Genomic DNA, 57,671 nt, shown 5'->3' with positions numbered 1-57,671 from the left:
CTTGCAACCTGTAAAATACACCAAAAACATTATTAGTTGCTCTCCAAACACCCAAGCAAAACAAGTTGCGGCTACCATGACGCTTAAAAATGTGGGTGCCATTTTGGTTGTAGAAAACAAACTTCCTATTGGAATTATAACAGATAAGGATTTACGAAATAAAATTGTTTCTGGCAAACTACCCATAACAGCTCCTGCCCATCAAATAATGACTACTCCCGTTATTACTTATCCCAAAAAATTAACAATTACACAGGCACAAATGGCCATGATAAAAAGCAGTATTAGTCATTTGTGTATTACCAAGGACGGTACGCCAAACTCTAAGGCCATAGGGATCTTATCTAAACATGATGTTATGGTGGCTGTAGGCAATAACCCCACTGTTTTAATCAAAGCCATAAAAAGAGCAAAAAGGACGAAGGAAATAAAACAAATTAGAAAAGGGATAACAATGTTACTCACAGGATATTTAGAACAAAACATTCCAATGACCCTAATTTCTAAAATAATTTCTGAGTTAAACGATACTTGCATAAAACAAGTAATAAAGATTTCATTGTCTAAAATTGAAACACCACCCCCGGTGAATTTTACTTGGCTTTCATTAGGTAGCCAAGGAAGAAGCGAGCAATTATTACAAACAGACCAAGATAATGCCCTCATATTTGAAGATGTAGCAGACTCCAAACTGGATGAAACCCGTAACTATTTTTTAAAATTAGCCAGCCAAGTAACAAAACGACTCAATGTCATAGGATATGAATTTTGTCCTGCAGAAATGATGGCTTCTAACCCCAGTTGGTGTTTAAGCTTAAGTGAATGGAAAACAAATGTGAACAATTGGATAACCAACCCGGGGCCAGATGAAGTCTTGTTGTCATCCATCTTTTTTGATTTTAATATTACCTATGGCAAGCCAGAATTAGCCTCTAATTTATCTGATTATATATTTGAAACTGTAAAAAACTACCCTAATTTCTTTTTACATTTGGCCAGTGGTGCCCTACAGAACCCATCACCAACAAGCTTTTTTAGACAATTTTTAGTAGAACAAGATGGTGCACACAAAGACTTTTTTGATGTAAAAAGAAGAGCTTTAATGCCATTAACAGATGCCGCCAGGGTATTAATATTATCTCATTCCATAAAGTATATCAACAATACCACAGAACGCTTTGAAAAATTAGCAGAACTAGAACCGAATAATGTGGAAATATTCATGGCGGGTTCGTACGCCTATAAAGCACTTTTAAAGTTTAGAACAAGACAAGGCTTGGCTCACAATGACTCTGGCAGGTATATATCACTAGACAAATTATCTAAGGAAGAGAAAATAAAACTTAAGAGAACCTTCAAAACCATTAAAGAAATGCAAGATCTCATCTATATTCGGTTCAATGTCTCAAATTTATTAAGATGATAGATTTCTTTAAAAAAAAAGAATCAAATCTTCCTGATTTTTGGAAGAATTACGAAGCCACTTTCAGTAAAAATGCAATTGAGAATATCGAAGACATCACCTTTGTTGTCCTAGACACAGAAACTACGGGCCTAGACTATTATACAGACCGTATGCTTTGCATAGGTGCTTTAAAGTTGCATAAAAACGTTATAAAAATAGATTCTACCTTCGAAATTTTTATAAAACAAGAACATTACAACCGAGAGACTGCACAAATTCATGGGATTCTAAAAAACGGAAAAACAGAACGGATTACAGAATTAGAAGCGATAAAATTATTTTTAGTTTATTTAGAAAATAGCATCATCATTGCGCATCATGCCCATTTTGACATCACCATTTTTAATAAAGCATTGCACAGGAATAACTTGCCAAAGTTAAAAAACAAAGTATTGGATACTTCCACCTTGTACAAAAAGACCCTCATAAAATCGAACCTTCTGAACAGAAAAGAGCATTATAGTCTGGATGAATTAACTGATAAATTCAATATTTCTAAAAAAGACCGGCACACAGCTTTAGGCGATGCCTACATAACAGCAATTGCCTTTCTAAAAATTTTAAACAAATTAAAGGAGAAGAAAAAATTAACAGTACAACAACTATTAAGGCTTGGGTAAACTATAGCTACTTATTTCTTCTCCTTATAATTCTAGTACTATTTTAGTGATCTGCCTTTACTTCACCAGACTGATTCATCTTCATTGCATGGTCATATTTGCAACAACCAGGCAACCCATTATACGCTTCTTCATTGCCGGCTACTTTTTCAGTATCATAACCTGAAGCAGCAATGGCCGTGTGTAATGCCATTTCATCTGCCTTAGAATCGTCAAAGGATACAACAATTTTCTTCTTGTCCTTGTCCCAGTCGGCATTGGTTACCCCTTCTACACTAGTCACCGCTTTTTCAATGGTTGCTTTACACATCCCACAATTACCTCTAACCCCAAACGTTGTGTTAGCCATTGCCATTTCTTTTGAAACTTCAGGAGTATTTGTAGCCTCTGATTCTTTTTTGACTTCATTTTTACAGCTAGTTAACCCCAAAATTGCAATTACCGCCACGCTTAAAATTACTTTTTTCATTGTTTAAAAATTTAATTGTTATTACTCTATTACTTGTTTTACTTCTCCACATTTTAGCATTGCTTCTCCAAAATAGGGATTACTTACTTTTTCTTCTTTACTCAGCCAATAGGCCCCGTTATTGCTGTCTGCCATTGGACAAAATTGATGGTACACCTTTTCATTAATACCAAATAATTCAATTGCATTGGTAAGTTTTGATGAAAGCTGTTTAAAATGGTTCCGCTGTACATTTATTTCATTTGCTGTAGCTATTGAAGCCCCTGCCGATTTTATTTCTTTTTCCAAGGTCATCCATTGGGTATGTGCCGCTTCATCTGTCAATAATTTCATATCTACCTTAGCCAAATTTGCCAATAGACTCTTAGCTTTAGCAACGACCTTCTTGAAATCGTCTTTCACCAATTCATCTTTCACATTAAGGTAATCCGTATAAACCGCATTTAATTGATTCTGAAATGCCTTGGCAACTATTACTCGCTCAATAACCACGGTATTATCTACTTTCGAATTGATTCCTTGCAAACCTAGATGCCCTTCATGCCCTGTCATTGATTTTCCACCAGTGGAATTCATCATCGATTTTTTACCTTGCAATTGAGCCGCAGCATCTACGGTAAACGTACCGTTAGTCACAATTTGATCACCATCATTTAACCCCTCTAAAACTTGATATTTACCGCCAACTTTATTTCCTAAGCTAATCTGGCGCATCTCAAAAACAGCTACCATTGGGTCTGGCTGTAAGTAGACAACAGAACGTTTTCCTGTCCATAAAACAGCTGAAGCTGGCACATAAACCATCTGTACTTTTTGAGCATTACTAATTTTTATTTTTCCTTCAACGAACATTCCCGGTTTAAATATTTGATCCTTGTTATTTAGAACTACCCTTAGGTTTACTGTCCTTGTTTGTGGATTTAAAATTGGATCTATAAAGGATACTTTTGCAGTAAAAACCTTATCTGGATAAGCGCTTGTAACAACTTTAACCTCTTGCCCTTTTTTAAATAATGAAATCTGATTTTCGTACACATCAAAATTTGCCCAAACCGTATTTAAGTTTGACACTTTAAAAATAGGCTTCCCATCCATTATGTGAGCCCCATCACTTACTGCTATTTCTGTAACTACCCCAGATACATGAGCGTAAATAATAAAACTTGTTTTTACATTACCAGTTTTAACAACCTCGTCTAATTGTGGGCCATGAACTTTCCAATTTTTAAACTTTGCTAGCACAGCTTTGTATAACAAAGGTTGCGATTCTCGTAATTTATAAGTGGTAATTAATTCTTGTTGTGCTGCAATTAACTCTGGAGAATATATTTTAGCCACAGCCTGACCTTTAGCTACCTTCTCCCCTAATGAGGTCACAAACAGTTTTTCTATTCTACCATTAAAATGAGCCGGCTGAATTGCTGTCTCGTCCTCGTTAACCGTTATTTTGCCTGATAAGGTTGGTTCATTTTCACTATCCGCAAAACTTTCTCCAACAACGGTTGTTTCTACATTGGCCAAAGCCATAGCATTTTCTGTCAGTTTAAATTGATCTGCCAATAACCCATCGGCACTGGTTTCTGCCGGAATTAAATCCATACCACAAATAGGACAATCGCCCGCTTCTGGCTGCATAATCTGTGGGTGCATAGAGCAAGTCCACATTTGATTGGCTTCTGTGGCAGCCGTATGATTGTGTTGCGTTTCTTTGGCAGATGATCCCCCAAAAAACAACCACCCTAAAAGAACACCTAGAAGTAGTAGCCCTACATAAATTATTATTTTATTATTTTTCATTTTCCAATCGTTTTATCATTGCTTTCATTTCTTCAATTTCCTTTTGCTGTGCCTTAATAATTGCATCTGCCAGTTTTTTAACCTCCGGGTCTTGAATGTCCGCCCTTTCACTCGTTAAAATGGCAATAGAATGGTGCGGAATCATCCCTTTTAACCAAAGCAGATCACCAACAATTGGCGCTTGCGCTCTAACCAGTCCTAAGGCCCCAATAAAAAGCACCAAACTACCCATAAGAATAGCAATGTTTTTCTTTTTATTTTGATACATTTTTAACATAAAGAGTAACATTATAACTGCCATTGTAGAAATGCCTAAACAGACCATATAAAATCGGGTTAGACTAAAGTACAAGTGATCTATAGCATAGGTATTTAAATACATAGTGATGTACATGGCTATAAATGACAGGCCAAGCATTAAAAAAAATGTATTGTAACTCCCTTTACTTCGGTGTTTCTTTGATTGTTCCATACTCCATTTATTTTTTTAGTTAAATCTTAATATTCCTTAATCGCAAGGCATTTGCTATTACCGATACAGAACTAAAGCTCATCGCCAGGGCTGCGATCATCGGAGACAATAAAATTCCAAAAAACGGAAATAATACACCCGCAGCAACTGGCACTCCTAAGGTGTTATAGACAAGTGCAAAAAACAGGTTCTGTTTGATGTTTTTCATTACAGCGTGACTTAAATGTTGGGCTTTTACTATTCCTTGTAAATCGCCTTTCACCAACGTTATCATAGCGCTTTCAATTGCCACATCGGTCCCTGTTCCCATGGCAATTCCCACATCACTTTTTGCCAATGCTGGAGCATCGTTTATACCATCGCCAGCCATAGCCACAACCTTACCCTCATTTTGTAATTTTTCAACCACTTTTAATTTATCTTCGGGCAGCATGCTGGCTTTAAAATCAGTGAGTTTCAATTCAGAAGCAACTGCTTGTGCCGTAGCGTGATTATCCCCTGTTAACATGATAACGGAAATACCCTTGTCTTGCAGTTCTTTAATTGCATTTGCTGTAGTTGCTTTAATTTTATCGCCAATAACCACATAGCCTACGACCTCTTTAGCTACCGCTAAATAGGAGACCGTTTTGCCTTGTTTTTGAAAGGCTAGGGCGCTTTCTTCCATTTCAGAAGTGATAATGGCTTCTGCATATGCCATCATTTCTGGATTGCCTAATGCCACCTTCGTCCCATCTACATTCCCTTCAACACCTTTACCAGTAACTGCGCTAAATCCCTCAGATTTTATCTGCTTCGATTTTTGTTCTTTCCCGTATTTAACTGTTGCCGCCGCCAAGGGATGTTCACTATTTGTATTGAGTGCTACAATATATTGTAATACCTTTTCTTGCGTAAAATCATCTCCAAAAGCACCCACCGTTTCTACTGTTGGCTTCCCTTCAGTAATAGTTCCTGTTTTATCAATTATTAGCGTATCTACCTTATCTAGTTTTTCAAGTGCTTCTGCATTTTTGATGAGTACTCCATTCTGAGCTCCTTTCCCTACACCAACCATTACAGACATTGGAGTGGCTAAGCCCAAGGCGCAAGGACAAGCGATGATTAATACGGCAATGGCATTGACCAAGGCGTACACATAAGCCGGTTCTGGTCCCCAAAAGACCCAAACTGCAAATGTAATTGCAGCAATTAAAACGACTACAGGTACAAAATAACCCGATACTTTATCGGCTAGATTTTGAATGGGGGCACGACTCCTACTTGCGTCATTCACCAAGTGAATAATTTGAGACAGCAAAGTATCGCTCCCTACTTTTTCGGCCTTCATTAAAAAGGACTGATTGCCATTAATGGTACCACTACTTACCTTATCACCTACAGTCTTACTTACCGGAATAGGCTCCCCGGTAATCATAGATTCATCTATATTAGTTTCTCCTTCGGTAAGGGAACCATCAACCGGAATTTTCTCACCCGGTTTTACTTTTAAAATGTCGTTTAATACAATTTTATCAATAGACACTTCTATTTCTTCCCCATCCACTACTTTTATAGCTTTGTTGGGTGCCAACTTTAACAATTCTTTTACCGCCGAATTGGTTTTACTGTGGGCACGGGCTTCTAATAATTGTCCCATTAACACTAAGGTTAAAATTACTGTTGCCGCCTCAAAATACACATGTACTGCTCCACTTTCTGTTTTAAATTCTGCCGGAAAAAAATCTGGAAAAAACATACCAAACACACTAAACAGCCAGGCAACCCCAGCACCAATACCTATAAGAGTGAACATATTGAGATTCCATGTCTTAATGCTTCTGTACGCCCGCTCAAAAAACATCCAAGTGGCATAAAAGACCACTGGTATAGACAATCCAAACTGAATCCAATTCCAGTTTTTTTGCTCCATTATATCGTACAATGGGTTATTAGTTACCATTTCGCTCATAGCAATTAAGAAAATGGGCAAGGTAAATGCAACTGCAATCCAAAACTTTTTAGCCAATTTTTTATAGGATTTCTCTTCTGCAGATATATCAGCCTCCATAGGTACCAAATCCATACCGCAAATAGGGCAATCTCCAGCTTCATCCTTTACTACTTCGGGGTGCATTGGACATGTCCATTGTTCCGATGTACCTGTTGAAAGGTTTTGTTCTTCTACCAAATCCATACCACAGACAGGACAATCCCCCGCTTTGTCATAGGTTTTATCACCTTCGCAATGCATAGGGCAATAAAAGGTTCCTGTACCCTTCCCTTGCGGTTTTTCTTGCTTTTTTTCTTCCTGATGGGGTTGCTCCCCTACATTATGTATGCCGTATCGACCCCCATCATTTTGTAGCGCCTGTTCAAAATTTTTCAGTGGAATATGTGCTTCCATTTCAATAGTTGCTTCTGCCTTTTCTAAATTAACAGTAGCTGCAGTAACACCTTCAACTTTAGACAGTATTTCTTCTACGTGACTGCGGCATCCGTTGCAAGTCATTCCGTGTATGTGATAGTTGTGTTTCATAATATCCAATTTTATACAGCAAAATTAAACTTCTACTGCCTACTTTATTTTCACAATTCTGATTCTTATTTATACAATTTGGTCTAAAAATTTTCTGTCCCATTCCTGTAAACTTTTATAGTCGGACATTGACATTCCCGTAATCCCTTTGAATTGCCGCGCCAAATGACTACTGGTTTTGTAATTGAGCGTATAGGCTATTTCTGAAAAATTTAATTGCCCCAATTGTATCAATTCCTTTACTTTTTCAATTTTTAGGTTGATGGTGTATTTCTCTAAGGTAACTCCCTCGTGTTTACTAAACAACTTACTTATGGCAGTTTCCGTTTTACCAAATTCTTTCCCTAAAATTTGAAACAAATCCTCCGTTTCTCCCCTTTCTAACTTATGAATAAGCTTTACTTTTATTTGTTCAACTAAAGTCTCTGTTCTATTTTCAATACGTTCAAATCCTATGTTTTCAAGGGCTTTATTTAGGTTTTTAGCATTACTCTTTTTACCTTTTACAGCAACAACTTTCCCCAATTCTACCGATTCTACCGTGTAATTTTCAGTAGTGAAAATTGCTAACACCGAAGAAATACAGCGATTGCATACCATATTTTTTATGTAGATTGTTTCTTTCATATTTAAAGACTATCCTTTACTTGGGTCATAAATTGTAACACATCCTGTTTTTCACTTTTAGAAAATTTAGCTGCACTATGCATTAGCGTATACGAATCTAAGGGCATTTCACCACTTTCAATTTGTTTGATGATGGACCGAAGTTTACTTGCCTTTCTTCGGTTTGATAACAGATCCCATTCGTTAAAATTAAGCTCAGATTTTCCATCATTTACATGATTTTCTAAAAACCAAGCGGTTGGCTGAACTTTAATATACCAAGGGTACTTTGTGTTATTGCTGTGGCAATCATAGCAAGACACTTGCAATTTGGTTTTAATAGCAGTAGAAACCGCATTAACTATTAAAAAATCAGTTGCTGGAACAACATTGCTTTGGTTGCGTTCTGTAGGCACAAATTGAATGCCCACAAACGCTACCAAAATAACCAACACTATGATTTTAAAAGTTTTCATTTAGTTAATTTCTTGCTGTACTTTGCCACATTTCAACATACTACTTCCGTAATACGGGTTGCGCACTTCTTTACTCATACTTAACCAAGCACTTCCTTTGTCGTACATTGGACAAAATTGCTCATACAATGTATTTGCCGTTCCAGTTATAGCTACCATATCGGTCACATCTTTACTTAAAATTTTAAAATGTTCTCTTTGATGTGCTATTGGACTTTCCGAAATATGCTCAGCATGCTCTACCGCATCCTCTACGATATCTTTTAATTCTGTTTTTTGGGCTTCCGTAAATTTTGAAACATCCAATCCTTTCAAGCTTTTTACTAATGTTTCTGCCAGGGATTTAGCTTGTGCATTATCATCTGCTACCAAAGCATCTTTTAAACTAAAATAGTCTTTAAGTACCAGTTCCGAGTTGCCATCTTGAGCCTCGCTCATTGCTACTTCATTTTTCTCGCCAGCATGCTGCCCTTCACTTTCATTGTGATTCATTTCAGAATGATTTTCTTCAACACCCATTTCTGTATGATGACCATCTTCATTATTGTGTTCTTTCTTAGCTTCTTTACATGACATTGCTGTTAGGGCTAGAAATGTAATTGCTAAAATTCCTATTGTAACTTTTAAATTTCTCATTGCTATTTGTTTTATAATTAGTCTTTGATTAAAATCGAACTGATAAACCTCCGCCAGTTCCAAAACGGTTATCATAACTTCCCATTAATGAAAAGTTTTTTGATAAAAAATATTCCAAACCTACACTCCAAGTAACCTCCTTACTAAAGTTATCTTCAAATGGTAGGTCGTTTACCATCCCAAAATCTGCTTGGTACTCGTAATTTCCAAAAATGGCTGTTCTTGGAAAAATCATAATTTCTCTGCTTAAGCTTATTTGTGGTCGTAACTTACTATCCATACGTAGGTCTAGATTGAATAAATAGGGTGTTAAATACCGGATTCCTAATACAGCCGTAGTCTCAATATCCTCAAGGGTACCTTCCATTTCATTTTCAACATTAACCCCAGCAAACACTCTTAAATAATCATGTAAATAGCGCTCATAGGTAAATTCGGCCTCTAAATTTTCATTATATCCATATTCCGCTAACACATTAAATTGATTCCGAATATTTGAGCTTACATAATTAAATTCGGTCATATGTGACGCCCCATCTAGCATTCCCCAAGTGTACCATTGGTTCGTTTCTTCTACAATTTTAGACACAGGAAACTCCTCCATTCTTGGATCTCTTGGCGTATCGTAACTCATAATGCGAGCCATGCCACCCATCATATGATAGAGTATATGACAATGAAAAAACCAATCTCCAACTTCATCCCCATAAAACTCAATAGTTAGCTTTTGCATGGGCGGCACATTTACTGTGTGTTTTAATGGCGAATATTCCCCATTTTCATTGAGTACTCTAAAAAAGTGACCGTGTAAATGCATGGGATGATGCATCATCGTTAGGTTATTGAAAGTAATCCGTGTTACTTCATTGCTTTTTATCTTTATTTTATCCGTTTCAGAAAGAGGCACCCCGTTCATACTCCAGATGTAGCGGTTCATATTTCCTGTTAGGTTTAATAAAATATCGTTTACAGGAACAGAAGTGTCGTAATTGGTTTTCACTGGCGATTTAAGGTAATCGTAGTTGTACTCGGAAAACATATCCATTCCTTCCATACCCATTCCTTCCATTTTCATTTCCCCCTTATTGGAGTGGTCCATTGTACTATGGTCCATAGTTATGGAATCACTGGACTTTTCCATTTTCATTCCTTCCATTTTAGAATGGTCCATTTTCGTCTCTTTCATTTTAACCATTCCGGTAGAATCTTTTGGTTTACTCATATTCATTCCAGGCATCTTTGAGTCATCAACCATTAAAGAACCATCCATACCTTCCTTCTTATCCATTGGCACAGCTTTCATTTCTCCTTCCATCTGCATTCCGTATTCAGCCTTTATGGCATGGCGTTCATCTTTTTTTGGTTGAAATTTTAAAGCATGTGCTCCCATTTTCATATCCATTTTGGCCATTTCTTGCATCATTCCAATTTTATCTGGTCTAGACACTTCCTCTGCAGCCACTACTTTTCCGGAACCAAGAAATGCGGATGCAGTACCCGAGCCATCTTGAGCCGTGATTCTAAATTCTAGTTTGCCTTCTTGTGGCACAGTTACTAGGAAGTCATATGTTTCGGCTACGCCAATAAATGTTTTATTCCTTTCAACAGGAACTACATCGAGTCCGTCTGATGAAATTAAGGTTGGCGTTTCTCCTCCAAAAGTCATCCAAAAGGAAGTAGAAGCAGCCCCATCAATGATTCGTAGTCTTACTTTATCACCTGCCTTAAACTCTGGATACTCTATACGTTCTTCCCCATTAATTAAGAAAGCTGGATAATACACATCGGCTATATCTGCACCTTCCATTCGTTGTCTCCAAAAATTTAACTGTGCACCAAATGCACCTCTTGAGACAACTTGATTTAAAGGTGTTGCGGTTCCCTTTTTCATACTATACCATTGGTTACCACGTTTTAAATTACGTAAAACATTCATTGGTTTTTCGTTGGTCCAGTCTGATAATAGCAACACTAATTCTTTACCATAGTCTACTATTTGTTCTTTTGGTTTTATCACAAACGAACCATACACACCGCTTTGTTCTTGCAACATGGTATGTGAATGGTACCAATAGGTTCCAGACTGCTTTAAAGGGAATTCATATTTCTGCGTGTGCCCAGGTTCAATGGGCGGCGTATTTAAATAAGGGACACCATCATAAAAATTAGGAAGTAAAAGTCCGTGCCAGTGCACAGACGTTTCCACACTCATTTCATTTTTCACGTAGATAACCGCGTACTCTCCTTCGGTAAACTCTAAGGTAGGTCCAGGAATAGTTCCGTTAACTGTCATTCCCATAACATCCTTTCCTGCCTTATTTACGGTAGCCTCACGGAGGGTTATAGTATGTTCTCTTACTGGAAGGTTATTTACATTGCCTTCTTTTATGGGTTCTTTCTGTGCAAAAACTACTGAAGTTAAAGCGATGAAGAACATCAATAATATTTTAATTTTCATCTTATATATTTATTAGATAATTAATAATAGCAGATTGAACATAATAAAGTTTAACGGCATCAATCTGCCCCATTTGAAACTTCAACTGCAATTCTTGAATATCCAAAACATCCATAAAATCAATGGTTCCTGTTTCGTAACTACGAACAAGAATTTGTTCGGCGTTTTTAGCCTGATTTAAGTTTTTCTCTTGTGTGATGAATTTAATTCGCGACTGATTACGTTGCGAAATGGCTTTTGATAATTCAGATTTCAGCAGATTTAAGCGTTCTTCTTTTTGGGCTGATATCTCCTGTTTTTTCCATTCATTTTGCTTGGTTAGCGATTTGTATTTTTTGTTAAAAATGGGTATAGAGGCAGACAACATAGGCATTACCATATCTTTATATGCACTCGTTATCATTGGGCTATTTTCTTGATTAATATATTCCACCCCAAAACCTATCATTGGTCCTCCTTCTTTTTGGTTTACCAACTCCGATAGCTCTACAGATTGATACAGCTTATCATATTTAAGTAATTCTGGATTTATCACCAAGGTTTCATAACCATTAAAATGGTCGTCTTCTGGAATTTGCACAAACGAAACTACAGTCACCTCTTTATCATACTCTCGATTCATAACACTATTCAATGCGGCTTGTATACCAATGTATTGCTGAGTTAAAACGTCTTTCTCCTGCTGCAGTTCGTTTTGTCTGATCTGTAATCGCAACACATCTACCGCCGAAGCCATACCTACTTCTAGAGAAGTAAGTGCAAGCTTTTCATAAGATTGTAGCAGTACAATATTTTTAGTTAACACTTCCTGCTTCGCCTTAATTTCAAAGAGTTGGTAATAAAATTGGGAAACGGAAAGTGTTAATTTTCTCTTTGCAATCGCAACCTCTATGTACTGTGCTTCGGCCATTGATGTAGCATAATTTTCTCGTGCCGTTATAGTACCAAACCAAGGCAACATTTGCATTACAGATAATCTAAAACGGTCCATAGGCATTTCCATTTCAGGTGCAATAGCCATAACCCCTAAATTAAATTCCGTATTGGGCAAACTGTTTACTTCAGTCACCTTTTCAGTAGCAATTTTATACTGTAAATCTACCTTTTGAATCTCCGGATTATTATCCAAAGCTTCATGGATCAATGTTTCCAATTCTTGACTCTGAGCAGAAAGAACCAAGAGAAAAGAACCAAGAATCAAGATTGCTTTTATGAATGATTTTAAATTTTTCATTTTGATGTTCTTTTAAGTTGGAATTCAGCTCTCCAGCTATACAAAACTGGCACTACAAATAAGGTTATTAATGCAATTAACATCCCTCCAAAACTGGGTATAGCCATCGGAATCATAATATCACTTCCTCGTCCTGTGGATGTTAGAACTGGCAACAAGGCCAAAATGGTAGTAGCTGTTGTCATTAAACATGGTCGAATCCTTTTTTCACCAGCTTCAACTATGGACGCTCTAATTTCTTTCTTGTTTTCTGGTGTATTTCTACGAAATGTCTGTGTTAAATAAGTAGCCATTACCACTCCATCATCGGTTGCTATTCCGAAAAGTGCAATAAACCCAACCCAAACAGCGACACTTAAATTGATGGGATGCATTTGGAATAAATCTCGTAGATTTTCACCAAAAAAATTAAAATTTAAAAACCACCCTTGCCCGTATAGCCAGATCATTATAAAGCCACCGGCAAAGGCTACAGCGATCCCCGTAAAAACCATCAAAGAGGTTGCTACCGAACGGAATTGGAAGTATAAAATTAAAAAGATGATGGCTAAGGCCAAAGGCACCACAACCGACAAGGTTTTCTCTGCTCGTAGCTGGTTTTCATAGGTTCCTGTAAATTGGTAATTAATACCTTTGGGCACTATTAAGTCTCCTGCATCTATTTTTTGCTGAATTAAAGCTTGTGCATTTTCAACCACATTTACTTCTGCAAAACCATCTAATTTATCAAATAAGACATAACCAACTAAAAAGGTATCTTCACTTTTTATGACTTGTGGCCCTTGCTCATACCTTATGGTTGCCAATTCACTTAATGGAACCGGACTGCCTTTTTCTACCGGAATATAGATATCTTTTATATCATCAGGATTAGAACGCAACTCTCTTGGGTAGCGCACTCTTACTCCATAACGTTCCCGTCCTTCTACAGTTTGTGTTAAGGTCATACCGCCCAGAGCTACCTTTAACACACTTTGCACATCATCTATAGACACACCATAACGAGCTATTTTCTCCCTGTCGATATCAATGAGCAAATACGGTTTCCCCACAATACGATCTGCAAATACAGCTTCTTGTTTAACCCCCTCTGCTTGTTTTAGGATAGTCTCTAATTGTACCCCAAAGGCTTCTATTTGTTTTAAATCTTGCCCTTTAACTTTTATTCCCATAGGTGCACGCATTCCTGTTTGCAACATCACCAATCGGGTTTCAATGGGTTGTAACTTTGGTGCTGAAGTGACTCCAGGTAATTTTGTAACTCTTACAATCTCGTTCCAAATATCATCTGGAGATTTTATTTCTGGCCGCCAGTTTCGGTAAAATTCACCTTCTGGATCTGGAGTGAGTTGCGATTTTTGAACATTGGTACTCACTTTAAGTGATGTTGATTTTTTATCGGTATCACTCATTCCTTGTGCTTCTTGATTCAACAACTCTTTTAACCTTTCACTACCGTCATACGCCAAGCGTCCGTCTTTCAATTCAAAATAACCCTGATCAGTAACTTTATAGCGTTGCCATTCACCAGCGTTGTTCTGCATATATTCTGGTTTGTACTGAATCATATTTTCATACATGGATAAGGGGGCCGGATCTAAAGCAGATTCTGTTCGCCCTGCTTTCCCTACTACAGTTTGAATCTCCGGAATACTAGCTACAGCCATATCCAACTGCTGTAAAACCCGTTTATTTTCTTCAACCCCAGCATGCGGCATTGAGGTAGGCATTAACAAAAAGGAGCCTTCGTTTAGGGATGGCATAAATTCCTTACCCGTGTTTTTCATAATAAAAAACCCAGCAATTACAATGGCAGTTGGAACAGAAAGGAACAGGAACTTATTGTCTAAGCACCATCTTAAAATTTCGGTGTAATATTTAATAAATAGTGTAAAAACACCCAATAACCCAAAGCAAATAACCCCTACAAAAATAAGGTTCAAAAAAATGCTTTTATCAACTCCTAAAGGCCTCCAATATTCAGCCAAAAGCAATACTATTGACGCTACGGAAATGATAATATTAATGCCATTTGCTCGCTTTGCATTAATTTTCTCTTGAAGTTTTAAAATTCCTGTACCTCCAAATGCAACCAAAACAAGACCTAACCAATAACCATAAAAGACAGAAATTAGTCCAGCTAAAATCAATACAGCATTTAAAATATAGCTAAAACTCTTTTTAACACTTTTTCTTCTGAATAAAAAGGCTGCAAAAGGGGGAATTAAAAATAAAGCCACGATAAGTGATGCGGTTAAAGCAAAGGTCTTTGTAAAGGCCAAGGGCCGAAACAGTTTGCCTTCTGCACCAATCATTGTAAAGACAGGAATAAAACTAATAATGGTGGTCATTACTGCCGTAACGATAGCACCAGAAACTTCTGTTGTAGCATTATAGACCACTGTATTTATCGATAATTTTCCGTCGTCTTCGTCCAGATGTCGAATAATGTTTTCAGAAAGGATGACCCCCACATCGACCATAGTACCTATAGCTATAGCAATACCAGAAAGTGCTACAATATTGGCATCAACACCAAAAAATTTCATGGCTATAAATACCATTAATACGGCAACAGGGAGTAGTCCCGATATTAAAATAGAAGCCCTAAGATTATAAACCATAATGATAATCACCAAAATGGTAATTAATATTTCTAGGGTTAAGGCTTCATTTAGGGTGCCTAGAGTTTCTTGAATCAATTCTGATCTATCGTAAAAAGGAATAATTGTCACTTGTGAAGTGCGTCCATCTGCCAAAACCTTAGAAGGCAAGCCTGTACTTAATTCACTAATTTTTTCTTTAACGTTATTAATCACCTCCATTGGATTAGCACCATACCGCGCTACCACAACGCCTCCAACGACTTCTGCTCCTTCTTTATCTAATATGCCTCTTCGGGCAGAAGGTCCCAAGGCTACTTTAGCGATATCTTTAATTTTGATGGCCGTAAATTCTTCTGATGTAACAACTGCATTTTCAATGTCTGCAACAGACTTCACATAGCCCAAGCCACGCACTAAATACTCCGCTTTGTTAATTTCTAAGGTTTGTGCACCAATGTCCTTATTACTTTCCTTCACAGCCTGTACTACTTGGTTTAAACCAATATTGTACTGCCGCATGAGTTCGGGATTCACATCAATTTGATACTCCTGAACATAACCCCCAATAGAAGCCACTTCAGACACACCACTTGCCGCGGACAAGGCATATTTTACATAGTAATCTTGAATGCTTCTGAGTTCGTGTAAATCCCAACCCCCAGTAACGTTTCCGTTTGCATCACGCCCTTCTAATGTGTACCAATATATTTGCCCCAATCCTGTGGCATCTGGACCCAAAGCCGGATTAACACCTTCGGGTAACAATCCGCTTGGTAATGAGTTGAGTTTTTCAAGAATCCGACTTCGGCTCCAATAGAATTCTATATCTTCTTCAAAAATAATATAGATGCTTGAAAAGCCAAACATGGATGAACTACGAATGGTTTTTACACCAGGAATACCGAGCAAAGATGTGGTTAGTGGATAGGTAATTTGGTCTTCAATATCTTGAGGTGAAATTCCATCCCATTTGGTAAAGACAATTTGTTGATTTTCACCAATATCCGGAATGGCGTCTACGGCTACAGGATCACTTGGCAAAAAACCTGTATCCCAATTAAAAGGTGCATTCACCGTTCCCCACCCCATAAATAGGAGGAGTAAAAGAACCGCAACAAGTTTATTTTCTATTAAAAATTTAATGCTTTTATTTAGCATAAGGATTGATTATTAAACAATTAGACATTGGTGTCCGGAAAACACCGAATACAAAAATTTATCCACATAGCAGAATGCTACAGGACAATACAGTCTATTGTTTAAAATCAAATTAAATAGGTCTCGTCTAACTTAAAAATCTCCTTGACGACGAGTGGTGCAGTGTATTTTTCATAAGGTCTAGGTTTTTCTTCTATACCTTTAAAACGAGTATTGTATGTAAATACAAAGGAAGCAATAAATAAGAGTTGGTTGAATGAAACTTTGTCCGCCGAAAACTGTAGGTTATCTTGTCCGTCAACCACCAATTGCTCATTTTCACAACAATTTTTTTCCGTAACAGAACACTCCTTTGTTGACAAACTATTCATATCCATTTCGCAACCTACTGCCTTTTGAAATATAGCTGTCTCTACAAGGGTATCTCCACAATAATGCATATCAATAGCAAAGGACATTGTAGAAAATAAGACTACAATGGCCATACTTAAAGCCGCTATTTTATGAAATATTGTTTTCATTACAATTGCAAAAGTACTAAAAAAAAGAAACATGGGTGTTATAACTATCTTAAAACGCAATTGTAAACCTCCTTCTTGCCCTATTTTAGATTGTCAGGATACTTTCACTTTCATATATATTTACATACTTTTGGCAACACTTAAATAGGAATAACAATTGCCAGTTAATGTAGGTATCAATACTATTTTTAAGTAACTATAAAAGGTTATACAATGAGAAGGAATAAAATAGTTGAAAATAAAATAAAAATAGTCTATTTATTATTCGTCCTTTTTTTTTGCAATTTCATTAATGCTCAAAATGATTTAACTATTGATGACCATTCTTTTGTTAGTGAGCGAAATTTAACTTCCATTGAAAAAAGCCTGGATAATGGAGTACGGGCATTTGTATTGGATTTAGAAGAATCAAAAAAGACATATGTCCTTAAAAATTATTCGCCAAAAAAACACCTCTCTCACTTACTAGACACTCTTTCCAATTTTTTGAAGGAAAATGATGACGCCATAGTTTCTCTTCTATTACAGGGTGAATTTAAGCAAGAGGGTATCAAAGATTATCTGAACAATTATTTTTTAAACCAAGTTTTATTTTATAACAAGGAGCATTCACAAAAGCTGAATTACCTTAAGAAACAAGGCATTAAAATTCTTGTTGTATTTGAGTCGGATGTAGCAACAACATCAATAGCACAATTAAGAAACGAGAAGAAATATTTAAAACGATTTTCTTCAGATCCATTAGACAAACTAATTTTATTTAACGCAACGACTGAAAAAGACAGTACACTTCTAGCCCATATTTTTGAGTTATGGGAATTAACAGGAAAACCACCTAACTTTATTATTGCTCCAAAAAATCCAATACCAAGATTACAAAGTATTTCGGATTCCTTAAATAAAACAAGACGTTTTCGAGGCATTGTTACCTATAATGGCACAAAATTGAATGAAATATTTTGGAGAAATGCACCAGAAGTAATTACCCCAGCAAGGTTTTCATTTCCTTTGACACAACTTAGACAAGTACGTGCTCCCTATAAAAATGGATACAGAATAACTCCTGCAGAAGTTATACATCACAAAGGACAGACCGATGCTCCTAGAATTTTTACTGCTTTTGACGTCATTTTAAAGGATAATCTTGTTTACGATTTCTCTTTTGATCATAAAATTATAAATCACATGGAACCCAACTGGGATAGAGTTATTTCTAAGGATATCTCTTTAATAAACGACCCAGAAAGAGGTAGTGTTTTGCATTTAAACACAATGGATTCTTTTATTGATTACTCCAAACAAAACACTTTGGATTTTGAAACACCTATTAGCATCTCTGTATGGGTAAAACCTGATCGCGTTCGTGAATTTATGGGAATAATTGGGTTTGGGATGGCATTTTCTCTTAAACTAAAACAAGGAAACCCTGATTTTACTATGGCTACTATAAAAGACCATATTATAAAACACCCACTTGAATCTAAAAAATGGCATCATTTAGTTACCATTTACAACCCTAAAAACTCGATAGAATTTTACCTAGATGGCAAAAAAATTGGAGAATCAAATACGGCTGATATTATTACGTCTGACCAATCTTTAGTTATAGGAAATAACATTTGGGGGGAACAATTTTATGGTTCCATTGATGACCTAAAAATATGGGACAGAGGAATTTCTTCTAAAGAAATCACTGAATTATATCATGCAAACCCTATTAAAAAACAAAAAACAGCTTATATATTGACCGGTGTACTCCTGGTCTTAGCACTAGTAGTAGGATTCCTGTACCGCAGAAGAAAGGGAGCAGCACCCCACACGAGCAAACCCCAATCGATTTTAAAAAAAGAAACAAATCAAAATCCAGAACGTAACACACTTACCCTTTTTGGCAATTTCAATATGCGCCTTGTATCTGATGATTCTACAATTTCATTTTCACCTTTACACAAACAGTTGCTCTCTTTTTTAATTTTAGCGCATATGGATGAAAAGGAAGGTATTAACACCAATAGGCTTACAGAAACATTTTGGCCAGGAGTCTCCAAGATCAAGGCTAAAGAAAACAGAAATGGAAACATTAGAAAGTTACGAATCGCTCTATCTAAAGTCGAAGGCTTAGAGGTAGTTTTTGAAAACAAAAAATGGAGTGTTTTAAACACTAAAAACCTAGACATAGATATTTTTAATTATGAAAAATTAAAAGAAAATATTACAGGCAATTTAAAGGAAGGCAAATTGGTTATAGCCGATTTGGAGGATTTTCTGGAGGTTCTAAAAAAAGGAAATATACTTCAAAACACCCAAACGGAATGGGCAGATTTTTACAAAAACAAAATTTCAAATGAGGTTGAAAATCTCTTATCTCAAATTTACAACACACAAAACAAAAAATTACATCCTGAATTAAACTTAAAAATAGCAAAAACAATTCTATTATTTGACAATCTTAATGAATACGCTCTTGAAATTTTAATCACAGAATTAGTAGCATCTGGCAAGCATGGTTTGGCACAGAATTACTATACTACTTTTTCAAAAAATTACGAAACCCTTTACGCCCACTCATTTGATAGGACTTACCAAAGTTTTATAAAAAAACAACAGTAAAAATCTATAAAATTTATTAAATTTAACATAAAAGTTAGATTGTTCACCCAATTGTTCACCGGTTTAGAACTCGCCTACCTCTATCTTTATCTTTTACTTTAAATAACTAAATACAAAAATATATGGATTTCAAGAGAAGAGATTTTTTAAAAAAATCATCTATAGCAGGAGCTGGCATGGCTCTTTTGCCTAATTTTTTAGGAGCAAACACCTTTAACACTTCATCAACTGCATTTGGAGCTCAATATATGGGTGATTTTGTTGCCCCTAAATTAGATACTGTACGTTGTGCTTTTATAGGTGTTGGGGCTAGAGGATCTGGACACGCAACTAGAGTAGCATCCATAGAAGGAACAGAAGTAGTAGCTATTAGTGATTTATATGAAGACCTAGCCAACAGAACAGCTAAAAACTGTCTTGAAAAAGGAGGAGGCACAAGACATCAAAACATTGCTATTTATACTGGTGGCGATGAGGAATGGAAAAAAATGCTTAAAAAAGAAAAGCCCGATGTTGTCTTTATAAGCACTCCCTGGAAAGACCATGCCCCTATGGCGATTGAATCTATGAAGAGAGGAGCGCATGCCTATGTTGAAGTTCCTATTGCAGTTACCATAGAAGAAATGTGGCAAATTGTAGAAACTTCTGAAAAGACACAGAAGCATTGTATGATGATGGAAAATGTTAATTATGGCCGTGAAGAATTGCTATACTTAAACATGTGTAGAAAAGGTGTTATCGGCGAATTGCTGCACGGAGAAGCTTCTTACATTCATGAATTAAGAGGTCAAATGAACTCAGTAGATAGAGGAACCGGATCTTGGAGAACTCCACATTATGCGCATAGAAATGGAAACCTTTACCCAACACATGGATTAGGACCAGTTGCTCAATATATGAATTTGGCACGTGGGGAAGATAACTTTGAACGTATTGTTTCTATGTCGTCTCCAGCAAAAGGAAGAGCCTTATATGCAGAGAAAAATTTTGCGAAAGACCATAAATGGAACAAATTGGACTATAAAGGTGGTGATATAAATACTTCCATCATTAAGACCACTATGGGAAGAACAATTATGGTGCAATGGGATGAAACAAGCCCCCGCCCATATTCTAGACATAATCTAATTCAAGGTACAAAAGGAACGTTAACCGGATTCCCAACCAGAATTGCTTTGGAAGGTGGATTTGAAGGCGCCACTAAGAGCCACCATGAATGGGCACAAGGTGATCAATTAAAAGAAATTTTTGAAAAATACGAACATCCATTATACAAACGTTTGGGAGAAATTTCTGTGAAAAACGGAGGTCATGGCGGTATGGACTATATGATGTCTTACCGAATTATTGAATGTTTACGCAAAGGTTTACCAATGGATCAAAATGTTTACGAAGGATGTTTCTGGAGTGCAGTAGGACCATTAAGTGAAACATCAGTTGCTGAACACGGTAGTTCTGTAGCCTTCCCCGACTTTACTAAAGGAGCATGGAAAACAACAAAACCATTGGCTATTGTTTCCTAACTCTAATAGCAGTAAAAGTTATTGTAACCTATAGCTTGCCATTGCAAGCAAGTCATATAATAATAGCGATTTAACCAGTTTAATTCGCTATTGTTTTTTTCTTCAAAAAATTCGGCGCCAATTAGCGCCGGATTTTTTGTTTTTTAACCATTATATTTTATTTAAAATCTCGCTATTGCAGTTCTAATTCTAGTAGTTCTAAAACCGCTAGACTCTCCTTCAAATCGTTTTGCACCTTATTTTTACCCAGCTGAAAAACATGCTCCGATTTACGAAACAAATTTTGATAATATACAACCCCATCCTTTAGGTTACTTACAAAAGTATTTAAATATTTCCGCTCTTTCTCAGTAGATTCGCCATTACTTTCTAACCATTTATCACCTAAATATTTAATATAAATACCCAATTCTTTAACAAACATATGAGGTCTGTCTGTCCTGGTAATTACATTGGTTCTACCATAAATATGATCTATCATTTCTGCCAAATTCATTTCCCTAGAAAAATAAGCCATATTTGGACCTGGACACACTGAGACTCCTTCCCCTTCCGTTTTAGTTTGCAACCCGTAAGCCAATAAAGCAGAAGTTCCCAAGCCTACACAAGTACAAGATTTCTCAATAATCTTTTCATACCTACGCTGATAACCAGAAGCTGACAACTCCTCCTTCTCTAGTGCTTTTATTTTTAAGTGCTGATATTCCCTAGATGCCGTGCAGATTGCCTTATCTGAAAACTCCTTATTAAGAGCCACAAATTTTTTAGGGCATGCACTTCCCGGCCGTCCCTTAGCTATGAGGCGTTGTTTTTCTTGATCTTTGGTATTCCCCTTTAAACTGTGAAATGGAATCCCCAAGGGAGACGTATTACTCAAATACAAATCGTCTTCTTTAGCCGCAATCAATTGACTCAAGGTAGATTTATCTACGGTCGTTGCCTCAGGAACCAGTAAAAACGGTGAACCCCACCCTACTGAATCAACATTGTAGTGCTCTAGAATAAATTGATGTTCTTCCGCTGTTCCTACACCACCTTGAGCGCTAATTTTTAGGGGTAAATAAGAGCTTGGTATAGTTTTGCTTTTCCCCGCTAAGGCTTTAATCAACAGTGCATGTACTGCTTCTATTAAGTCACTCCTGTTTTCTTTAAACTGTTCCAAGATAGGCCCCATAAGATAGCCATCTGTAGCAAAGGCATGCCCTCCACAGTTTAATCCCGATTCTATTCTATATTCTGAAACCCACAAGCCTTTTTTTGCCAAGAACTTTCCTTGAATTAAAGCAGATCGGTAATCACTTACCTTAATTACTATTTTCTTTTTTATATGTCCTTTTTCATCGGGGTAAAAGTCTTCAAAATTTTCCAAATAACTATACAGCCTCGGGTTCATACCTGCAGAAAGTACAACTGAAGATGACAAACTACTATTTGCAAATCCACGAAGAGCTGCATGAGCGTCATTGTATTCTGTTGGCAATTTTTCTTTTTTAATGTAGTTTTCTTTATCTACTTTGGTCATGATATTTACATCTATACTCCCCATAACCATATGTTCTTTAACCCAGTCTTTTACAGCAGCTAAGTCCATAGTAGATGTACAGCGTTTAAACTCTTGCTTAACCGAGGATACATCTGGTAGCATATCAAAAAAACTTACAATACTATTTGCCGTTTTTACCGTAGTTTTTTTTAGCTCTTCGAACTTTACACTAGACAAATCACTCATCATATTTAAATAGGATGTAATTCTTTTTGCCCTAAAATCTTCAATTTTATCCGTTATCTCTGTATACTGTATATTAAATTTATTACAGTACATTTTACGCAACTTTTCTAGCAGAATATCGTCTACTAAAGAAATTACAGAATCTATTCCATACGGAGCCACTTTTAAAGGCGTATCTATTGTAAACCCTATGCCCATTACTGGGATATGAAAAGAATGTGCTTTTAACTTATTTGTAGTCATTGTAGTATCCATAAATAACCGTTCCTTTTATAATCATTTTAATTAATTACACAAAAGACCCACTATTAATGGCGCTATTCTATGATATTTGTCATCAATTAATTATTTTTATTTCGAGATTTTTACGCCCTAATTATTCAGTTAAATTATGAACCATCTTAAAACCCATTCTAAAGTAGCGCTGGGATACTTTTTAATTGCTGCTTTGTTAGGTTTAATTTTACGTTCTTTTTATGTGTTTGAAATTCCCATAACGTTTAAATTTTTTGTTCATACCCATTCGCATATTGCATTACTCGGCTGGGTCTATATTGCCCTAACAACTGTTATTTACAAGATATACCTAGAGAAGTTCCAGCTTCAAAAAAAGTACACCTATTTATTTTGGTTTACTCAACTTACTTTAATTGGAATGTTAGGTACTTTTCCATTTCAAGGATACGCCCTGTTTTCTATTGTCTTTTCAACTTTATTTTTAATAGCTACCTATTGGTTTTTTTGGTTCTTTAAAAAACATACGGCTACGGAAATCAAAACAAAAAATTCCTACAAGTGTATTTCTGTCGCCCTTTGGTTTATGGTAATCTCCAGCATAGGTCCTTGGATGTTGGGAGGTATTATGAGTACGTTAGGAGCCACATCTATATGGTACCGCATGGCTATCTATTTCTACTTGCATTTTCAGTACAATGGCTGGATGATGATGGCATTACTGGGCATACTGGTGTATATTTTAGAAACACAACAGTTAATTATACCTAAAACCGTTTTTAGGCGTATTTTTTACAGTATAAATCTTGGCATAGTAGCTACCTTTTCTCTGTCTACCTTGTTTACTGAACCCCCATTCTTTTTGTATCTTATTGGAGGTATAGGCGCAATGCTTCAACTCTACGGATTAACTCAACTACTAAAGTTTCTTATAAACCATAGGAAGAACACCCAAGCCATTTTTAATAAGTTTCAATTATTAGTATTAAAAACGATAGGTGTTTTAGTTCTCCTTAAAATGATATTACAACTGCTTACTGCGTTGCCTTATTTTGCAAATTTAGCAGTCACCATTTTAGATTTCACAATTGGTTATTTGCATTGGACTTTTTTAGGTGTTGTAACTATTAGCTTATTTCTATTTTTAGATTATTTCAGGTTAATAAAGCTCTCTAAAAAAGGGTATTATTTATATCTATTGGCTTTTGCCCTTACGGAAGGACTTATTTTCTACAAAGGATTTATTATATGGCAAAATTTACCATTAATAACAGCTTATTTTAAGTTACTAATGTTAGGTAGTTTATGCCTTGTAGTTAGTCTTTTATACCTATTTACAACATGGCTTACGGCTAAAGATTAATTGTCTTTTAAAATTTTAAAAACGAGGTTGTTCAATTTAGAATTTACAGGAATTTGACAAGCCAAGCGACTTGTTTTAACCGTATTTGTCAGTTTAGACAACGTATTCCTTTCGTCTGCATCCATTGCCTCCTCAACAATTCCATCTAAAATTTCAATATGGCAGGTGCCGCACCAAGCTCTACCTCTACAATCTCCCCAGTCTTCTGCATATTTATCAAAAAGCAACTCCATAAGACTATGGTATTCATTGACAACAAAACTTGCCTCATACTTTTCTCCTACCTCATCATAAAAGGTAAAAGTATAAACTTGGTCATCGATCCTTGGCATGTCATCAAATTTTACGTGCTATAAACGCTACTATTTCCAAAACTCATCAGCAGTGTTATCTATAAATTTTTCATCGGTGTGCAAGTTACGAATAACACTCAGCTGTTCTTTGGTTGCTATTTTTTGAATTTCATTAAAAACAACGCGTTCTTCAAACCGAATGTGCTGCTCTAATTCTTCTTCTAAATTACTCAAGGATTTTTCTAGATCTTTATCTCCTGTAAAAAGGCGCTTTAATCTCCTATGATCTGCAAGTGCACTTTTAATGTAATCTGAATCATTCCCTAAAATGGGAAATATATATTCTTCTTCTACCTTAAAGTGGTCTATGATATGATTTTTATAAAACCAATTTACATATTGTTTAATTCTATCTGGGGACACTTTCTTTGCGAATCCTGTTCTTATTTTCCAACACAATAATAACCCAAAATGATGCTCCCGGCTTATTGCTTGTAGTGCTATATCTCTTTTGATGGGTTTTTGTTTCATTATTTTATTCTTTACCCCAGTTCAGTTGTTCTTCTTTTGTCCAAAGTGATGGAAAAAATTTACGCTGCTGGAATTTAGGGTGTAAATATTTTTTCCATTTAGACCCACCCGTAGCTGCTTTGGCTTCGCCTTCTTTATCTAAATAATGAGCTGCCGTTTTTAAATGAACCATAGGCCAAACTATATTGTAAAGGTGATCAAACTCTTTTAATTTACCCTTTAATTCAGCGGATACATTTTTCATTTGAAGTAGTTTGTCTTCCACAGTATTTCCCTGCAATTTTTTTGCTAACGTTATAAAGCTATCCAAATACTTTTCCTCAAAATCTTGTAAAGTGATTGTTTTATTACCAGTCTCCCTATTTAATCCAGCATCTTTCCAATAGATATTTTCAAACAATTCTTCGATACTTGGTGTCTTGGAGAGTCTTGTTTTTCCTGCTTCATTAATTAAATTTTCTATACGAGTACAATACAGCTCCAAATATCTAAATTGTGCGCTTTGAAAACCACTTGCTGGGGTTAAAGCGGTTCTAAACACATTATAATCATCATAATTCATTCCATCTTTCATAATATCAAAAGACGATATTAGCATAGCCGTATACCGATTAAGTCGGCCTAATTTCCCAATTAAAAACGTTTCGGAAGCATCATTTTCCTCTACTATCTGCTCCAACTCATGTCGCATCATTTTTAACAGCAGTTCTGTTAATTGATGGTACATAATAAAAATAGTTTCATCCTTAAAATCTGTCTTTGGTTTTTGAAGGGACAGCAAAGTATCTACCCCTATATAATCCCAATAATTTATGGGTTTTGAATGCAAAAGCCCTTCTAGATATGTTTCTGGATTTTCTCCCAGTTGCTCATATTTTTGTTTAATCTTATTGGTTGTGTCTGACATAATCGTAAGGTATTCATTAATTTTTAAAGCGCCTATAAGCTTCTTTGTCTAATTCTTCTCTAAATTTAGGATGTGCAATAGAAATTAATGCCTTGGCTCTTTCCTGTAAGTTTTTCCCAAAAAGATTCACAACTCCGTATTCTGTAGCTACATAATGCACATGCGCCCTAGTTGTAGTAACCCCAGCTCCTTGTTTTAAAAAAGGAGTGATCTTAGAGATTCCTTTGGCGGTTATAGACGGCATTGCAAAAATAGGCTTACCACCTTGAGACAATGATGCACCACGAATAAAGTCCATTTGACCTCCTACCCCCGAATATTGCCTACTACCAATAGTATCTGCACAAATTTGTCCAGTTAAATCAATTTCGATAGCACTATTTATTGCGGTGACCTTAGGGTTTCTACGAATAATTGCAGTGTCATTTGTATAGGCAGCCTCCTTAAAATGCACCAAAGGATTATCATCTACAAAGTCGTATAATTTTTGAGAGCCCACTGCAAAACAAGTTACCACTTTTCCTTGCTTTACCACTTTATCCTCACCTGTAATTATACCTTTTTCAATTAAAGGCAATACCCCATCAGAAAACATTTCAGTATGTATCCCCAAACGCTTATGACTGCCTAAATTAGTGAGTACTGCATTAGGAATGTTCCCAATACCCATTTGTAAGGTAGCACCATCTTCTATTAAACCAGCCACGTGCTTGCCTATTTTTTGTTCTATTTCAGATATTGGGGTAATGCCGTGGGTGTGTATCGGTGTATCAACGGATATTGCGAAGTCTATATTACTACTATGTATGATACCATCGCCATGCGTTCTAGGCACCAACGGGTTTATCTGTGCGATAACTTTTTTTGCTTTTTGTATGGCTGGTAAGGTAACATCTACAGATACTCCCAAAGAACAATACCCGTGCTTATCTGGTGGCGATACTTGTACAACAGCTACGTCTAAAGGCAAAATATCGTTTCTAAACAACAAGTGAATCTCACTTAAAAAAATGGGAATATAATCGCCTTGGGTGGTGTTTACAACTTGACGAACATTACCCCCCACAAAGCAACTATTCATCTTAAAGCTATGGCTGTATGGTTCTTGTGCATACTTTGCTTTGCCTTCTGTATGAATAGAAACAATTTCTACGTTTTCTAACTCGGTATACCTATCACACAAAGCATCTATTAATACATTTGGTGTCATGGCCGCACCTTGTAAAAAAACCCTATTACCAGATACTATTAACTTTACGGCTTCCGCCGCAGATACAATATTCATTCTATTAATTTTTTTATATTAATTACATTCCACGGCGGTAGAAACCATTTCAACTACGGGTTTAGGAGACACATATGGTATTCCGAGCCCTAGCCCTCTAAGAATAAATAGCAAGCCAATAACAACCACAAAAACTGGAATTAATTGTTGTACTTTTTTCCGATTAACACCCTTTAACATGCTGCCAAAATAAACGGCAACGGTCATTAGTGGTATCGTGCCCACTCCAAAGAGAATCATATACAAAGCGCCTTGCCCCGCATTCCCCATAGCAATGGCTCCAAATAGTGCCATATACACCAAACCACAGGGTAAAAACCCGTTTAAAAATCCAATGGTTAAAAAGGTATCTGGGGTTCTTTTTTTTAGTTCTTTGCCCAATCTAGACTTCACCTTTGAAATTAGCTTGTAGAGCGGTATAGATACATTGTATTTCTGAAAAATTTTTGATGGCATTAACACAACAACAATCATCACTATTCCAATAAAGATTGATAATTTTTGCTGCAATCCAAAAACATAAAGTCCTTTGCCTAACAAACCAAAAATAAGACCTATACTACCGTAAGCCAATAACCTTCCAAAATGGTAAATAAATATTTGAACCATTTTTTTAAACGAACTATCCCTGTCTACTGGTAACATAAAAGCAATGGGACCACACATACCAACGCAGTGCAAACTCCCCATTAATCCTAAAATAAGTGCAGAAATTAACATATTTAGTAGGTAATACTTTGCTTGTGCAAATAGGTTTCTTTATTGTATTCCCAATAAATTTTAATGTCCCAACGACCATCTAACAAACGTTTGTCAGGTATGAGCAAATGTGTATTGGATAAACTTATGGGTAAGTTAAAATCCAATTGCTTATTAGATGGTCTGTAAAAGGACACTGTGCCTGTGATTTTTTCTTTATCGTGATCTTTTGGAAAATGAATTACGAGGCCTTCTTTTGTTTGTTCAACAGTAAGTTTATTGGTTAATTTTAGGGCCATGTTTGCATCATTTATTTCTTTTTGAAACCCCAACTCGGCCTTATAATACTCTTCTGTAACCAAATCGTGTTGTGCTCTATTTTCAGCATTCATTCTAACAACAAAATATAGAATAAAGCTAATAAAAGCTATAAATGCTATTACAATTCCTGTTCCCCAATTTATTTTCATAACAATTATTTATTTATAACTTCTTGGCGCCAAGAAACGTGCCGTGGTTGTTTCTACCAATTCTCCCTTACTAAACACACCAATTTTTAGTTTGTCTTTATCGCCATTTAAGACCGCATTATTTATTTCTATAAACAAGGTGCCTTCCGCTAATTCCTGGGCCAGCACATTAAAATTTTGACGTGTTACTAACTTAATTGTTCCTTTGTGGGATAGCAATTTAAAACTAACATCATCTATATCTTCACTGGTTTTATTTACCAATTTAAAGGTGTATACATTGCTAATAATATTACCTTCTTTATGTTCATACAACTGCCCTGGAAGTCTTAATATATTAGCTTCTAAATCATTCCTTAAGAATAGCATTCCGATTAACAATCCTGTTAAAATAATTAAAATGGAAGCGTACCCCTTTAGCCTTGGCGTAAATGTAAATTTTGCTTTTTTCTCTATATTATCTTCACTAGCAAATCTAATGAGCCCTTTTGGATAATTTACTTTTTCCATAATGGTATCGCACTCATCGATACAAGCGGTACAGTTAACACACTCCAATTGTGTTCCATTTCTAATATCTATACCTGTTGGACAAACATTTACACACTGAAAACAATCAATACAATCTCCATGACCTAAATCTGTTCGATCTTCATTTTTCCGGTACTTTTTCCTTCCATTTTCTCCTTCTCCTCTTTTATGATCATAGGCTACTACAATAGATTTATTATCCAAAAGCACACCTTGCATTCGCCCATAAGGACATGCTATAATACATACTTGCTCCCGAAACCATGCAAAAACAAAGTAAAAAACAGCCGTAAAAATTAATAGCGAGATAATAGTACTTGTATGTGCCAATGGCCCGTCTGTGATGTAGCCAATTAATTTATCGCTACTAATTAAATACGCTAAAAACACATTGGCAATAATAAATGAAATGATAAAAAAGAGGATCCATTTGATTACCTTTTTTCTTATTTTAACGGCATTCCACGGTTGTTTATCCAATCGGATTTGCGCTCCACGATCTCCCTCTATCCAATACTCTATTCTACGAAAAACCATTTCTAAGAATATGGTTTGCGGACACATCCACCCACAAAAAATACGACCAAATGCTACGGTAAACAAGGCAATGAAGACCACCCCAATAATCATAGAAATTACAAATAGATGAAAATCTTGAGGCCAAAACGGAAATCCAAAAATGTTAAAACGGCGTTCCAACACATTAAACATCAAAAACTGATTTCCATTTATTTTCAGAAATGGGGATACAAGTAAAAAAAACAATAGCGTATAGCTAACCCATTTGCGATATTTGTAAAATTTACCGCTAGGCTTTTTGGGATAAACCCAAGCCCTTTTACCCTCTGCATCTACTGTGCCAATTGAATCTCTAAAATTATCTTCTTCGGCCATTAGTTAAGCTATTAATTACGGATTAGATCCCAATGTTTAATATTCTTATTCCTCTACCCAAATTTCTCCTTCGGCAGCTTTTGGATTTGCTGGCGTTGTTCCTTGCATTGAGAGCACATAACTTGCTACTTGTGCACGCTCTAAAGGTTTTAAAATTTGTTTCCACGCTACCATTCCTTTTCCATTTCTACCTCCTTCAGATATGGTATTGAACACGTTTTTAATTCCTCCTCCTAGAATCCAGTGTTCATCTGTCAAATTAGGACCAATACTACCTCCACCGTCTGCCAAATGACAAGCAACACAACTAGTGCCATATATTTTTTTACCCGCTGAGATGTCTGCTGCATCTGTTAAAAGCTCTACTGTAGTAGCATCTACAAGGCCTTTTGCCGTTTTTTTATAGGCTTCTATTTCTATTTTGGCCGCTGCTACCTCCTGTTCGTATTCGGTAATTTGATTGTAATCATTAAAGACATGAAATCTTACCAGATACACAACGGCAAAGACGATTCCTGCATAGAAAAGATAGACCCACCAAGGCGGTAAATCATTATCCAATTCTTGAATACCATCATAATTGTGATCTAAAATAATTTCATGCTCTTCCTCCATATTTTTAGAGCCCAGCAACTTAGCATAAATCCTTTTACCCCATTTCCATTCAAATTTCTTGGGCTCTTGGGCTAAATATTTTTGTTTTGCTTCTTCCGGCAAGGTCTGAAACATTACATTTTCAATAGACTTTACAATAAGCTCTGTTGCTATTAATAGCAAAAGTATCAATACTAAAAAACCTAAAACAATAGGATACGCAATAAAAGCAGGTGTACCACCAGAGTCTATAAAATACTCCATCAATCCAAAAATGATGAAGAAAATTACGGGAATCCTTATCCACCATGGTGTCATATTTTTCATAGTACTATTCTTTTGTTAGGTTGGTTGTTGTATCATCTTCTAGCGGAATTTCGCTCACCTCTTTTATATGTTCTTTTGATGCGGTAAAAACCCACCAAAATAAGATTGTGAAGAACACAAAAAATATAAGTAGAGATATCATAGGATAGGTTGCTATACCTTCTATGCTTTCCATATGGCCTTTTATAAACTTTAACATATTGTTACTTTTTAGGGGTTATTCTTCGCTGTCTTTTATCTTAATGTCTGTACCCAAACGCTGTAAATACGCAATTAAAGATACAATTTCTCTATCCTTCATTTCTATAAAAGGAAGTCCGTTTTCTTTGGCATTTTGTTTATCTGCCTCATAACTTTTAGCGAAATCTGGATCTGAATACAGATTTTTTTCAATTTTTGTTGCTTGCTCATCCATCGTTTGAACGGCATTGGCAATATCTTCTTCTGTATATGGCACACCTAATGTTACCATAGCTTCCATTTTAGTTTTTATATTGCTTCTGTCATGTTCATCATGCACCAACCACTGGTAGGCCGGCATTATTGAACCAGAAGACGTACTTTGAGGATCATACATATGATTTAAATGCCAGCTATCTGAGTATTTACCCCCTATTCGTAACAAATCGGGCCCAGTACGCTTACTTCCCCATAAAAACGGATGATCATAAACAAACTCTCCTGCTTTCGCATACTCTCCGTAACGCTCTACCTCTCCCCTAAATGGGCGTACCATCTGTGAATGACAACCCACGCAACCTTCTCTGATGTATAAATCCCTTCCCTCCAATTCTAAGGGAGTATAAGGTTTTACACTCGTTATCGTGGGTATGTTGGATTTTACCAAAATGGTTGGTACAATTTGAACTATACCTCCAATTAAGATTGCTACGGTAGCTAAAATTGTTAACTGTACTGGTTTACGCTCTAACCAAGTGTGGTATGTTTCCCCTTTTGTTCTCCTTTTGGAAACTCTAGTAAGTGCAGCTGCTTCCGCTAATTCGTCTTCTACTTTTTCTCCTGAACGTATTGTTTTAACTATGTTATATAACATTATAAACGCACCCACAATATACATACTACCACCTATGGCACGCATCCAATACATTGGAATAATTTCTTTTACAGTTTCTAAAAAGTTACCGTAAACTAAGGTTCCATCTGGGTTAAATTCTTCCCACATTAAGGCTTGTGTAAACCCAGCAACGTACATTGGTAAGGTATAAAGTATTATTCCCAATGTTCCAATCCAAAAGTGAGCATTTGCTAAACCTATAGAATGCAATTTTGTTTTAAACATTTTAGGTACCATCCAATAGATCATACCAAAAGTTAAAAATCCATTCCAAGCTAACGCCCCAACGTGAACATGGGCAATAATCCAGTCACTAAAGTGGGCTATAGCATTTACATTTTTTAAAGAAAGTAAAGGACCTTCAAATGTTGCCATCCCGTATCCTGTAATGGCCACTACCATAAATTTAAGGGTAGGATCTGTACGCACCTTATCCCAAGCACCACGCAAGGTTAACAATCCGTTGATCATACCTCCCCAAGATGGAGCCAATAACATAATAGAAAATGCCACACCTAAATTCTGAGCCCATTCTGGTAATGCTGTATACAATAAATGGTGTGGTCCTGCCCAGATATAAATAAATATTAAAGACCAAAAATGCACTATAGACAAACGGTATGAGTACACTGGTCTATTTGCCGCTTTTGGCACAAAGTAATACATTAAACCTAAAAATGGTGTGGTCAAGAAAAAGGCAACCGCATTGTGTCCGTACCACCATTGCACCAAGGCATCTTGTACACCAGCATAAACTGAATAACTTTTTAAAGCACTAACAGGCAACTCTAAACTATTAAAAATATGAAGTACAGCTACGGTTACAAATGTTGCCAAATAAAACCAGATAGCTACATATAAATGTCGCTGTCTTCTGCGCAACATAGTACCAATTAGGTTCCAACCAAAAGCTACCCAAACTACGGCAATAGCAATATCTATAGGCCATTCTAATTCTGCGTATTCTTTAGAAGTACTATACCCAAGCGGTAAGGTAATGGCTGCAGCAACAATTATCGCTTGCCATCCCCAAAAGTTAAATTTACTAAGGCCATCACTAAACATTCTGGCTTTTAACAATCGCTGTGTAGAATAATACACTCCCGCAAAAATTGCATTACCAACAAAGGCAAAAATTACTGCATTGGTATGTAATGGTCTTAGCCTTCCAAAACTCAACCATGAAATACCATCGGTTACATTTGGAAAAAGAAACATAAAGGCTAATAGTAGACCTACTGACATCCCTACAATACCCCAAAACATTGTAGCATAGATAAATTTCTTTACGATCTTGTTATCGTAATAAAACTGTTGTACTTCCATAATTTAATTAATCTTAGTTTGTTTGATTTTTTTTACTTTTCTGAGTTTTTGAGTCCTCTTTTACTAGTTCATCTTCAAAAAGCATACGTACAGACGGTGTATAAGCATCATCATATTGACCGCTTTTCACCGAGACTATAAATAATATAAAGAAAAAGACCGCTACTACTATACTTATTGCTAGTAACACATAAATTACACTCATACCTACCTGTATTTCTACGACAAAAATAATATTGTTAATTTTTACAATATATGATATATATCATACTTTAAATAAATATTTGAATGGAACTTTGATCCCATTAAAAACCTTCTAGCTAAAAACTAATTATTATGAAAAATCAATTGAGCTGTTACTCGCATACCCATAAAGTTATCTACTCCCTTATTGTTATTTTACTGTTATTCTCTAGCTGTAAAAAAGCAGAAAGCGTAGCTGAAAATTCAGAAACTATAAAAACCCACGGAGAATTAGTGGCTACATTAACTTCTCCGCCTAATGTTCCCCGATCTGTTGGCAAACGCGCCGCAAAAAAATTACTAGTAAATATGGAAGTTCTCGAAAAAGAGGGAACAATGACCAATGGTGTCACCTATAACTATTGGACCTTTGGTGGTAGTGTTCCAGGTAGTTTCATAAGAACGCGTATTGGCGATGAAGTAGAATTCACCTTAAAAAACCATCCAGACAATAAACTACCACACAACATAGATTTACACGCAGTAACTGGTCCTGGTGGAGGAGCTACTTCTTCATTTGTGGCGCCTGGACACGAAATTACTTTTTCCTTTAAAACATTAAATCCTGGGTTATATGTGTATCACTGTGCAACAGCACCAGTAGGAATGCATATCGCAAACGGTATGTATGGTTTAATCTTAGTAGAACCAAAAGGTGGCTTACCTCCAGTGGATCGTGAATACTATATAATGCAAGGTGACTTTTACACAAAAGGTAAAAATGGTGAGCCTGGTCTACAATCTTTTGATATGCAAAAAGCCGTAGATGAAAATGCAGATTATGTAGTTTTCAACGGTAGTGTAGATGCACTTACAGGTGACAATGCTATTGTTGCAGAGGTTGGCGAAACAGTTCGACTTTACGTAGGTAACGGCGGACCCAATCTTGTATCCTCTTTTCATGTAATTGGCGAAATTTTTGACAAAGTACATGTCGAAGGAGGTTCTTTAGTTAATGAAAACGTACAAACCACACTTATTCCAGCTGGTGGAGCTGCAATTGTTGAATTTAAGGTAGATGTTCCTGGTACTTTTATACTGGTAGACCATTCAATTTTTAGAGCATTTAACAAAGGTGCATTAGGTATGCTAAATGTTACTGGGGAAGAAAAGAAGGACATTTACTCTGGTACTATTCAAGAAGGTATTTATCACCCTGAAGGAAGCGGTATACAAGAAATGCCTAATGGCAAAAAAGAAGTGGTTGCAGTAGAAACTGTTAAATCTCTAGAAGAGCAAATGACGGCGGGCAAACAAATTTATTCTCAAACCTGTTTTGCATGTCACCAAGCAGAAGGTCAAGGTATACCAAACGCTTTTCCTCCTTTAGCTAAGTCCGATTATTTAAATGCTGATATAACTAGAGCTATAGATATTGTATTGAATGGAAAATCTGGTGAAATAACTGTAAACGGACAGAAATACAATAGTGTAATGACCCGACAGGTAATTTCATCTGAAGAAATTGCAGATGTATTAACTTACGTATATCACAGTTGGGGCAACAACAAAACCGTTGTTACCACAAAAATGGTTAACACGGTAAAAAACAAGCATTAAAACAACATTGACAACAGTTACCAAAACTAAAAATTATGAAAACCATTGGACTTACTTTAGCCATCTTATTCCTGTCATTCTCTATGGCAGAAGCACAAGTTAGCCCAATGGTTACCATTAAAGGAGGCTCTTACATCCCTCTTTATGGCAGTGATTCTAGCCAGGTAAAAGTAAGTACGCTTAAAATGGATGTCTATCCGGTTACGAATCAGCAGTTTTTAGATTTCGTCAAGGAATATCCTCGATGGAAACGCTCTAATGTAAAAGGTCTGTTTGCGGATAAAAACTACCTTTCCACCTGGAAAAATGATACCATCTTTGGGCAAAATTTTGACAAAGATGCACCTATTACAAATGTATCATGGTTTGCTGCTAAAAATTACTGTGAATGCCAAAACAAAAGGTTACCTACCATTGATGAATGGGAGTATGCTGCAATGGCCGATGAACAACTAGCAGATGCGCGGCAAAAAGAAACCTACAACCAGTACATTTTAAGTTGGTATGAAACCCCAAAAACAAACACAAACAAGATAGGTAGTACTTTTAAAAATTATTGGGGTGTTTATGATTTACACGGACTCGTTTGGGAATGGACTGGAGATTTTAACTCGGTCTTAATCTCAGGTGAATCCAGAAAAGATGTAGACAAGGATAGTAATTTATTCTGTGGAACCGCCGCTATCGGCGCTACAGATTTAATGAACTACGCAGCCTTTATGCGCTACGCCTTTAGGGGGAGTATAAAAGCAAATTACGCCATGAGAAACTTAGGATTTAGATGTGTAAAAGAGATACCAAATGAAGAACTATAATTTGAAAAAAATTAATATTGCTCTACTTATTTTAATTACAGTAGTATCCTTTTCCTGTAAAGAAACTTCTCAAAAAGACACTGGTCTATACCAGTGCCCTATGCTTTGTGAAGGGGATAAAACCTATGCAAAACAACAGCAATGTCCAGTTTGCCATATGGATTTGACCTTGGCGAGCAACAGCCTAAGAAATGAAGGGGAAATTCCGGAAATGTCCATTTTTAATTTACCCTCAAAATGGAAAAACCAAAACAATGATACCATCTCCTTAATGGACCTCAAAGGTGACGTACTTGTTATGGTTATGATTTATACTTCATGTACTTCTGCTTGTCCCAGATTAGTTTCTGATATGAGAAGTATAGAAAAACAAATCCCTGACAAACAAAAAAACAAGGTAAAGTTAGTATTTGTTAGTATAGATCCCCTTACGGACACACCTACGCGACTAAAAGAATTTGCGAAAGAAAATCAAATGGACAATGACCAATTTGTTTTCTTAACCGGATCAATTGAAGACACAAGAGAATTTGCCGCTGCCTTAGCCGTGAGCTACAAACAGATTTCTCCAATTGATTTTTCACATTCTAACATCATCAGTGTTTTTAATACAGAAGGTGTTATGGTGCACCAACAAGAAGGATTAGGAGTTAACAATGCAGATACTGTGGCGCAAATAATTAAAGAATCAAAATAAAAAACACTATGGATACAATTAAAAACAAAACAGTGGCAGATTTGGTAACCGATAATATTAAAACTGCGGATGTATTTAAAAAATACGGCATAGACTTTTGTTGTGGTGGGGGAATCTCTGTGGAAAAAGCTTGCGCCAAAGAAAAAATAGATTTCAATACATTAGCCAAAGAGTTATTGGCCATAGATTCCAAAATTTTAATTACCCAAAACTACAAGACCTGGGCCTTAGACTACTTGGCGGATTATATTGTAAATACCCATCATACCTATGTCACGGAAGCCATCCCATTACTTATTCAATATTCAGACAGGGTTGCCAAGGTACACGGACACCATTACACCGAAGTTATCGCTATCAATAAACTCGTTCATACGATAGCAGAAGAATTAACTGCACATATGAAAAAAGAGGAGCTCATTCTATTTCCTTTTATAAAACGGATGATAGCAGAGCAAAATGGTGCAACTTACGTTAGCATACCGCCCTTTGAAAATGTTGAAGATCCCATCAAAATGATGGAAGAAGAACATGAAGTTGCAGGAGATATCTTAAAAGAAATTTCGGTATTAAGCAACAACCACACTCCTCCTGAAGGGGCTTGCAACACCTTTAAAGCACTGTATAACAAGCTACAAGAATTTGAAGATGACTTACATCAACACGTACATTTAGAAAACAATATTCTTTTTCCCAAAGCAATTCAATTAGAGAAAGAATTATCCAAAACAACCTAAAATGAACTTTCATAAAAATTATATTTTCATAGGAATGGTTTTCATCCTATCGCTATCTAACGCACAAGAATTTAACCTAGATGCAGAATTAAGACCACGATTTGAATACAGAAATGGATTCAATACCTTAACCGCTGAAACCTTTGATCCTGCTACATTTGTATCTCAAAGAACACGCCTAAATTTTGGGTATAAAAATGCCGACCTACATACCTACATTTCACTACAAAACGTAAGAACATGGGGAGATATTTCTACCTTATCACCCTCAGACAGTAATGGATCTGCTTTACACCAAGCATGGGCTGAAGCCATTTTAGGGCAGTGGCGTTTTAAGTTAGGGCGCCAAGAAATTGTTTATGACAACCATCGGATTTTTGGCAATGTTGGCTGGGCACAACAGGCACGTAGCCATGATGCTTTACTTATAAAATATTTGGCAACTCCAAAAAGCAGACTAGATATTGGTTTTGCCCTAAATGAAAATTCCGAATCAGTTTTTGAACAAGAATACACGGTAAACAATTATAAAAATTTTCAGTACCTGTGGTACAGCACGCATTTGAAACAAATTAACATAAGTCTTTTATTTTTAAATACAGGTTTTGCCTATACAGATCCAAACCAGCAAAAAGTAGCATACAACCAAACCTTTGGAATAACGGGTGATATACATAAAAACAAATGGAATGCCGATGCGTCTCTATATGCGCAAACAGGTAAAATAGAAAATACACAGGTAGCAGCATTAAATGCAAGTGCTCAAGTAAGCTATAGCCTTAATCCTAAATTTTTAGTAGGCCTCGGAGCAGAATATCTATCGGGCACAGCTATGAATGAGACCGATGGCAAATTACATTCCTTTACGCCATTGTTTGGAACCAACCACAAATTTAATGGGTTAATGGATTATTTTTATGTTGGCAATCATAGTAACTCTGTTGGTTTAGTAGATATACATGCAAACCTAAATTACACTAAAAATAAATTCTCTGCTATTTTAGCACCTCACTTTTTTAGTTCTGCAGCTACAGTGGTCGCTACTAACAACCTTGAGCAAGACTCTTATTTGGGCACAGAAATTGACCTTACCCTAGGGTACAAAGTATCTAACAACATCACATTTAACGCTGGGTATTCACAAATGTTTGCTTCTGACACTATGGAAATTATTAAAGGTGGAGATGCTTCTAAGACCAATAACTGGGCTTGGGCAATGATTACCTTTAGCCCTCAATTTTTAAGTTATACTAAAGACTAACCATTTTTTTACATCGTAAAAAGAGCAATTCTTATTCTAACCTTGCTCTTTTTACGTTAACTTTTTACCAACTAGATTGGTCGCTACCGTAGTAAATAGCACAATACTTATGGAACTTAATGGCATTAAAATAGCCGCAATAACAGGCATCAATTGTCCGGTTGTTGCAAAATACAACCCTATTACATTATACATTAACGAAAATACAAAACTGAGTTTGATAATCTTCATTGCACTTTTTGACGCTTTTATATATTGATGCAACTGTTTAAATTTTGAGGCGTCTAGGATACCATCACAGGCTGGTGAAAACACATTCACATTTTCAGATACCACAATACCCACATCGCTTTGTGCTAAAGCGCCTGCATCATTTAATCCATCGCCAACCATCATGACAGTTTTCCCTTGGTCTTGTAACCTCTTTATAAAATCTAGTTTATCTTCTGGTTTCTGATTAAAATACAAAGGGGTAAATTGTGGTAATAAGGCTTCTAAACGCTCTTTTTCACCTTCATTGTCCCCCGACAGAACACCCAAATCCAAGGATTTTTTCATTTCTCGGAACAGTTTAGAAACACCCCCTCTATACTGATTAGAAAAAACAAAGCGGCCTTTATATGCATTGTTACTACTTACATAAACAGCTGTATTTTCCTGGCTCACTGCAGCTGTATTACCCACAAAATGAGCGGAACCTATTTTAACCGTTTTATCTTCTAAAACCCCAATAATACCCTTCCCTAAATGTTCTTGATAATCATCTAAGGTTAGAATATCATGCTCAGCCAACAGATTATATAGTGTTCTACTTAATGGGTGGTTAGATCCTCTTAAGGTGTTTTTTAAAAGTGATTCTTCGTCTTCACTTAAGGGCATTCCCTCATAACTCGCTGTACTTTTTTGTGCGGTAGTTAGGGTACCTGTTTTATCAAAAATTGCAGTAGTTAGTTGAGCCAATTGCTCTATAGTTTGAGTGTTTTTTAAATAGAATTTTTTACGACCAAAAACACGCAACATATTACCTAAGGTAAATGGAGCTGCCAAGGCAATTGCACAGGGACAAGCAATTATTAATACCGCAGTAAATACGTTTATGGCTTTGCTGCTATCTACAAACATCCAAATAAAGGTAGCAACAAAAGCAATCGTTAAAACAGCTATTGTAAAACGTTGACTAATTTTATCTGTAATTGTTTGAAATTTACTGGTTTTGTCTACAGAAAAAACGGAATTCCCCCAAAGCTGAGTTAAGTAACTTTGGGAAACAGACTTTACCGCTTCCATTTCTATTGCTCCTTGCAATTGTTTTCCCCCTGCCAGTATCTTATCTCCAGACACTTTTTTTACGGGCTCAGACTCACCAGTAACAAAACTGTAATCAATTCTTGCATTCCCCTTTAAAACAATTCCATCAACCGGAATTAACTCTTCATTTCTAATTAAAAGTCGGTCTCCTTTTCTAATGCTATAAACTTGCACTGTTTCTTCTTTACCTCCAGTCAAAATTCGGGTTACAGCAATTGGAAAATACGATTTATAATCGCGCTCAAAAGATAAAAATGAATATGTTTTTTGTTGAAAAAATTTCCCCAACAATAAAAAGAATATTAGGCCGGTAAGACTATCAAAAAAACCCGTACCCCAATCAAAACTAATCTCCAAAGTACTGCGTATAAAAAGTACCAAAACACCCAAGGCTATTGGCACATCAATATTTAACATTTTAGAAGAAATGCTTTTATAGGCCGATTTTAAATAATCTTGCGCCGAATAAAAAACTACGGGTAAGGAAAAAGCGAACATTAACCATCTAAACAAATTCTTATACTGGTCTAACCAAAATTCTTGTACCTCAAAATACTCTGGAAAGGACAAAAACATAACATTGCCAAAGGCAAAACCGGCCACCCCTAATTTATAAGTAAGACTGCGGTCTACCCTCTTTTTCCCTTTATCATAATCATCCAAGGAAATATAAGGCTCATACCCAATTTTAACGAGTAAGAGCACCAATTCCTTTAAGCTTAGTTCTTCTGGATCGTAGCCTATACGAACCATTTTTTTAGGAAAATCTACCTGAGAACTACTAATTGCTTTCTGCAATTTATTTAAATTTTCTAAAATCCAGATACATGAACTACAATGTATATGCGGTATGTATAGGTTAACTATTTGATGCTTTTGGTCATTAAACTCTATCAGTTTATCTAAGATTTCTGGGGTATCTAAAAAGTTGTACTTGCCTTCCACCTCATTTGGCGTTGCTCCTGCCGCAGCTTGTAAATCGTAATAATTGGACAAGTCGTTAGACTCAAAAATTTCATAGACCGTCTTACATCCGTTACAGCAAAAATGTTTTTCATCAAACACAATTGGCACCGTATCACAAGCATCTCCACAATGAAAACATAATTCTTTATCCATTTTTAAGTATCTTAAGCAAAAAACAAAGATCTCTTATTGAATCTTTTAATTATATGACAAATATCAGCTTTCGGTCAACATAGAAGCCGTAGCTTTGCTATGTCAGGTAAAACAAAACTATGGGTAGGTGTGAAAATTGTATTATTCGTCAATTTAACTCTTTGCGAGCAATGAGCAAAGATGAGTTAAAAAAAGTATCCGATTCAAAAATTTCTAAAACTTTTAAAAAAGGGGAAGCAATTTTTGAAGAAGGCGACAGGTTAGATGGTGTATACTGTGTAAAAGACGGTGTTTCTAAATTATCCAAACTAAGTGCTAACGGAAAAGACCAAATAATAAAATTAGCAACCAAAGGAGAGATATTAGGCCAACGCTCTGTGATTGCAGAAGAATCTGCTAATTTAAGTGCCATTGCCATTAAAGATATGGACCTTTGTTTTATCCCCAAGGAAAGCATTTTACACACCTTAAACACCAACCCAAGTTTTGCGGTAGAAGTATTACGTCATATGGCGAATGATTTAAGAGAAGCAGATGATGTCATTGTAAATTTTTCTCAAAAAACAGTAAAACAACGCATTGCAGAAGCTTTTATTTACCTAAGAGATACCTTTGGCGAAGACAAAGAAGGGTACCTAACTTTAAGTTTAAGCAGAGAAGATATGAGCAATGTTGTAGGTACTGCAACAGAATCTACCATTAGAATTATTTCTGAATTTAAAAAGAAAGGAATGATAGAAACTTCCGGTAAAAAAATACGTATTGTAAGTCAGCCTAAATTAGAAACCGTTATTAGCGGTTTGTGACATTACCATCTATTTTTTTTTAAACTGATATTTATCATAGTTTAAAGACTTTACTACTGCTAATTTTACAATACTATCTTTTAAGAGCAGTTTAATGAAAAATATTCTTTTGCCTACTGATTTTTCAGAAAATGCAAACAATGCAATTTCTTATGCACTTGAGTTGTTTAAAAATGAAAAAACCAAGTTTCACATTCTAAACACTTACATTCCTGCGATACAAAACAGTCGGTTTATGGCAACTCCGTCTAAAACAGAAGTCGTTGAAAAATGTGCTCAAACAACCTCTAAAAAAGGCTTAAAAGATACGTTACGCTTTATTGAACTACACCACAACAATCCCAACCACACCTTTACGACTATTTCATCATTTGATTTATTAACACATATGGTTGTAGATCTTGTCAAAACAGAAAACATAGATTTTGTAGTTTCCGGCACAAAAGGAATCACAAATTTTGAACGCGTTTTTATTGGCGCCAATACCATGCACATAATCAATGCTATAAAAGAATGTCCAGTTTTGGCCATCCCTAATAATTCTTCTTTTTACAAACCAAAACAACTTGTATTAGCTACGGATTTAAAAAGAAGTTTAAGTATAGAAGCTTTAAAAGCATTGTTGGCCATTACAAACGCCTACAACTGCACACTACATATTCTTCATTTAAAAACGAGTGAGGTTTTAGACGAATTCCAACAATCGAATATAAAAATTCTACAGCATTGCTTGGAATCAGCAACATTAAAGCTTCATTTTCTACCCTCTTACTCCAACAAATCGGAAATTATAAGTAGTTTTATAAAGGATCACACTATTGATATGCTTCTGTTAATATACAATAACCGGAGTTACTTAGAGGACTTATTACAAGAACCCATAAAGAAGAATATGGCCTACCACACTAAAATCCCTTTATTAGTATTGCCTTGTTAATTTAACGATAAAAAAAAGCGAAGAATTAAAATCCTTCGCTTTTTTTACTTGTCTTTACTATTAAAAGTGCCATCTCACGAACGCTTCCATTGCGGCGTAACGAGACATGCCCAATTGGTCATATATATCTGCAGTTTCTCTGTTTCTGTCCTCTGCACGTTGCCAAAATTCTCGACTATCTGCTCCTTGAAAAACCACACCATCTTTTTGAGATTGATGCTTAAAGATTCCACGTCTTTTCTCCAAAACTTGGTCTGGCCCCATTGGTACTGCCATTTCAATTTCATCTATACCCCATTCTTGCCATGCTCCTCTATACAACCAAACCCAACAATCTTTCATAAAAGGTTCTGGTTTTAGTCGCGTTACCGATTCAAAAATTGCATCCAAACAAACTTTGTGGGTTCCGTGCGGATCAGCCAAATCACCAGCAGCGTAAATTTGATGAGGCTTTACCTTTTCTATAAGGTCCATAGTTAGTTTTATATCTTCTTCACCTACCGGGTTTTTCTCAATCTTCCCCGTTTCATAAAACGGTAAATTCATAAAATGAATTTGTTCATCTTTTAGACCCACATAATGACTTGTTGCTCTCGCTTCCCCTTTTCGTATTAAACCTTTAATATATCTAACTTCTGGGGTATCTATTTCACTAGCTTTTTTATTTGCAAGAAATTTAGCAGCCTTAGTATAAATATCTATAGCTTGGCCACTTTCAATCCCAAATTTCTCATTGTAATCGCATACAAAACTTGCAAATCGCAATGCTTCATCATCTGCAACCGCTATATTTCCTGATGTTTGATAAGCCACATGCACTTCATGCCCTTGTTCTTGTAATCTTATAAAAGTACCTCCCATACTAATGATATCATCATCTGGGTGTGGACTAAATAATAATATTCTTTTTTTAGCCGGAGCCGCTCTTTCTGGTCTATTACTATCATCTGCATTGGGTTTACCTCCTGGCCAACCTGTAATGGTATTTTGTAGTTTATTAAATATTTTAATATTGATATCATAGGCCGGACCTGAATCTGCCAACAAATCACTCATACCATTTTCTATATAATCTGCATCCGTAAGCATTAAAACTGGCTTCTTTAAATGTAATGCCAATGCTAATACTGCTTTGCGAATGAGTTTATCTGTCCATTCTACTTGCTCTACCAACCAAGGTGTGTTAATCCTTGTTAGTTTTGAAGACGCCTCTTTGTCTAGTACAAAAACAGCATTATTGTGTTCTTGTAAAAATGACGCTGGCACTTTATTAGTAACCTCCCCTTCTACAGACTGATTAATTATATTTGCTTTTCCTTCTCCCCAAGCCATTAAAATAACACGCTTGGCTTCCATAATTTTCTTTACACCAAGGGTAATTGCAGTTCTAGGGGTATTGCTTAATCCAGAAAAATCCTTACTTGCAGCTACTCTAGTAATATGATCTAATGCTACCAACCTAGTTTTTGAGTTTTGTAAGGAACCGGATTCATTAAATCCAATATGCCCATTACCACCAATACCTAATATTTGTAAATCTAACCCTCCTGCAGCTTCAATTTTGGCTTCATAATCACTACAATATTTTGAGATTTTACTCTTCGGTAAGGTTCCATCTGGAATGTGATAATTCTCTGGCAATATATCTACTTGATCCATCAGCAGCTCCTTCATAAAGCGCACATAACTATGCATAGAGTCTGGCTCCATTGGATAATATTCGTCCAAGTTAAATGTAATCACATTTTTAAAGCTCAATCCCTCCTCTTTGTGCAACCTTACTAATTCTGTATACAACCCTTTCGGTGTAGAACCAGTTGCCAAGCCCAAAACGCAAGATTTATTAGATTTTTGCTTTGATTGAATTAAATCTGCAATTGCTTTTGCAACTGCTTTAGAGGCCGTAGAAGAATCTTCAAAAACAACGGTATTAATATTTTCGAATCTTTTCTCAAAACCAGTGGCTTTATCTATCTTACTTTTCAACATGTTCTACGCTTTAATTTATAATTGGATTAATTAAATCATCAGTTAAAAGTCTTCGCTACTCAATTGCTGGTTTTCAACCTTTGCTGTATTCACAAAAGTCTTAAAAGACACACACCAATATAAGGTTAAAAATTGAAATTTCAGCACTACAAAAATGGTTTTTCCACTGTAAAATATCCAACATTCGTTCCGAAGACAATAAGCCGACTAAGATATAATTAACTATTAGAGGAGCAAAAAAAAATTAATAAAGTAGAAGTAAATTAACAATATATTATGAATTTATGAAATTCCTAAATTTTGGATGTCCCGAACACCATTTCGGTGAAGTGATTACTGTTATTTCTACTACTCTTATTTAGATGGCATTCCTTCGCAACCTATGATTAAAAAAAAAGTAATCACTTTTGAAAAAAAACCAAAAACTCCAAAACTGGGAGTTCCCCTATAAATGTAATAATTTATCTTTTATCAGCAGAACTGGCATTTGTAGCATTTTAAAAATGAATCTGAAAAATATTTTAGAAAAAGCAAATTGTGTTCAAGTTTAAGATTTGCAGTAAACAAAAAAAGCCTCCTTAAAATCGGAAGCTTTTTTTATCCCTGTGAACCTTAATTAATTTCAACCGGTACCACTTTAGTTAAGTTCCCATCTGAATAAAAGGATATTCTTATCGTTTTATTTATGAACCAACTTAGATTACTGGTAATTATCTAATCCTCCAACTTAAAATTTTATAGTTTCACTAATTAAATTTTCCTTTTCAATTTTTTGCCAATCAAATCTAACAGATACACCATCTATTTCTGGCAAATGAGCTTTTCCTTCCTTTATAAGTGGTTGAACAGAATAATAGGGTTCCATTGGTTTTAGATATGGTATCAAATACTCACACATAGCCTCTTCCTTTTGAGCAGCTATTAATTGTGCGTTTACATTTGGAAATGAACCACAACTAAGTGTAAGTCCGTTAGTTGTTGCTATTTCACAAACGGTATTAAATTCATCAATTGAAATCATATTATTTCCAATTGGCTGAAAATGACCAATTCCTGCTTTCAGTAATGATTTGAATGGATAAAAGGTTCTTTCCGATTCACCGTATGATATGCAAAGCTTTGTTTTTGATGTTAGTTCTTGCATTCCTTCGATATCTGCAGAATGAATTGGCTCTTCTAGCCAATCAATATTAAAATCTTCAATGCGGGAACAGAAGTCCACTGCCTGTGAAACTGTTAATGCTTGATTTAAATCAACTGCCAGTCGAATATCATTACCCAAGGCAGTTCTCACCTTTTCTATTCGCTTAACATCTTCCTTTAGGTGAGTTCCAAAGTCACCCGCTGCCTTCATCTTTATCACGTTATACCCTTCTTCTTTAAAGCTCAAACATTCTTCAACAAGCTCGGCATCTGTCAATCCAGTACTGCCTCCTGATGCATATAATTTGGCCCAATTTCTTGTAGCTCCTAAATATTGATGCAAAGGCATAGATGCTCTTCTTGAAGCTATATCATAGAACATCCGATCTAAATACCCCAAAGCTCTTGCTGCTTCACCTCTAAATCCCTCATTTCTAATGCTCCAAAACATTTTTATATATAAATCCTTATATAAGGTATTCTTAGATGCTAATAAAACCGGTGCAAAATGTTGTTTAAATATAGAGATACAAGACAAAGGAAACTCTACTTCCCCTAAAAATCCACTTTCATCTATTAAAGTGAGTATTGTAGTTTGGTAAGAACTAAAAGGCCCCATAGTTGAGTCGTAAAAGGGTCTAGGAAATACTATTGGCTTTAAAACCTTGCACTGTATTTCCCGGATTGAAAAGCGTTCATTAAGAATCTTATTTGTATTCATGAAATTATATATTTATTATTTTATGTATCTTTTCTAATAGTAAATTGTCTAGTGGCCCCATTTTTATATCACGTATGGTTGCTTCTAGCTGTTGTAATACGGCTGGCCCAATGACCATTCTATCAATGTTATTGCTAAACAACAAATACCGATGTGCCATAGTCGCCAATGTCATATTATTTTCCACTGCCAGTAACTTTAATTCACCAGCTTGCGCTATTGTTTTTAATGGCAGCCACGAAGGCGGGTCTTTTGCATAGGTTTCTAAACGGTTTCCTAACAGCCCCATCATTAAGGGGCTACCTTCATATATTTTTAAATGGTGTTTTCTATAAAACGGAAAGTCTTCCTTTAGCGCCTTTTGTTCCACTAAATTATAGCCATTGAAATCCATTATTACATCAAAAAGTCCTTGTTCTATAAAGGGTCGTAATAATTTAGAAGGTTTCCCTCCCAACCCTATTTTTTTGACAGAACCTTGATCCTTAAAGAACAGTAAGGTATCAACAACCCCATGGATAGCCTCTGCTGGAATTAGTTCTGGCTCATGTAAAAAGAGTAAGTCAATAGTATTTCTATTCAAGCGTTCTAGACTCGTTGCTAGACTAGACTTTATGGTGTTTATTTTATAATCGACAAGATTTTGTTCATCTGCCCGACCTCTAAGCTTGCCTATCTTTGTACTTAAAAATAGATCTTCCCCTTTCCATTGCTGCAAGGCACGGCCAACAACTAATTCTGCGTCCATATACGCCGGTGCCATATCTAAATGCGTAATTCCTTCTTCCAACGCATAAAGAATTGCTTCTACAGACTGATCCAAATCAACCGGGCGCCAAGCACCACCTAATCCGGCAGTCCCTAAAGTAACACGTTCTATCCCTTTTAAATCGACTTCCATTATCGTTTCTTAATTATCACTTTTAAATTCATACATTTTGTCCATTGCTACCCAAGTTGCACCTTCATTGGCACCAGGTATTCCTTTTTGATAGGTCGCCATAATCGCATTCCACTCCGTAACCCGAACTGTGTGTAATTCTTTTGTTTTTCCGATTTTGTCAAGATCTGTTCCCTTAGGAACTTGTATAATCATAGTAACATAGTTCTTAAAGCGGTACATACGAATACTTTTATACCCCGCCGCCTTAAACCCAGCTTCCACCTCTGGCCAAACCTTTTCATGGAATTTTAAATATTCCTGAAGTTTAATAGGATTATCAACCAGCTGAACGGCATATACATATTCATCAAAATGAGTTGCATTTTCTTTACAACCATTAGTCATAAGCAATCCCAAGCAAACTACTGTGAGTTGTATCATTTTTTTCATCCTTTTCTTTTTAATTAAAAAACACATATAGGCTTATCATTATTATTGATATTATTAACCACCCACCCCACAAATAGGTTGGCGATAACTGTAATTGCTCATATACTTTAGTGAGGGGCGAAAACTTACTTTTTTCAGTTTCGTTATTGGTCCACAATGAAATTACAATCATCAGAATGGCTAAGAAGGCAAATAAATAGAAAGACATTAACATATAAGGCGGAAAAAACCCTTGGTAAGGAAACGCTCCTAAATCTGCAACAGCTACACACAGGCAAAGTACAAAACCAACTATTAAGGTGATGTTAGCTGCTTTAGAGGTTGCTTTGCTCCATAATGCCCCAATTAAAAACACAGCAGACATGGGTGGCGCTAAATAACCAATGATAGATTGCAACAACCCAAATAAATCCTTATTTACATTGTCTAATAAAACTGATAGAATAATAGCCAAAAATCCCCCAAAGAGCGTTACCCATTGCCCTACTCGTCGTTCTTTAGATTTTGAAATTCCTGGGTTTATTTTTTTCTTGTAAATATCCAAGGTAAACACCGTACTTAAAGAATTTAAACCTGAATCAACTGTACTAATCAAAGCCGCTAAAATAACAGATATGGTAAGCCCAAATAACCCTGCTGGCAAGACCCCCATTGAAAGTCTAAGGAAAGCTTCATCCGGATTTTCTAAGGTAGGAAATAGCAAAAAACAAACAATTCCCGGAACAACAAAAATAAAAGTATCTAAGATTTTTAATCCAGCTGTTAGTAAAATTCCTTTTTGTGCAGATTGTATACTTTTTGCCCCCAAAGCCCTTTGCACTATGGTTTGATCTGTACACCAAAACCAAATTCCTATCACGGGATATCCTAAAAGTAAGGCGTACCATGGATATACTTCATCAGAAGCAGGCAATAACAATTGCCAATAATGATTGGGTGTTGATTCCCATAAAACTTGTACTCCTCCTACGGCATCGATTCCTAAAATTAATAAAAACAATGAGCTTATAATTAATAAAATCATTTGAAAAGTATCGGTATAAACTACAGCAGTTAAGCCCCCCGCAATGGTAAAACTCATCGCAATAACCATGAGTACTGTAACAGAAACCCAAAGTGGCCAACCTAACATTTGACTAATAATAATTCCTCCTGCATACAAAGTCCCACCCAGCCAAAGTATCAAAATAGAAACCAAGGCATAAACGGCTACAATGTCGCGTGTAGTTTCATTAAAACGAAAGCTTAGATATTCCGGTGTTGTATGAATTTGGGCTTGTAGATAACGTGGAATAAAAACTCTAGATAAAAGTAAAAGAATAGGAAATGCCAACCACGAAAAATTACCACCAACAAGTCCCGTAGAATAGGCTAAACTTGTAGTTGCTATTAACATAGAAGGGCCTACATTGGTACCCCACATAGACAAGCCTATATTGTGCCATTTTAATTCGCGACCACCTAAAAATAAATCCCCGCCATTTTGATCCGATTTTTTACTCGCCCAAAACCCTATACCCAACAAAACAATAAGGTATCCTATAATAACAATATAATCTAGATTGGTAAGGTTTTCAATAATATTCATAATGACTATTTTTATTTACACATAATAATTCTACAACACCCTTACTGTGAATCACCTTTACTCTGAATAATTGCAATAACACTTAGTTAAATTATTTTAACCAATTGCCGTTTATACTTTGAAAAAAGTTACACCAACTTATGATCATCAGATTTGGATGACTTCAATAGTTTCATTCAAATTCGTAGGAAATGTAACCCTATCTCCTTCAAGGGTTTCGGCCTTTTTACCATTTCGCACCAACAGCACCTTTTTATTTGGCCATGGATTTATTATTGTACATGGCCTTCCTTTTTCACTCTTAATTTTGACTTGGTTAATAATGCCATCATTTAATTTGGCAGATACCAAAAAAGCACCCCATGTTCTTAGGTTATTAAAACTCGCATTTTGATCTTTGGGAAATACACTAAACAAACGAATTACATTGCCAGCACTCATGCAAAGCATTTCATTGAGTGCATTGGTTACGGTACAACTATTTTCAATTCCGTGTGGGTTGTTCTGCTGAAACCCATTAGGATAGGTGTGTTGTGCATATTTACGTAATTCTGTCATAATTTTTTGAGGGTTATAGCCAACACGTACAGCCGCGGTAAAAAAACTACTGCTAGTATTGCTATCATGCCATCGTTGCATTTCATCAATCGTATTCTGAGCAACGACCAACAATTCCTGGTCACTATCTAGTGTTATAGCATTGGCAGGGTATATTTGCTGAATCCCTAATCCATTACCACTCCACCATGCTACGCCTTCTTCCGTATAGCGGAATACTTTTTTACCGTTTCTTGTTTGGACAGGAAAATCGCTCAATTTACTTAAAATATTTTTCCATCCTTCTTGTTGGTCTTCATCTACCTTTAATGTAGTACTTAAGTCGATTATTAAATCAAATGCATTACGGAGGAGCCCAAGTGATAAAATAGGGTTTTTATCTTCTCCGGATCCCTCATGGATAGCATCGCCATAAATCACATATCTGCCATTTTCAAACCTTAGATAGTCCTCCCAAAAATTGACAACTGCTAAGGCATATGGGTAAATTTTTCTACCATAGTCGGTATCGTATGTACTACGCCAATATTGAGCCATGTTAATTAGTCCATAGGCAGAATTAGAACGTTGTCCAAAAAACAAGCCTCCTTCTTCCGTATCCTTCGAATTATTATGAGCGGGATGATTTTTAGTAACATCAGTGCCTAAGGGACCAATACCCACGGGATACAAAACACCTCTGCCATGGGTTATTTGTTTTGCATAAGCTTCTCCTTTTGCCATAAAATCGATTAACGGAGCATCATGTGGCTCCCCTTGTTCTAATCTATTTGCAGCATAAAGGCCATAAAAAGGGGCTTCAAAATTATAATTCAAGTGATAATCGCCATTCCATCTAGGCCTATCTGTAGTTGTCCACCCAAATATTCCTGGCGGAAATTTAAGATCTCGACTACAAGCAGCCATCGTATAAAGTCCTTGATAATACGCCTTCATTAAAACTGGATCAGAAATGGAAATCGAAGACATACTCCAATAGGTATTCCACCACTTATTATGTTGCTGAAAGAGTTTTTTGGTTGCCTTATTATTCGTTTTTGCTACCTTACCTACAACATATTTTAAAGGATCATCCTGCTTAAAGGTACTTTCAACGGCTATGGCAATCACTAATTTTTTTCCAACTTCTAGCGTTACATTATTTTCCTTATGATTATTAATTTTTAAAGCAACTGCTACTTTTGTTGGTATATCTACACTATCAACAAAAGCTCTGGTAAGCCAATGAATACCCTTTGCTTTCCCTTCTTTCACTTCCGCTCTTTTATTTTCTGGCACGCTTAAATTAATAGAAACCTTAGTCGCCTTATCTATCGCTTCCAATTCAATAAACAATAAGTTATCTGTTGCAGACACCCAAGATTTAGATTTAATGGTTTGCGCACCATTATTTAGCAAACAAGTGGTGAGTCCGTTTTTGATAGATTGCTTTGCAGAAAAATCAGATTCATTAAAACCGTCTATTTGAATATCAACAAAACTAACAACGCGAGGCCCAGATAGATCATCAGATTGCGACCGTAATCTCCAAAAATCATTTTTAGACAAGTAGTAACGTAATTTATTTTCTTTATATCCTACACTCATGGTTACATCGCCATTTCCCATCAATGGGGCATCAATAGCCACATTATTTGGGATGCGCGCGGGTGTCTCCGACCAGCTATTATGAAGCGAATTAATTTGTTTTATGGAGGATGATTCGGTTTGAGCAAATGCCCCAATGCTACAAAGTAGCATTAAAAAACTTAATTTAATTCTCACCATAGATTTATTCATTATATGCATCTGTTATACCTATCAATTTAGTCACAAAAAAGCCACTCTATTTTATTCCGTTTCGTGTTCGTATTAAAACCTTGGCACTTACAATTTCGCTACCAGTCCTTATTTGGAAAATTTTTCATTTCCATAGTAAGTTTTCCTCCTTTGATCAGTTCTTTTTGCGGAAATTTCCATGTATTTAACTTTTTCCCATTTAAACGTATGGAATGAATGTATTTATTTTCTCGAGAGGCATTTTTAGCTTCTATTACAAAGGTTTTTCCTCCGTAATAGGTGTCACTAAGATGAAGGGTTACCTTTTCAAACCTAGGGCTTCCCAATTCATACTGTGGATGTACAGCAGCACCACCATCCATTTGAAATAGACCTAGCGTGCTCATTACGTACCAAGCACTCATTTGTCCTTGATCTTCATCCCCAGGGTACGCGTCGCGAGGCCCCATTCCATAGTATTTTTCTTGAATAGCTCTCGCCCATTTTTGAGTTAGCCATGGTGCATTGGCATAATTAAAAAGGTAACACGATTGCATATTTGGCTGATTCCCGTGATTTATAGGGTATTTCGAAAAATTATCACCCAAAGCATTAAAATTTACTTTTTGAGACTGAACCATTGCACTATCCAAACGCATCACAAAACGTTCCCTACCAATTGCACCTACTAACCCATCCATATCTTGTGGTACAAACCAACTAAACTGCCATGCATTTCCTTCAACAAAACCTGGCGTACGGTATGGACTAAAAGGCTCATGCCATGTACCATCGATATTCTTTGGTCTCATAAATCCAGATTTTGAATCAAAGATATTACGCCAATTTTGAGAGCGACTTAGAAATAACTCATAGTCACTTGTATGACCTAGAGTTTTTGCCGCTTGCGCCAGACACCAATCGTCATAAGCATATTCTAGAGTATTTGAGGCATAACTCTGATAAATATCGGTTTGCAGGGGCACATAACCATACTTCAAATAAGCGACAAGGCTTTCGTTTCCCACCCTACTTCCACCACTATGTGAATTTTCGGGAATTGTTGTTTGTATATGGCGCATTGCTTCATACGCCTTTTTATAATCAAAATCTTTGATGCCTGCATTCCAAGCCCCTACAATCCAAGGAATTCCATGTTCGGCAACCATAACACTGGTATATTCACCACCAAAAATACCTTTAGGCAACCACCCTCCCTTATCATAAAATTCCAACAAACTTTTAACTTGCATTGAAGAAAATTCAGGAGCAATAAGTTGATTGAGTTGCTGTACATTCCAAAAGGTATTCCAAAACTCTCCTGAACAAAGGCGTTGATTTGGGTCCTTGAATGTTTGGATATCTTCATTCATATCTACCCATTGTCCATTTACATCTCCCCAAGCCACTCTACCCGACAATGCTCTATAAAAATTGGTATAAAACTTAACCTTCTGTAAATAATCATCCGATTCTATTTCTATCCTACCAAGATATTCATTCCAAACGTTTTTTTGCTTTTGGACAACCTTTTCAAAATCCCATCCAAAAGGTGCTGAAATTTCCTGTTCTAAATTTAACCAAGCATTTTCCGTGCTGACCAAAGAAATAGAACTACGGACCAAAATAGTATCATTGGCTTTCGTTTTAAAATTTAGAAATGCTCCTGTTTTTCCGGAGCCCTTTACTTCTTTTACATTGTCAACAATAGATTCGTACGTAAGGCCATGCCCTAGGTTTTTAAGTGATTCTGCCTTATCAGTCCAGCCACCCATGCTTTCAATAGGTTTATTAAACTCCAAAACAAAATACATCTTATAGTCTTGGGTTAGCACATAACCCGTTTTATCACTAATATGATGAACATACCCTTCTATTTTTTTATCACTTATTTGGGTTATTATTGTTTCCTTATTTTGATAACTATATTCAGCATTTGGGAAAGCATCTATTAAGATCCGGGAAACATCAGATTCGGGAAAAATATAGCGTTGAAAACCTGCTCGTGTAGTGGCTGTTAGGTCAACATGAATATTGTAATCCGTTAAATCAACACTGTATTTACCAATACCTGCCTTTTCTGTTTTTTTGTCAATGCGAGAGCGGTAACCAAGATCTGGATGGTGCTCTGGTCCTGGCTGTGTTTGCAAAAATCCAACAGTTGGCATCATAAGAAAACCAGACATTGTCCATTCTTGGGTATGGTTGAATCCAGAAATATTTTCAATTTGATATTCATACCCCGCCTTCCAAACTGTAGCCTCGTTATTGGGCCCTAATTGAACCATAGGCATAGGGTTTCTTGGTCCAGGGGTAATCATCCAGCGAGATCCACTAGTCCCCATAAACTGGTCTACATAATCGGCATAGGTAATTTCCTTTTGAGGGGAACGCACTAGTATTTCATTAAATTTTAGTTTTCCATCTATATAAATACTAACCTTAGACTCCCCTTTCGTTTTAACGGCCGGTACATAAAACTCTAACACGCTGTGACCAGCTTCCATATTTTTATGGAATTCTTTTCCATCAACAATTACACGTATTTCAGCAGGCTCTTCTTGTTGCCGAATGTCTACCAATAAAGCTTGACTGTTTTTTTTATTGGAACCAATTTCAAAAGTGGAAAAATCCACAGCTTTGATTATTGAATTTCCAGGATTACCTAGCCCTATCCCCTCTGGGCCCACTAATGAAATTGCATCAAAAACACACCAATTCCCTGTCATATTCTGAAAGACAATTTCATTATTGCCTTTTTTAAGTTCAGTTGCAGGAAATGAAAATGATACTGTTTGCGGATTAGCGCTTATATTTTCCGGGAGGCTACCCGATTGCCCTACCAGCAACTGGCGGCTGTATGCCTTTCCGTTTATTACAGCACGAAATAAGGGTGCATTTTTAGAACTCACTTCTAGAATATGGACAACAAGCGTACAAACCCCTTTCGTAGTGACTTTGTCTAATTCAAAATAAATAGGCAATTGATGTAATGCCAAACCGGACCAGTAGCCATAACCAGCAAAACTGTCCTTAGGTCCTGGCAGAATAAATGGCCAGTCTTCTGATGTAGTAGAATTACCAACAACATAGTAGCGATCCTTTCCGCCAAAACCGCTGGAAACAAAATCCATATAGGTATTAGAATTCAAGGCAAACTCAGCGGCTGAATCATCATGTATTCCTATTCCCCATATGGGTTCTAAGTCATTGGTTTGCGCTTGTAACGCATATTGGGAAGAACACCCTAAAACAACAAAAACGAGGGCAATAATTTTTTTGAAGTTGCTGATATTATTCTTTTGTATTGCAATTGTTTTGTACGGTATAGAAACAGGTGTATTTAAAACACACCTGAATTTATCAAGCAAATATTTATCCGTATACCAAGTAAAATTCATAGTTATTACAATCTTCTATAGTTAAACAGTTAATACCCGCCTTCTATGTCTCTAGTTAAATTGATTGCAGGGCCTCTCACCTTATCAACCACCTGATAGAGTTTCCAATGATTATTATCAACCTCATCCAACTCCCAATTTCGATCTGGTTTTACCAAAAGTTTTTTGACATCACGAGGAAATGCATTGGCTGCTCTTGCATTTTCCCAGGTTCTTATGGCCTTAAAAATGGCATCCTTTTCAGGACAACTTTCCACATCTTTCTGACTTAATTTTAAACTATATGTCATGCCAATCCCTACCGAAATTGCCTGAATGTGATTATACTCTTCTACTGTAGATTTTGCTGTTATTGGAAAATTACCCCCAACACTAACTGGAAAATAGTTGGCGTATGTTACATCTCTAAGGTCTTTACCTTGGCTAGTAGCACTCCCCCATTCTCTAGTTTCTAAATCATATAAGTTTTTTCCTCCACCTACATTCCAAATGCTCTGGTAATGCCAAGAACCTTCAGATAAGGTAGCTCCCGTAAAACGGATTGGAGCCATACCATGCTCTTCGGCTCTATCAAACATATTTTTAAAAAATCGTTTTACAGAATAATATCCATGGCCATTGTTAAATAAAAATTCTTGTCCATCAAAATCGTAATAGCCCAAATTATTGATATACGCTACATCAGCATAATATTTTGCGATTTCTTCCTGAAGTTCCCAATTGGGTATTAACCCATCATAACCATAATTGATTGTAACTTGCAGTTTGTAAATGGTGTCATTGGTTTTATGTTCTAACGGTGTTGTGCCCCAGTAGCCACGTTCAACATTTAAAAGGCGATAGGGTTCTTCTTCAGATACGCCTAAATAATGAATAAGCTCTTTCCCAATTTTTATCATATTTAGATTTTCCGCATGTCCTTCCCAACTGCCAATTTCTTCCATATATTTTGGATCATCTATAATAATAATGGTATCAGTTTCACTTATATTTTTCACCAACAACCGTTTCTGTTGGTAAGCCAAACTATCGCTCGGAATTGGACTGGCATCCTTGGTGCCAGGAGCTAATGCATTTGTTATTGGTGTTCTCCCTATAGTAATATTTTTTTTCGCCGCCAGATCTCCAAACTCTTTATGAGAAAGGTTTCCTGAAGTCAGTTTTAATGGTTTCTTCTCGAAATTTTTACCATCTAAATACCCCTCATTTCCACGATCTGGTCTTATAAAACCTTGATCGTACAAACTAATAGTTTTAAAGCCTAACCTTGACGTATACGAAATAATACTATCGTACAAATTACCATAGGTAAGTGCATCAGGAACATAGGCTGCGGGATCTTTGGCCCATTTTCCATTTATTGTTGGATAAGGAAGGTTTTCTGCAATAACAATTTCTTGAATCACATCCTTTAAAGCCGTGCTGTCTGGACTTCCCCACAATGCCACAGACGATCCTATAAAGTCAACACCCGGAAGTGGTTGCACTTCCAAATGATTTGGAATATTGGCTGGCATATTGGGTATTAATGAAAAAAACACTTCTCTTTTAGTAGACCTATCCCTTGAGTTATAGGCTATAGAAATTCTTCCTTTTTCATCAACTTCTGCAGAATTACCGTATACAATTCTATAATAAGGTTCTTTGTGGGCATAGAATGCCACATCACTTATTCCATTTCCCCCTAATGTAAAAACCTGACCTTCATGTAAATCATCTGGTAATGGGTATTGAATGGAATCTGGAGAATGGATTACATATTGAAAAGGTGCAGCATCAGCAATGGTCTTAGAATTTCCGCCTAGCGTATTATCATTTAGAGCGAGCATACCGATGGCATAATTAACAGTTTCGCTAGTATCACGAGCTACACCAATAATTTCACCAAAAAGATTGGTGATATTGGTATGAATGGCTCCCCACTGTACGCCTTCAATATCCTTTCGTTCGGTTAAAGAAGAAAGCGTAAATTTAAGATACTTATCCTTGGGCTCTACACTAATTTCTGCTACTGAATTATTTTTATAGGTTAATTTTAAAAGACGCTCAGATGAATTATAATCTGCAGCAATAGGCTCTAACATACTATCTAATTTGCTGTTGTACAAAGACAATAACGGAGATGGTTTGTCTACCGGGCTAAATTCTCGTGCTTGTGGTTTTGTAATATCCTTCAAACTATAAATAAACCCTTGCTCGTTTATACTAATGTCTAAATAGTTAGTATTAAAGTTGGTTGCCCCTTCTCTAGAACAACTTATAATTAATAA

The 57,671-nt window shown here is 36.1% G+C and carries 44 protein-coding genes (2 of these 44 running past the window's edge); 12 read left to right on the top strand and 32 right to left on the bottom strand.

The genetic code is table 11. The annotated features are described in order from the left end of the window. Positions 1-1,423 carry the 3' portion of a DUF294 nucleotidyltransferase-like domain-containing protein gene (locus MWU65_RS03095; protein ID WP_247075671.1) on the top strand. It extends 500 nt beyond the left edge of the window, so only the last 1,423 of its 1,923 coding nucleotides appear in the window; its start codon lies off the left edge, out of view; it ends in the stop codon at positions 1,421-1,423. Beyond that, entirely contained in the window at positions 1,420-2,085 is a 666-nt protein-coding gene (locus tag MWU65_RS03090) for a 3'-5' exonuclease (protein WP_247075669.1), read from the top strand. Before MWU65_RS03095 ends, MWU65_RS03090 begins: the two co-directional genes overlap by 4 nt. Before the next feature lie 43 nt (positions 2,086-2,128). On the opposite strand, the gene MWU65_RS03085 is transcribed toward MWU65_RS03090, so the two are convergent. The 11 genes from MWU65_RS03085 to MWU65_RS03035 form a co-directional block, all read right to left on the bottom strand. Then, entirely contained in the window at positions 2,129-2,554 is a 426-nt protein-coding gene (locus MWU65_RS03085) for a heavy-metal-associated domain-containing protein (protein ID WP_247075668.1), read from the bottom strand. 21 nt (positions 2,555-2,575) lie between these two features. Then, positions 2,576-4,351, bottom strand: a complete 1,776-nt coding sequence (locus MWU65_RS03080) for an efflux RND transporter periplasmic adaptor subunit (RefSeq protein ID WP_247075666.1) — start codon at positions 4,349-4,351, stop codon at positions 2,576-2,578. Then, entirely contained in the window at positions 4,341-4,823 is a 483-nt protein-coding gene (locus tag MWU65_RS03075; RefSeq protein ID WP_247075665.1) for a DUF305 domain-containing protein, read from the bottom strand. Before MWU65_RS03075 ends, MWU65_RS03080 begins: the two co-directional genes overlap by 11 nt. Positions 4,824-4,842: 19 nt before the next feature. Next, positions 4,843-7,341: a heavy metal translocating P-type ATPase gene (locus tag MWU65_RS03070; RefSeq protein WP_247075664.1), complete on the bottom strand. Its 2,499-nt coding sequence runs from the start codon at positions 7,339-7,341 to the stop codon at positions 4,843-4,845. Between the two features lie 69 nt (positions 7,342-7,410). After that, a complete protein-coding gene (locus tag MWU65_RS03065; protein WP_247075662.1) occupies positions 7,411-7,968 on the bottom strand; it encodes a helix-turn-helix domain-containing protein in 558 nt (185 codons plus the stop codon). 2 nt (positions 7,969-7,970) lie between these two features. Further along, positions 7,971-8,423, bottom strand: coding sequence for a heme-binding domain-containing protein (locus MWU65_RS03060; protein WP_247075660.1), 453 nt, complete (start codon positions 8,421-8,423; stop codon positions 7,971-7,973). After that, on the bottom strand, positions 8,424-9,059 hold the full coding sequence (locus tag MWU65_RS03055; protein WP_247075658.1) for a DUF3347 domain-containing protein: 636 nt from the start codon (positions 9,057-9,059) through the stop codon (positions 8,424-8,426). It abuts the gene before it with no gap. A 28-nt stretch (positions 9,060-9,087) separates the two neighbouring features. Next, complete coding sequence (locus MWU65_RS03050) at positions 9,088-11,517, bottom strand: multicopper oxidase domain-containing protein (RefSeq protein WP_247075656.1); 2,430 nt, start codon at positions 11,515-11,517, stop codon at positions 9,088-9,090. Position 11,518: 1 nt separating this feature from the next. Next, positions 11,519-12,751, bottom strand: coding sequence for a TolC family protein (locus tag MWU65_RS03045; protein WP_247075655.1), 1,233 nt, complete (start codon positions 12,749-12,751; stop codon positions 11,519-11,521). Beyond that, positions 12,748-16,515, bottom strand: coding sequence for an efflux RND transporter permease subunit (locus MWU65_RS03040; RefSeq protein WP_247075654.1), 3,768 nt, complete (start codon positions 16,513-16,515; stop codon positions 12,748-12,750). Before MWU65_RS03040 ends, MWU65_RS03045 begins: the two co-directional genes overlap by 4 nt. Positions 16,516-16,622: 107 nt before the next feature. Next, the gene (locus MWU65_RS03035) at positions 16,623-17,036 is read right to left on the bottom strand and encodes a hypothetical protein (RefSeq protein ID WP_247075652.1); all 414 of its coding nucleotides are present in this window, start codon (positions 17,034-17,036) and stop codon (positions 16,623-16,625) included. 213 nt (positions 17,037-17,249) lie between these two features. On the opposite strand from MWU65_RS03035, the gene MWU65_RS03030 reads away from it, so the two are divergent. After that, on the top strand, positions 17,250-19,646 hold the full coding sequence (locus MWU65_RS03030; RefSeq protein WP_247075651.1) for a LamG-like jellyroll fold domain-containing protein: 2,397 nt from the start codon (positions 17,250-17,252) through the stop codon (positions 19,644-19,646). Between the two features lie 122 nt (positions 19,647-19,768). Next, positions 19,769-21,169, top strand: coding sequence for a Gfo/Idh/MocA family oxidoreductase (locus MWU65_RS03025; protein ID WP_247075649.1), 1,401 nt, complete (start codon positions 19,769-19,771; stop codon positions 21,167-21,169). A 172-nt stretch (positions 21,170-21,341) separates the two neighbouring features. Here the strand turns inward: MWU65_RS03025 and MWU65_RS03020 are convergent, their stop codons facing one another. After that, positions 21,342-23,153: a hypothetical protein gene (locus MWU65_RS03020; protein WP_247075648.1), complete on the bottom strand. Its 1,812-nt coding sequence runs from the start codon at positions 23,151-23,153 to the stop codon at positions 21,342-21,344. 136 nt (positions 23,154-23,289) lie between these two features. Between MWU65_RS03020 and MWU65_RS03015 the strand changes: the two genes are divergently transcribed. Continuing rightward, the gene (locus MWU65_RS03015) at positions 23,290-24,495 is read left to right on the top strand and encodes a hypothetical protein (protein WP_247075647.1); all 1,206 of its coding nucleotides are present in this window, start codon (positions 23,290-23,292) and stop codon (positions 24,493-24,495) included. Here the strand turns inward: MWU65_RS03015 and MWU65_RS03010 are convergent. Genes MWU65_RS03010 through ccoS form a run of 11 tightly spaced genes read right to left on the bottom strand, consistent with a single transcriptional unit; the run spans position 24,492 to position 33,632 of the window. Next, on the bottom strand, positions 24,492-24,827 hold the full coding sequence (locus MWU65_RS03010) for a 2Fe-2S iron-sulfur cluster-binding protein (RefSeq protein ID WP_247075645.1): 336 nt from the start codon (positions 24,825-24,827) through the stop codon (positions 24,492-24,494). The genes MWU65_RS03015 and MWU65_RS03010 overlap by 4 nt on opposite strands. 30 nt (positions 24,828-24,857) lie before the next feature. Beyond that, entirely contained in the window at positions 24,858-25,319 is a 462-nt protein-coding gene (locus tag MWU65_RS03005; protein ID WP_247075644.1) for a hemerythrin domain-containing protein, read from the bottom strand. Between the two features lie 4 nt (positions 25,320-25,323). Further along, positions 25,324-26,226 carry a tryptophan 2,3-dioxygenase family protein gene (locus MWU65_RS03000; RefSeq protein ID WP_247075642.1) on the bottom strand — a complete coding sequence of 301 codons (903 nt, stop codon included), beginning with the start codon at positions 26,224-26,226 and terminating at the stop codon, positions 25,324-25,326. A gap of 16 nt (positions 26,227-26,242) precedes the next feature. After that, positions 26,243-27,511 (bottom strand): acetyl-CoA hydrolase/transferase C-terminal domain-containing protein, encoded by a 1,269-nt coding sequence (locus tag MWU65_RS02995; protein ID WP_247075641.1) that lies wholly within the window; start codon positions 27,509-27,511, stop codon positions 26,243-26,245. A gap of 18 nt (positions 27,512-27,529) precedes the next feature. Next, entirely contained in the window at positions 27,530-28,231 is a 702-nt protein-coding gene (locus MWU65_RS02990) for a sulfite exporter TauE/SafE family protein (protein WP_247075640.1), read from the bottom strand. Between the two features lie 2 nt (positions 28,232-28,233). Next, positions 28,234-28,680 carry a FixH family protein gene (locus tag MWU65_RS02985; protein ID WP_247075639.1) on the bottom strand — a complete coding sequence of 149 codons (447 nt, stop codon included), beginning with the start codon at positions 28,678-28,680 and terminating at the stop codon, positions 28,234-28,236. A gap of 9 nt (positions 28,681-28,689) precedes the next feature. Next, entirely contained in the window at positions 28,690-30,105 is a 1,416-nt protein-coding gene (gene ccoG / locus MWU65_RS02980; protein WP_247075637.1) for a cytochrome c oxidase accessory protein CcoG, read from the bottom strand. 45 nt (positions 30,106-30,150) lie between these two features. Then, a complete protein-coding gene (locus MWU65_RS02975; protein WP_247075632.1) occupies positions 30,151-31,026 on the bottom strand; it encodes a cbb3-type cytochrome c oxidase N-terminal domain-containing protein in 876 nt (291 codons plus the stop codon). Positions 31,027-31,030: 4 nt separating this feature from the next. Beyond that, complete coding sequence (locus MWU65_RS02970) at positions 31,031-31,225, bottom strand: CcoQ/FixQ family Cbb3-type cytochrome c oxidase assembly chaperone (RefSeq protein ID WP_247075631.1); 195 nt, start codon at positions 31,223-31,225, stop codon at positions 31,031-31,033. Positions 31,226-31,243: 18 nt separating this feature from the next. Continuing rightward, complete coding sequence (gene ccoN / locus MWU65_RS02965) at positions 31,244-33,427, bottom strand: cytochrome-c oxidase, cbb3-type subunit I (protein ID WP_247075629.1); 2,184 nt, start codon at positions 33,425-33,427, stop codon at positions 31,244-31,246. A gap of 13 nt (positions 33,428-33,440) precedes the next feature. After that, positions 33,441-33,632 carry a cbb3-type cytochrome oxidase assembly protein CcoS gene (gene ccoS / locus MWU65_RS02960; protein ID WP_247075628.1) on the bottom strand — a complete coding sequence of 64 codons (192 nt, stop codon included), beginning with the start codon at positions 33,630-33,632 and terminating at the stop codon, positions 33,441-33,443. A 131-nt stretch (positions 33,633-33,763) separates the two neighbouring features. Between ccoS and nirK the strand changes: the two genes are divergently transcribed. The 5 genes from nirK (at position 33,764) to MWU65_RS02935 (ending at position 38,740) form a co-directional block, all read left to right on the top strand. Further along, positions 33,764-35,230, top strand: a complete 1,467-nt coding sequence (gene nirK, locus MWU65_RS02955; RefSeq protein ID WP_247075622.1) for a copper-containing nitrite reductase — start codon at positions 33,764-33,766, stop codon at positions 35,228-35,230. A 107-nt stretch (positions 35,231-35,337) separates the two neighbouring features. Beyond that, positions 35,338-36,045 (top strand): formylglycine-generating enzyme family protein, encoded by a 708-nt coding sequence (locus MWU65_RS02950; protein ID WP_247075901.1) that lies wholly within the window; start codon positions 35,338-35,340, stop codon positions 36,043-36,045. A 157-nt stretch (positions 36,046-36,202) separates the two neighbouring features. After that, the gene (locus tag MWU65_RS02945; protein WP_247075900.1) at positions 36,203-36,742 is read left to right on the top strand and encodes an SCO family protein; all 540 of its coding nucleotides are present in this window, start codon (positions 36,203-36,205) and stop codon (positions 36,740-36,742) included. A gap of 8 nt (positions 36,743-36,750) precedes the next feature. After that, positions 36,751-37,479, top strand: a complete 729-nt coding sequence (gene ric / locus MWU65_RS02940) for an iron-sulfur cluster repair di-iron protein (RefSeq protein ID WP_247075620.1) — start codon at positions 36,751-36,753, stop codon at positions 37,477-37,479. A 1-nt stretch (position 37,480) separates the two neighbouring features. After that, a complete protein-coding gene (locus MWU65_RS02935) occupies positions 37,481-38,740 on the top strand; it encodes an alginate export family protein (protein WP_247075619.1) in 1,260 nt (419 codons plus the stop codon). A 51-nt stretch (positions 38,741-38,791) separates the two neighbouring features. Here MWU65_RS02935 and MWU65_RS02930 read toward each other — a convergent pair whose 3' ends face one another. Beyond that, a complete protein-coding gene (locus tag MWU65_RS02930) occupies positions 38,792-41,167 on the bottom strand; it encodes a heavy metal translocating P-type ATPase metal-binding domain-containing protein (RefSeq protein WP_247075617.1) in 2,376 nt (791 codons plus the stop codon). 170 nt (positions 41,168-41,337) lie between these two features. On the opposite strand from MWU65_RS02930, the gene MWU65_RS02925 reads away from it, so the two are divergent. Beyond that, a complete protein-coding gene (locus MWU65_RS02925; RefSeq protein WP_247075615.1) occupies positions 41,338-41,973 on the top strand; it encodes a Crp/Fnr family transcriptional regulator in 636 nt (211 codons plus the stop codon). 94 nt (positions 41,974-42,067) lie between these two features. Next, positions 42,068-42,910, top strand: coding sequence for a universal stress protein (locus MWU65_RS02920; protein WP_247075614.1), 843 nt, complete (start codon positions 42,068-42,070; stop codon positions 42,908-42,910). A 60-nt stretch (positions 42,911-42,970) separates the two neighbouring features. On the opposite strand, the gene nagB is transcribed toward MWU65_RS02920, so the two are convergent. The 8 genes from nagB to MWU65_RS02880 form a co-directional block, all read right to left on the bottom strand. Then, positions 42,971-44,899, bottom strand: coding sequence for a glucosamine-6-phosphate deaminase (nagB, locus tag MWU65_RS02915; protein ID WP_247075612.1), 1,929 nt, complete (start codon positions 44,897-44,899; stop codon positions 42,971-42,973). Positions 44,900-45,626: 727 nt separating this feature from the next. Further along, positions 45,627-46,763 (bottom strand): mandelate racemase/muconate lactonizing enzyme family protein, encoded by a 1,137-nt coding sequence (locus tag MWU65_RS02910; RefSeq protein WP_247075610.1) that lies wholly within the window; start codon positions 46,761-46,763, stop codon positions 45,627-45,629. Between the two features lie 4 nt (positions 46,764-46,767). After that, positions 46,768-47,664: an aldo/keto reductase gene (locus tag MWU65_RS02905; RefSeq protein ID WP_247075609.1), complete on the bottom strand. Its 897-nt coding sequence runs from the start codon at positions 47,662-47,664 to the stop codon at positions 46,768-46,770. A gap of 9 nt (positions 47,665-47,673) precedes the next feature. Further along, positions 47,674-48,096, bottom strand: a complete 423-nt coding sequence (locus MWU65_RS02900; RefSeq protein WP_247075608.1) for an L-rhamnose mutarotase — start codon at positions 48,094-48,096, stop codon at positions 47,674-47,676. Positions 48,097-48,106: 10 nt separating this feature from the next. Further along, positions 48,107-49,684 carry a sodium/solute symporter gene (locus tag MWU65_RS02895; protein ID WP_247075607.1) on the bottom strand — a complete coding sequence of 526 codons (1,578 nt, stop codon included), beginning with the start codon at positions 49,682-49,684 and terminating at the stop codon, positions 48,107-48,109. A gap of 147 nt (positions 49,685-49,831) precedes the next feature. Next, a complete protein-coding gene (locus tag MWU65_RS02890; RefSeq protein WP_247075603.1) occupies positions 49,832-52,021 on the bottom strand; it encodes a hypothetical protein in 2,190 nt (729 codons plus the stop codon). Between the two features lie 98 nt (positions 52,022-52,119). Further along, on the bottom strand, positions 52,120-55,401 hold the full coding sequence (locus MWU65_RS02885) for a GH92 family glycosyl hydrolase (protein WP_247075602.1): 3,282 nt from the start codon (positions 55,399-55,401) through the stop codon (positions 52,120-52,122). Between the two features lie 29 nt (positions 55,402-55,430). Continuing rightward, a protein-coding gene (locus MWU65_RS02880) for a hypothetical protein (RefSeq protein WP_247075600.1) crosses the window boundary here: on the bottom strand, positions 55,431-57,671 show its 3' portion. 114 nt of this gene lie beyond the right edge of the window; 2,241 of the gene's 2,355 nt are visible here — the last part of the coding sequence; its start codon lies off the right edge, out of view — the gene reads right to left on this strand; it ends in the stop codon at positions 55,431-55,433.

This window comes from Cellulophaga sp. F20128, assembly GCF_023015805.1.
Lineage (GTDB): Bacteria > Bacteroidota > Bacteroidia > Flavobacteriales > Flavobacteriaceae > Cellulophaga.
The sequence above is the reverse complement of the archived record's forward strand: the minus strand, read 5'-3'. Positions and strand labels throughout refer to the sequence as shown.

Excerpts from the sequence above, each read along its gene's own strand:
- MWU65_RS03090 (WP_247075669.1), top strand. The coding sequence starts at position 1,420 with ATGATAGATTTCTTTAAAAAAAAAGAATCAAATCTTCCTGATTTTTGG.
- MWU65_RS03085 (WP_247075668.1), bottom strand. The coding sequence starts at position 2,554 with ATGAAAAAAGTAATTTTAAGCGTGGCGGTAATTGCAATTTTGGGGTTA.
- MWU65_RS03080 (WP_247075666.1), bottom strand. The coding sequence starts at position 4,351 with ATGAAAAATAATAAAATAATAATTTATGTAGGGCTACTACTTCTAGGT.
- MWU65_RS03075 (WP_247075665.1), bottom strand. The coding sequence starts at position 4,823 with ATGGAACAATCAAAGAAACACCGAAGTAAAGGGAGTTACAATACATTT.
- MWU65_RS03070 (WP_247075664.1), bottom strand. The coding sequence starts at position 7,341 with ATGAAACACAACTATCACATACACGGAATGACTTGCAACGGATGCCGC.
- MWU65_RS03065 (WP_247075662.1), bottom strand. The coding sequence starts at position 7,968 with ATGAAAGAAACAATCTACATAAAAAATATGGTATGCAATCGCTGTATT.
- MWU65_RS03060 (WP_247075660.1), bottom strand. The coding sequence starts at position 8,423 with ATGAAAACTTTTAAAATCATAGTGTTGGTTATTTTGGTAGCGTTTGTG.
- MWU65_RS03055 (WP_247075658.1), bottom strand. The coding sequence starts at position 9,059 with ATGAGAAATTTAAAAGTTACAATAGGAATTTTAGCAATTACATTTCTA.
- MWU65_RS03050 (WP_247075656.1), bottom strand. The coding sequence starts at position 11,517 with ATGAAAATTAAAATATTATTGATGTTCTTCATCGCTTTAACTTCAGTA.
- MWU65_RS03045 (WP_247075655.1), bottom strand. The coding sequence starts at position 12,751 with ATGAAAAATTTAAAATCATTCATAAAAGCAATCTTGATTCTTGGTTCT.
- MWU65_RS03040 (WP_247075654.1), bottom strand. The coding sequence starts at position 16,515 with ATGCTAAATAAAAGCATTAAATTTTTAATAGAAAATAAACTTGTTGCG.
- MWU65_RS03035 (WP_247075652.1), bottom strand. The coding sequence starts at position 17,036 with ATGAAAACAATATTTCATAAAATAGCGGCTTTAAGTATGGCCATTGTA.
- MWU65_RS03030 (WP_247075651.1), top strand. The coding sequence starts at position 17,250 with ATGAGAAGGAATAAAATAGTTGAAAATAAAATAAAAATAGTCTATTTA.
- MWU65_RS03025 (WP_247075649.1), top strand. The coding sequence starts at position 19,769 with ATGGATTTCAAGAGAAGAGATTTTTTAAAAAAATCATCTATAGCAGGA.
- MWU65_RS03020 (WP_247075648.1), bottom strand. The coding sequence starts at position 23,153 with ATGGATACTACAATGACTACAAATAAGTTAAAAGCACATTCTTTTCAT.
- MWU65_RS03015 (WP_247075647.1), top strand. The coding sequence starts at position 23,290 with ATGAACCATCTTAAAACCCATTCTAAAGTAGCGCTGGGATACTTTTTA.
- MWU65_RS03010 (WP_247075645.1), bottom strand. The coding sequence starts at position 24,827 with ATGCCAAGGATCGATGACCAAGTTTATACTTTTACCTTTTATGATGAG.
- MWU65_RS03005 (WP_247075644.1), bottom strand. The coding sequence starts at position 25,319 with ATGAAACAAAAACCCATCAAAAGAGATATAGCACTACAAGCAATAAGC.
- MWU65_RS03000 (WP_247075642.1), bottom strand. The coding sequence starts at position 26,226 with ATGTCAGACACAACCAATAAGATTAAACAAAAATATGAGCAACTGGGA.
- MWU65_RS02995 (WP_247075641.1), bottom strand. The coding sequence starts at position 27,511 with ATGAATATTGTATCTGCGGCGGAAGCCGTAAAGTTAATAGTATCTGGT.
- MWU65_RS02990 (WP_247075640.1), bottom strand. The coding sequence starts at position 28,231 with ATGTTAATTTCTGCACTTATTTTAGGATTAATGGGGAGTTTGCACTGC.
- MWU65_RS02985 (WP_247075639.1), bottom strand. The coding sequence starts at position 28,680 with ATGAAAATAAATTGGGGAACAGGAATTGTAATAGCATTTATAGCTTTT.
- ccoG (WP_247075637.1), bottom strand. The coding sequence starts at position 30,105 with ATGGCCGAAGAAGATAATTTTAGAGATTCAATTGGCACAGTAGATGCA.
- MWU65_RS02975 (WP_247075632.1), bottom strand. The coding sequence starts at position 31,026 with ATGAAAAATATGACACCATGGTGGATAAGGATTCCCGTAATTTTCTTC.
- MWU65_RS02970 (WP_247075631.1), bottom strand. The coding sequence starts at position 31,225 with ATGTTAAAGTTTATAAAAGGCCATATGGAAAGCATAGAAGGTATAGCA.
- ccoN (WP_247075629.1), bottom strand. The coding sequence starts at position 33,427 with ATGGAAGTACAACAGTTTTATTACGATAACAAGATCGTAAAGAAATTT.
- ccoS (WP_247075628.1), bottom strand. The coding sequence starts at position 33,632 with ATGAGTGTAATTTATGTGTTACTAGCAATAAGTATAGTAGTAGCGGTC.
- nirK (WP_247075622.1), top strand. The coding sequence starts at position 33,764 with ATGAAAAATCAATTGAGCTGTTACTCGCATACCCATAAAGTTATCTAC.
- MWU65_RS02950 (WP_247075901.1), top strand. The coding sequence starts at position 35,338 with ATGGTTACCATTAAAGGAGGCTCTTACATCCCTCTTTATGGCAGTGAT.
- MWU65_RS02945 (WP_247075900.1), top strand. The coding sequence starts at position 36,203 with ATGGATTTGACCTTGGCGAGCAACAGCCTAAGAAATGAAGGGGAAATT.
- ric (WP_247075620.1), top strand. The coding sequence starts at position 36,751 with ATGGATACAATTAAAAACAAAACAGTGGCAGATTTGGTAACCGATAAT.
- MWU65_RS02935 (WP_247075619.1), top strand. The coding sequence starts at position 37,481 with ATGAACTTTCATAAAAATTATATTTTCATAGGAATGGTTTTCATCCTA.
- MWU65_RS02930 (WP_247075617.1), bottom strand. The coding sequence starts at position 41,167 with ATGGATAAAGAATTATGTTTTCATTGTGGAGATGCTTGTGATACGGTG.
- MWU65_RS02925 (WP_247075615.1), top strand. The coding sequence starts at position 41,338 with ATGAGCAAAGATGAGTTAAAAAAAGTATCCGATTCAAAAATTTCTAAA.
- MWU65_RS02920 (WP_247075614.1), top strand. The coding sequence starts at position 42,068 with ATGAAAAATATTCTTTTGCCTACTGATTTTTCAGAAAATGCAAACAAT.
- nagB (WP_247075612.1), bottom strand. The coding sequence starts at position 44,899 with ATGTTGAAAAGTAAGATAGATAAAGCCACTGGTTTTGAGAAAAGATTC.
- MWU65_RS02910 (WP_247075610.1), bottom strand. The coding sequence starts at position 46,763 with ATGAATACAAATAAGATTCTTAATGAACGCTTTTCAATCCGGGAAATA.
- MWU65_RS02905 (WP_247075609.1), bottom strand. The coding sequence starts at position 47,664 with ATGGAAGTCGATTTAAAAGGGATAGAACGTGTTACTTTAGGGACTGCC.
- MWU65_RS02900 (WP_247075608.1), bottom strand. The coding sequence starts at position 48,096 with ATGAAAAAAATGATACAACTCACAGTAGTTTGCTTGGGATTGCTTATG.
- MWU65_RS02895 (WP_247075607.1), bottom strand. The coding sequence starts at position 49,684 with ATGAATATTATTGAAAACCTTACCAATCTAGATTATATTGTTATTATA.
- MWU65_RS02890 (WP_247075603.1), bottom strand. The coding sequence starts at position 52,021 with ATGAATAAATCTATGGTGAGAATTAAATTAAGTTTTTTAATGCTACTT.
- MWU65_RS02885 (WP_247075602.1), bottom strand. The coding sequence starts at position 55,401 with ATGAATTTTACTTGGTATACGGATAAATATTTGCTTGATAAATTCAGG.